Below are 57,671 nucleotides of genomic sequence, written 5' to 3'. Positions count from 1 at the left end.
CAACTCCGTCGTGGTGCCCCGGCCGATCGCCTGGGTGGCCAGCCGCTCGGCCGAGGGCGTGCTGAACCTGGCGCCGCACTCCTTCTACACCGTGGCGTGCGTCGTCCCGCCGGTCGTGCAGTTCACCTCCGTGGGCCGCAAGGACACGCTGGACAACGTCGAGGCGACCGGTGAGTTCACCGTCAGCCTCACGCCGGAGTGGCTGTTCGAGCAGGTGAACGCCACGGGCACCGACTTCCCGCACGGCGTCAGCGAGGCCGAGGAGGTCGGTGTCGCGCTGGAGCCGAGCGAGCGGGTCGGCGTCCCCCGGGTCGCGGAGTCGCCGGTCGCGGTGGAGTGCACGCTGCACTCGACGGTGCGGCTGGGCGACAGCACGGTGGTCTTCGGCCGGGTGGAGCTGATCAGCGTGTGGGAGAGCGCGGTCGAGGGCGGGCGGCCGCGCATCGAGCGCCTCCGGCCGCTGGCCCGCCTGGGGGGGAACGAGTGGACGGCGCTCGGTGAGGTCCGCGAGATCAAGCGGATCCCCTACCGCCGCTGGACCGAGGACCCGACCATCGGCGAGGAGCTCCGCGGCCAGTAGCTCAGCCGGGCAGGTGGGCGGCGATCTCCTCGGCGGCGTCGGCGCCGAAGGCGTCGGCGAAGCGCTCGAGGAACGGCTCGCGCCGCAGCTCGTACTCCTGGGTGCCGATGACCTCGACGGCCTCGGTGGCGACCGCCGACCCCAGCTGGGTGGCCCGCTCGAGTCCCAGCCCCCACGCCCGGCCGGCGATGAACCCGGCGCGCAGCGCGTCGCCGCCGCCGGTGGGCTCGACCGGCTTGGTCTCCGGGACGGCGATGACCTCGATCGGCTCGGCACCGGCCTGCCGCACGAGCACGCCGTCGGCCGCCCGGGTGGTGATCCAGGTGCCCACCCGGTCGAGCACCTCGGCGTCGCTCCACCCGGTCTTCTGCAGCAGCAGCGCGGCCTCGTACTCGTTGGTGAACAGCAGGTCCGCGCCGTCGACGAGGTCGCGGATCATCTCGCCGTCGGCCCAGGCCAGCTGCTGGCTGGGGTCGGCGGCGAAGGGGTAGCCGCGGTCCCGGCACTCCCGGGTGTGCCGCACCATCGCCGTCGGGTCGTTGGGGCCGACGACGACCAGGTCCAGCGCGCCCACACGGTCGGCGACGGGGGCCAGCTCGATGGACGAGGCCTCCGACATCGCCCCCGAGTAGAACGACGCGATCTGGTTGTTCACCACGTCGGTGGTGCAGACGAAGCGGGCGGTGTGCTTGAACTCCGACCAGTGCACGCTCGCGGTGTCCACGCCGTGCCGGGTGAGCCAGGCGTCGTAGTCGGCGAAGTCGCTGCCCACGGCGCCCACCAGCACCGGGGCGAGGCCGAGCAGCCCGAGCCCGTAGGCCATGTTGGCGCCGGCACCGCCGCGGTGCTGCACCAGGTCGTCGACCAGGAACGACAGCGACACGTTCTCCATCTGGCCCTCGACGAACTGCTCGGTGAACTTCCCCGGGAAGGTCATCAGGTGGTCGGTGGCGATGGAGCCGGTGACGGCGACGGGCACGGGGACGCTCCCTCGGGGTGGCGTGCAGCGAGACGCCCGGTGGCGTCGGACGACGACCCCACCACCTTAGGAGCCGCGATCCGCGCCTGCCCGACGGCGGCGGCCGGCGGAGCCGGTCCCCACCGGGTCCTCACGCCGGCACGGTCGCGCCCAGGTGGCGGCCGCTGGGCCGGGGGATGCCGGCAGCGGCGTAGATCTCCGGCTCCTCGAGCGTCTCGTGCTCGAGGAGCTGCTCGACGATGGCCTCGAGCCGGTCCCGGTTCTCCCGCAGCAGCCTGCGGGCCTCGGCGTAGCTCTCCTCGCTGATCCGGCGCACCTCCTCGTCGACGGTGTCGAGCATGGCGTCGGAGACACCCGCCAACCGCGGGTCGGCGTCCTTGGGCAGGACGGAGACCGGACCGACGCGCTGCGACATGCCCCACCGGCCGGCCATCGCCCGGGCGATCCGGGTGCTGTTCTCCAGGTCGTTCTCCGCGCCGGTGGTGACCACGCCGAAGACCTCCTCCTCGGCCGCCATGCCGCCCAGCGCGCCGATGATCCGGCCGCGCAGGTAGCGCTCGTCGTAGCCGTAGCGGTCGGCCTCGGGGGTGGAGAGGGTGACCCCGAGCGCCCGGCCGCGGGGGATGATCGTGACCTTGCGGACCGGGTCGGCACCCGGCTGCAGCATGCCGAGCAGCGCGTGTCCGGCCTCGTGGTACGCGGTGCGCCGGCGCTCCTCGGGCGGGATCACGACGTCCCGCTCGGCGCCGAGCTGGATCCGCTCCAGGGCGTCGCCGAAGTCGCGGGCCGACACGCTGTCCGCGCCGCGGCGAGCGGCGCCGATGGCCGCCTGGTTGACCAGGTTGGCCAGGTCGGCACCGGTCATGCCGGGGGTGACGGCGGCGACCTGGTGCAGGTCGACGTCGTCGGCGAGCGGGACGCCGCGGACGTGCACCTGCAGGATCGCGTAGCGACCGTCGAGGTCCGGCGGGTTGACCGTGATGGTGCGGTCGAAGCGGCCGGGACGCAGCAGCGCGGGGTCGAGGACGTCGGGCCGGTTGGTGGCCGCCATGACGACCACGCCCTCGGCACCGGAGAAGCCGTCCATCTCGGTGAGGATCTGGTTGAGCGTCTGCTCGCGCTCGTCGTGGCCGCCCTGGGCGACCGCCCCGCCGCGGGCCCGGCCGATGGTGTCGATCTCGTCGATGAAGACGATCGCGGGGGCCACCTTGCGGGCCTCGGCGAACAGCTCGCGGACCCGCTGCGCCCCGACGCCGACGATCATCTCGATGAACTCCGACGCGCTGGCGGAGAAGAACGGCACGCCGGCCTCTCCTGCCGTGGCGCGGGCCAGCAGCGTCTTGCCGGTCCCGGGTGGGCCGGCGAGCAGGACGCCCTTGGGGGCGCGGGCCCCCAGCCGCCGGTACTTGTCCGGGTTGCGCAGGAAGTCCACGACCTCGTTGATCTCGGCCTCGACCTCGTCGATGCCCGCCACGTCGTCGAACGTGACGCGGACGCTCTCCGGGTCGACCGGCTTGCGCCTGCTGCTCCCGCCGCCGAACAGGCCGGCGCCGAGCTGGCGCTGACGCCGGAACAGCCACCAGTAGAAGGCGACCAGCAGCAGGATGGGGGCGAAGGAGATCAACAGGTTCCACAGCGCGCCGCGCTGCTCGACCACCGGCTCGGCGCTGACCGTGGCGCCGGCGTCCTCGAGGCGGGTGAGCAGGTCGTCCTCGGCGAAGGTCGGGCGCTCGGTGGCGAACTGCCTGTAGTCCTCACCCGACCCGCCGGGGACGGGGCGGGCGGCGCGCAGCTCACCCTGGATCGTCGACCCCCGGGCGAAGACCTCCGCCACGTTGCGCGCGTCCACCTGGTCGGAGAACTCGGTGTAGGAGATGGGAACCGGCGCGTCGCCCTGGTCCTGCCAGGTCACCAGGCCGAACAGCAGCAGGTAGACGAGCAGCGCGACGGCGAACGGGCGCAGCCGCCGGAGGCGCGAGGGCCGGTCCCCGTCGTCCTGGCCCGGCGGCACGCCCTCGGTGCGCCAGGGACGCTCGGGGGCCCGGTTCTCCGGCTGCGGGCTGGGCCGGCCGCGACGGGTGGCACCCGAGGGCCGGGTCGGTCGGTCGTCCATGTGCGGTCTCCGGTGGGCTCGGCGGGATCGCTCCCCTCCTACCCCGCCCGAGCCGCCCGGCAGTCGCCGCCGGGTGGAGCCTCCGTCCGGCCCCCTGCAGGATCCCGCCGCGAGCTCGCTCGTGGCGGGAGGCAGGGGTCCTTCAGTCGGCAAGCGCCCGCCGCAGCGCCGTCCCCAGCTGGGCGACGCCGACGACGCCGAGCAGGCAGCCGACCGCCGTCCCGCAGGTGACCACCGCCGCGGACCAGCCGAGGCCCGCCACCACCCCGGCCCCGCCGAGGGTGAAGCCGGTCATGGCGACCCGGGTGGGGCGCTCCCAGACCGACAGCTCCCCGGTCTCGGTGACGCCGGCCTGCCCGGCCCGGGCACGCAGGTAGTCCGGCAGCCAGCACAGCCCGCCGAACACCGCGGCCAGCCAGCCGGGGGCGCCGGCCACCCAGAGCGCGGCGGCGAACGCCCCCTCGCTGAGCCGGTCGACGGCCGAGTCGAGGACGAAGCCGCGGCGCGAGGCCCGCCCGGTCGCGATGGCCAGCGCCCCGTCGAGCCCGTCCAGGACGGCGGAGACCCCGACCAGCACCCCGGCGAGCACCAACCACGGGCCACCGACCGCAGCGGGGACGACGGCGGCCGCGGCGACGAGCAGCCCCGCGGCGGTCACCGCGACCGGCGGCAGCCCGGCGACCCGCCGTGCCAGGGCGTACACGCCGGACAACCAGCCGTGCACCAGCCGGCTGGCCGCCGGGTCGGCCCCTCCGTGCCACGTCGACCAGGCGGCGAGGTACTCCTCGCGGCTCAGCACGGCGCCCGCTCCACCAGCGCAGTCCACCAGGCGCGGCGGACCGGGGACAGTGGAGGGGTGCTCCCCGGTCTCTCCCCCGCCCGACGCCGTCTGGTCGTCAGCGTCCTGGGTCTCGCGGTCGTCGCCGTCCTGGTCACCGGCGCGGCGCTGCTGCTGGGCCGGCTGTCGGGCGCCGCGGGCCGCGAGCCGGTGTCGCAGGACACACCCGGCCCGGTGCTGCTCGTGCCCGGCTACGGCGGCTCGACCGCGGCGCTGCAGCCGCTGGCCGACCGGCTGACCGCCGAGGGGCGCGACGCCACGGTGGTCGACGTGCCCGGCGACGGCACCGGGGACCTCGGCGCCGCGGCCGACGCGCTCGGCGAGGCCGCCGACGCCGCCCTGGAGCGCACCGGCGCGGAGAGCGTGGACGTGGTCGGCTACTCCGCCGGGGGTGTCATCGCCCGGCTGTGGGTGGCCGACGGCGGCGCGGCCGTCACGAGGCGGGTGGTGACCCTGGGCTCCCCGCACCACGGCACGACGCTGGCCGACCTGGCCGGGCAGGTGGCACCGGAGGAGTGCCCCGAGGCCTGCCGCCAGCTGGCCACCGCGAGCCCGCTGCTCGCCGGCCTCAACGCCGGCGACGAGACGCCGGAGGGGCCGGCCTGGATCACGATCTGGACGGCGCAGGACGAGACGGTGACCCCACCGGAGTCCGCCCGGCTGGAGGGCGCGCTGGAGCTGCCGGTGCAGTCGGTCTGCCCCGGCGCCCGCGTCGGCCACGGCGACCTGCCGCGCGACCCGCTGGTGCAGGCGATGGTGCTCGAGGAGCTGGGCGCCGCGCCGCCGGCCGCGCTGGGCCCCGACGACTGCGCCCGCCTCGGCGGCTGAGGCAGGACCCCCTCCCTCCACCGGGGAGAGGCGCCTGCGGGAGGCGCCCCGGCTCGCCACCGCGCTCCTGCAGGCGGCGACGTCACTGCTGGAGGACGGCGCCCGCCCCGGGCTGTTCGCCGCACCCGTGGCCCCGCCGCCGGGCGCGGACCCGGAGGACCGCCTGGTCGCCCTCCTCGGCCGTCGGCGCGCGGCAGCTAGCTGGTGACGTCCTTGGTGGTGAAGTTCGCCCAGGCCGCGGCCAGCAGCACGCCGACGTAGACCCCCTGCAGCGCCAGCCCGCGGACGACGTCCCGCCACAGGATCGGGTCGCGGAACAGGTCGACGAAGGCCAGCCAGTACCGGGTGGGCAGGTAGGGCGCGATCGGCGAGGCGGCGTCCAGGGTGAACAGCAGCGAGGAGGTGACCAGCACCGCCAGCGCGCCGAGCGCGGCGGCCAGCGGCGAGTCGGTCAGCGTGGAGAAGAACAGCCCGAAGGCGGCGACGCCGAGCATGGAGACCGTCACGTACCCGATCGCCATGAGGCTGCGGCCGGCCAGCGCCTGCTGCGACAGCGAGGTGCCCGACACCGACGTCCCGCCACCGACGGGCTGGGCGTCGAACAGCGTCGTCCCGACGACGTAGCCGACACCCGCCACCACCAGCACGGTCACCAGCACGAACGCGATGACCGCGACCAGCTTGGCGACGAGCAGCCGGGTGCGCCCGGCCGGCCGGACCAGCAGGTAGCGCAGCGTGCCGGCCTGCGCCTCCCCGGCGACGGCGTCCCCGGCCACGACGGCGACCGCGATGGGCAGGAACAGCGGCAGCACGATGGCCAGCGCCGCCAGCGGGAACAGCGCGCCGTTGGTGAGGACCGCGGACAGGAACGGCGGGCCCTCCCCCGGCCGCGGGGCCAGGTCGGTCAGCTGCACCAGGACGGCGACCAGCACCGGCAGCGCGTTGAGGACGGCGATCGTCACCCAGGTGCGCGGACGGCGGAACAGCTTGCGCAGCTCGACGCCGATCACCGGGCCGCCTCCACCCGGTCGGCGCTGGTGCCGGCCGCGGCGAGCACGACCTCCTCCAGGGTGGGGCGCTGCAGCGCCAGCCCGGTCACCGGCACCCCCGCGCCCACGAGCAGCGCGTTGACCTCGGCCGGGTCGGCTCCGCGCACCACCACCCGCGAGCCCTCGACCCCGAGCACCCGCCCGTCGAGCACGGCCCGCACCCGGTCGGCGGCCGGGGTGTCCACCACCGTCGCGCCGGTGGGCGCGGTCAGCCGGGCCAGCTCGTCCTGCAGCACCAGCCGGCCGCGGTCCAGCACGCCGACCCGGGTGCACAGCTGCTCGACCTCGGCCAGCAGGTGGCTGGAGAGGAAGACCGTCGTCCCGCCGCGGTGCAGCTCCAGCAGCAGGTCCCGGATCTCGTGGATGCCCTGCGGGTCCAGGCCGTTGGTCGGCTCGTCGAGCACCAGCAGCTCCGGGCGGCGCAGCAGCGCGGCGGCCAGCCCGAGCCGCTGCCGCATGCCGAGGGAGTAGGCGCGCACCGGCCGGCGGTCGATGCCGCCGAGGCCCACCTGGTCGAGCACCTCCTCGATGCGGGCACGGCGGGTGCGCCGGGAGCCGCCCGGCCCGGCCGCGTCGATCAGCGCGAGGTTGGCCCGGCCGGACAGGTGCCCGTGGTGCGCCGGCCCCTCGACCAGCGCGCCCACCCGGGGCAGCACCCGGCGGCCGGCGCGCGGCATGCGCTCGCCCAGCAGCTCGACCTCGCCCGCGGTCGGCAGCACCAGGCCCAGCAGCATCCGCACCGTCGTCGTCTTGCCCGAGCCGTTGGCGCCGAGGAAGCCGTAGACGTCACCGGCGCGGACGTCGAGGTCGATGCCGTCGACCGCGCGCAGCCGGCCGTAGCGCTTGACCAGCCCCCGGGTGCGGATCACCGAGCTCACGACGCCGCCCCGGGCAGCCGGCGGGCGGCGTCGGCCAGTGCGTCGAGGGTGACCGTGCCGGTGAGCACGTAGGCCGGGCCGTCCGGCGGGGTGACCAGCATCAGCCCCAGCGGACCCGCGGCGACCCGGGTGCCGAGCTCGTCGGTGACGGCGTCCGGGCCGGCGGTCAGCGCCTCGCGCAGCCCCCCGGCCAGCCGGCCGGGCACCGGCGCGGCCGCCAGCAGGGTCACGCCGCGGCCGTACACGCCGACCGCACCGGGCACGCCCGCGGAGGTCCGCCGCGGCAGGCCGGCCAGCTCTGCGGGCAGCCGCACGTGCGGCGCCCGCTCCTCGGCCTGCGCGATCAGCTCCTCGGTGTCCGGCGCGGTCAGCAGGGTCGCCTCCGGCGGTGGGGTGAAGGCGACGACGTCCGCCGGGGGGACGGCGAGGTCCAGGTCGAGGAAGCGGGTGTCCAGCGCCGCGAGGTCGGCGTCCTCGGCGAACACCTGCACCTGCAGCGGCAGCCCGCTGGCGGGGTCGACCCACACGTCGACCCGGCCCACGGACGCGGCCGGCTCGGCGGGCACCAGCCGCAGGCCGACGGCGTCGCGGCCGGCCACCCGGCGGGCGCCGATGCGGGAGAGCTCGTCGTCGGTGGCCTCGGACAGCAGCCGCCGGCCGAGCGCGGCGGGCAGCAGGTCCGGCGGGGTGGGCAGCGCGAGGGGGGCCGGGGCGCCACGGGTGGCGGTGGCGGCCTCGAAATCCCAGGCCCAGGTGCCGCCGGGGTCGCGGTGCACGCCGGTCTCCCCCGCCGCGGTCACCACGTCGACCCGGTGGTCCTCCGGCCCACGCCACCACACCCGCATCAGCGTCCGGTCGCTGAACAGGTCGGCGACGTCGGTGAGCCGCTCGGACACCGGCAGGGCCAGGCCCCCGGCGGAGACCGCGTAGCCGGAGAAGCCGACGTCCGCGCTGGCCAGCACCGCGGCCCGCAGCTGCGCCGCCGGGACCTCGGTGTCGTCGGCGGGCAGCGCCGCGACGACCGACGGCAGCGCCGCCAGCGCCGCGACGAGCAGGCCGACCGCCGCCCATCGGGCGAGCGCGCCTCGCCCCCGTGCCGCCATGCGCCCCACGGTACGAGCGGACGGCGACCGGCCCGGGCCCACTGGGACGCCCGGCCCCTGCACGGTCCCGCCGCGAGCGCGCGAGGGGCGAGGTGCAGGGGTCCTTCTTCAGTGCGCCGCGGAGGAGGCCTTGCGCCGGTGCACCGTGAGGTTCATGACGAGCACGACCAGCGCCCCGACGACGAGTCCGACGAGCGCGCTGGCGAGGGTGTTGACGAGCCACCCCACGACCCCGCCGAGGGCCCCGGTGGCCTCGTGCGCCGCCTCCTCCAGGTGGTGCACGGCCCCGTACACGGCGTGCAGGCCCAGCTCGTCACTGCCGACCAGCAGGATGTGACCGCCGACCCACAGCATCGCGGCGGTCCCGACCACGGTCAGGGCCGTGAGCAGCCGCGGCATGGCCTTCACCAGTCCGTGGCCGAAGCGGGAGACCCCCTTCCCGGGACGTTGGGACAAGGACAGCCCGACGTCGTCCATCTTCACGATGAGGCCGACGACGCCGTAGACGAGGACCGTGATGCCGACCGCGACGACCGCGAGGATCACCGCGCGGGACCAGAAGCCCTCGTCGGCCACCTCGTTCAGCGAGATCACCATGATCTCCGCCGAGAGGATGAAGTCGGTGCGCACGGCCCCGGACACGATCGTCTTCTCGTCCGGGAGCGCCTGCTCCACCGGTCCGTGGGCGTCGGAGTGGCCGCTGAGCTTGTGCCAGACCTTCTCCGCGCCCTCGTAGCAGAGGTAGGCGCCGCCGATCATGAGGATCGGGGTGAGCAGCCACGGCAGGAACTGGCTGAGCAGCAGGATGGCGGGTAGGATGATCACCAGTTTGTTGCGCAACGAGCCCAGGGCGATGCGCTTGATGATCGGGATCTCCCGCTCGGCGGCGAGGCCGTGCACGTACTGCGGCGTGACGGCCGTGTCGTCGACGACGACACCCGCGGCCTTGACGCTGGCTCGTCCTGCAGCCGCCCCGATGTCGTCGACGGAGGCGGCGGCGGCGCGCGCCAGGACCGCCACGTCGTCGAACAGGGCTACGAGTCCACCGGCCACGTGACGTCCTCCCAGTTGGTCAGCACTCGTGTGCAGTCTCGGTGATCGTGGTCCGTCCCGCCGCACCGGGCGACTCCCCGCTCCGTGTCCCGGGAAGGACTACCCGGCTGGGGACACGCCGAACGCCCGGTCCGGAGGGTCCGCCGTCCGGCGGCCGGGACCGGCACGCTGGAGCGACAGGCTGCTCACCGGGTGCAGCAGGAGGGCAGGACCATGCGGACGGCGGACGACGAGGGCGCGGCGCTGTGGCCCGACCGGTACCTCACCGGGGGCCGGCTGGTCGTCGTCCGCTCGTCCCGGCGGGTGCCGTCGTCGCGGTGGGCGCAGCTGCGCGCGGCCGCCGTCCGGCTGGACCGGGCCGCCCGCGCCCGGCTGGGACTGCCGTCCCCCGCTCCTGAGCCGCCGTCCCCGGCACCCGAGGCGGCCTTCGCGGCGTGGGACACCACCGAGGCGCGCGTCGCCGCGGCCGCCGGGCGGGCGTGGGCGGAGACGGTGCGCGAGCCGTCCTGGTCCTCCCCGCTGCTCGCGGCGAGCCGCTTCGACGGCCAGGCCGAGGTCGACCGCATCGTCGACCTCGCGCTGCGCATCCGGTCGGCCCGCGTCTCCCTCGGGGTGCGCCCGGCCGGGACGGCGGCGGAGTACTGGGACCGCCAGTCCGCCGCGCTGGAGGCCGCCGCGCTCCGGCTCGGGCACCGCGCCGACGCACTGATCCGCTACCGCGACCAGGCCGCGCTGCTCTCGGCCGAGCTGCGCCAGCTGGCCGACCTGGAGCGGCTGGAGCGCAGCGCGGCGGAGGTCGACGGGATCACCGCCGCGACGTCGGCGCTGCCCGACCGGGGGGACGGCGACCTGCGCGCGGTGGCCGACGAGATCGCCGCGGTCCGCAGCGCGGTGACCGAGCTGGTCGAGCTCATGACCCGCACCCGCGCGCCGCTGGCCGAGCCGCCGGACCGAGGAGCGGGGTCGATGCGCTCGCCCGAGCCCACGAGCTGATCGGCACGAGCCACGGGGGCCGGCTGGGTGCTGACCGCGGCGACAGCTCATCACCACGGACCCTGCGCGCTCGTGGTCCCCTCGGCCTGCGGGAACGGGCCGTGGACGCGCAGTCGTCCACGCGACGCAGCCACCACGCCGGGCGAGGTGCGCTCGTGGCGCCTTCCCGGGCCAGGACGTGCCGCAACCGCACACCACCGGGCCGTCCGCGTGCATGGCCCGGCGGCGAGCGCGGGTAGAGCGACTCCATGGCGCCTCCCATCAGCGACGCGGTCGTCGTCGACGTCCTCCGCCGGGTCCACCGGCTGACGACGCCGCTGGTCCGCCGGCTCGGCCGCCCACCGGAGCTGCCGCAGGCCGAGCGGGAGCAGTGGTGGGCCGACCGGGTCTCGCGCGTCGCGGCCGGCGTCAGCGCCGTCCCCCGCCTCGCCGGCAAGCTCGCCGACCTGCTGCCGCTGCAGAACACGGTCGGCTCCGCGGTCCAGGCGCTGGTGGTCGGCGGGGTGGCCGCCGAGCACGGCGTCGAGGACGACGCCGAGCGGGTGGCGCTGCTGGCTCACGTGCTGCTCGACCGCGACCTGCCCGCCGAGCGGGTGCGGCCGCTGCTGGAACGGGCCCCCGGCGCCTACGCCGACGACGTCCTCGGGGACAGGGAGGACCGCAGCGCCGTCCGCACCCTGTGGCGGGTGGCCCGGCTGCTCGGCCGCATCGACGACACCCTCGACGCCCGCCCCAAGGGCAAGCTGCGGCACCGTGCCCTGGCGAACCTGCCGGTGGTCGGCACGCTCGGCGGATACGCGGCCGAGCGGGAGGGCCTGCGCCGGGCGGCGGCCGAGACGGCGGCGCTGCTGGCCGACCGCGCCACCCGGGCCGCCGCGGCGGACCCGGCTCAGTGAGGAGCGGGGACCGCCACCAGGTTGGCGTGGACCTCACGGGTCGCCGTCGACCGGTTCATGGTGATGAAGTGGATGCCCGGGACGCCCTCGTCGAGCAGCGTCTGGCACAGCCCGGTGGCGACCTCGACGCCGTAGGCCCGCACCGCGGCCCTGGCCTCGGGGGTGTCCCCGTCCAGCTCGGCGAAGCGGGCGGCCAGGTGCTCCGGGAACGCCTGGCCGGACAGCTGGACGATGCGGGTGATCTGCCGGGCGTTGGTCACCGGCATGACCCCGGCGATGATCGGCACCTCGCAGCCGGCGGCGGCCACCCGGTCGCGCATCCGCAGGTAGTCCTCCGGGCGGAAGAACATCTGGGTGATCGCGAAGTCGGCGCCGGCCCGGCACTTGCGCACGAACATCTCGACGTCGGTCTCGAAGTCCGGCGAGCGCGGGTGCCGCTCCGGGAAGGCGGCCACGCCGACGGAGAAGTCACCCATGGAGCGGATCAGCTCGACCAGCTCGGCGGCGTAGGTCAGCCCCTCCGGATGGGCCACCCACTCCGCCTGCGGGTCGGCGCCCGGCGGGTCCCCGCGCAGCGCCAGCAGGTTCCGCACGCCCGCCGCGGCCAGCCGGCTGACCACGTGCCGGAGCTCGGCGACGCTGTGGTCGACGGCGGTCAGGTGGGCCAGCGGGGTCATCGTCGTCTCGGTGGCGATGCGCTCGGTGACCGAGACGGTGCCCTCGCGGGTCGACCCGCCGGCGCCGTAGGTGACCGACACGAACGACGGCTGCAGCCGCTCGAGCTCGCGCAGCGCCGTCCACAGCTGGGTGGCGCCCTCGGGGCTCTTGGGCGGGAAGAACTCGAAGGACCACGTCGGCCGGCTCTCGGCGAGCAGCTCGCGCACGGTCCGCGTCATGGACAGCGAGGATACGGACCCGCCGGGGTCCGGCCCGCCCTGCATCCGTCCGGCACGCCCCCGGAGAAGGTCCTCCGGCACCGCCGCCCCACCGGCCCCAGGAGGCAGACCCCGTGGCCCTGACCGACTCCGCCCGGATCCCGGCCGCGCCTGATCGGATGGCGCGCGATACTCGGTCCGTGATCGCCGGGGCGCAGCAGCGCGAGACACCCGTCCTCCCCCCGGCTCCCCCGCCGGCCGCTGCCGAGATCGACCGCGTGCGCGCGGCGGTCTGGGACGCCCTCTCGGACTTCCTCGAGGTGCAGCGGGAGACCCTCGCGGCGATGGACCCGTCGCTCGTCCCGGTGATCGACGAGGTCTGCGCCCTGGCCGACGGCGGCAAGCGGCTGCGCCCGCTGTTCGCCTACTGGGGCTGGCGCGGCGTCAGCGGCGAGGGGCCCCGGGAGTCCGACGCGGCGGTGCTGCGGGCGGTGGCCGCGCTGGAGTTCGTGCACGCCAGCGCGCTGGTGCACGACGACGTGATGGACGGCGCGCTGACCCGCCGCGGCCGCCCGGCCACCCACGTCGGCTTCGCCTCCCGGCACGGGGACGACGCGCTGGCCGGGGACGGCGACGCCTTCGGCGTGGGCGCGGCGATCCTCGTCGGCGACCTCGCGCTGGTGTGGTCCGACGAGCTGCTGCGCTGCTCGGGCATCTCCCCCACCGCGCTCTCCCGGGCCCGCCGGGTCTGGGACACCATGCGCACCGAGGTGACCGCCGGGCAGTACCTGGACCTGCTGCGCGCCGCCGGCGGCCTGCCCGGTGTGCAGGGCGCGCTCACCGTGGCCCGCTACAAGAGCGCCGGCTACACCGTGCAACGGCCGCTGCAGCTGGGCGCCGCCATCGCCGGTGCCGGTGAGCGCGCCGCCGAGGTCTACACCGCGATCGGCCTGCCGCTGGGTGAGGCGTTCCAGCTGCGCGACGACGTCCTCGGGGTGTTCGGCGACCCGTCGGTCACCGGCAAGTCCGCCGACGACGACCTGCGCGAGGGCAAGCAGACGCTGCTGGTGGCGCTGGCCGAGGAGGCCGCGGACGACGAGGGACGGCGGCTGCTCACCGAGGCGCTGGGGAACCCCGGTGCCGGCCCGGCCGAGTTCGACGCGCTGCGGGCGCTCTTCGAGTCCACCGGCGCCCGCGCGCAGGTCGAGCAGCGGATCGCCGAGCGCACCGCGCTCGCCCGCACCGCCATCGCCGAGGCCCCGCTGGCCGACGACGCCCGGGCCGCTCTCGACGCGCTCGCCGTCGCCGCGACCACCCGCACCGCCTGATGGTCCGCACCGTCCCCGGGCGCACCGACCGCGTCGTCGTCGTGGGCGCCGGCCTCGCCGGGCTGTCGGCGGCCCTGCGGCTGCGCGGCGCCGGCCGGGAGGTCACCGTCGTCGAGCGCGCCTCCGGCCCCGGCGGGCGCGCCGGGCGGATCGAGGAGCGCGGCTACGCCCTCGACACCGGCCCGTCGGTGTTCACCGCCCCGGAGCTGGTCGCCGACACCCTCGCCGCGGTCGGCGAGAAGCTCGAGGACCGGCTGCAGATGGTCCCCCTGCGGACCACCTACCGGGCACGGTTCGCCGACGGCTCGCACCTGGACGTGCACGCCGACGTCGACGCGTTCGCCGCCGAGGTCGAGGCGCTGTGCGGGCCCGCGGAGGCGGCCGCGCTGCGGCGGTACCTGGCCGACCTGGCCGAGCTCTACCGGCTGCAGCTGACCACCTTCATCGACCGCAACCTCGACACCCCGCTGGACCTGCTCGGCCCCGAGCTGGTGCAGCTGGCGCGGCGCGGCGGCTTCGGCCGGCTGTCCCGGCACGTCGAGCGGCACTTCACCGACGACCGGCTGCGCCGGCTGTTCAGCTTCCAGGCCCTCTACGCCGGGGTCTCGCCGTACCGCGCGATCGCCGCCTACGCGGTCATCGCGCAGCTCGACATCGGCGCCGGCGTCTGGCACCCCGTCGGCGGGATCGCCGCCGTCCCCCGCGCGATGGCCGCCGCGGCCGCCGACGCCGGCGTGACCCTGCGCCACGACACCGAGGTGCGGGAGCTGGAGGTCAGCGGGTCGCGGGTCACCGGCGTGCTGCTGGGCGACGGCGAGCGGCTGCCCGCGGACGCCGTCGTCGTCACCGTCGACCGGCCGGAGACGCTGGTGCCCGGCTTCCGACGGCTGCGGCGGCCGGTGTACTCGCCGTCCTGCGTGGCCGTGCACGTCGGCGTCCGCAGCGAGCTCCCCGGTCAGGCGCACCACACGATCAGCTTCGGCGCCGCGTGGCGCGAGGTCTTCGCCGAGCTGACCCGCGACGGCCGCCCGATGACCGACCCGAGCCTGCTGGTCAGCATGCCGTCGCGCACCGACCGCAGCCTCGCCCCCGAGGGCGGCCAGGTGCTGAGCATCGTCGCGCCCACCCCGAACCTGGACCCGCACAGCGGCGGCAACCCCGACCTGGACTGGACGACGCTGGGGCCCCGCTACCGCGACGAGGTGCTGGGCGTGCTGGAGGAGCGCGGCTGGAGCGGGCTGACCGGCGCGATCGAGGTCGAGCACGTCGACACCCCGCTGACCTGGGCGGCGCAGGGCATGGCCGCGGGGACGCCGTTCGCCCTGGCGCACACCTTCGGCCAGACCGGCCCGTTCCGGACGCCGACGCTGCCCCGGCGCGGCCCGGAGAACGTCGTCCTCGCCGGCTCGTCGGTGCAGCCCGGCGTCGGCGTGCCCATGGTCGTCATCAGCGGCCGGCTGGCCGCGGAGAGGATCACCGGACGGGTCCGGCCATCCCCGCGGGAACGGCCGGACCCGGGGACGGGGAACCGATGACCCTCACCGACCCGCCGCGCACGCAGGCCGAGCGGCAGGCCCTCCTCGACGCCGCCTACCGGCACTGCGCGGCGATCAACGCCGAGCACGGCAAGAGCTACCACCTGGCCACCCGGCTGCTCACCCCGGACCGGCGCCCGGCGATCCACGCGCTCTACGCCGCCGCCCGCACCGCGGACGACCTCGTCGACCACCCCGGCGCCGACCCGGCCGGCGACCTCGCCGAGTGGTCCCGCGCGGTGCTGGCCGAGCTGGAGGCCGGCTGGTCCGACGACCCGGTGCGCCTCGCCCTGGTGCACACCTACCGCCGGTACGACATCGCCGTCGAGCACCTGGTCGACTTCCTCGCCGCGATGACCAGCGACCTCGACGTCACCGGGTACGCCGACATGGACGCCCTCGACCGCTACATGTGGGGCTCGGCGTCGGTCATCGGCCTGCAGGTGCTGCCCGTGCTCGGCACCGCGAGCGGCGTGGCCCGCGAGGAGGCCGCCCCGCACGCCATCGCGCTGGGCGAGGCCTTCCAGCTGACCAACTTCCTGCGCGACGTCGCCGAGGACGTCGACCGGGGCCGGGTCTACCTGCCCGCCGACCTCATGGCCGCGCACGGCGTCACCCGCGAGCAGCTCGCCGAGAAGCGGTACGACGCCCACTTCCGGGAGCTGATGCGGGAGATGGTCGCCATCGTGCGCCGCCGCTACGACGACGCCGCCCCGGGGACGCCGATGCTCGCGCCGGAGTCCCGCGACTGCGTGCGCGCCGCCACCGACCTCTACGGCGGCATCCTCACCGAGATCGAGCGGGCCGACTACCGGGTGCTCGACCGCCGGGTGCGGGTGTCCAAGCCACGGCGTCTGGCGGTGTTCGCCCGCCGGTTGACCGCCGCCCAACTGGCCAGGGTCAGGGTCACCATGGCGAAGCCGAACAGCAGGTCCTCGACCGGCGCGTAGGCGATCCGCGGACCCCAGATGGTGTCCGGGTCGTAGGTGACGACGTCCAGCCCGGTCAGCACGCCGTTCATCAGCAGCTGGAACGTGATGATGATCGCGTAGGCCACCCAGAACACCGGCCGGGTGACCATCCGGGTGCGGTAGACGGCCAGGTCCACCACCAGGACGGCGACCACCGCGGTGACGGCGAGCGCGCTGTAGCTCACCGGCCGGTCCCGGCTTCCTCGGCCGGGTAGCCGGCGTCCCAGCCGGTGACCTTGCGCACCGCCTCCAGCGCCAGCACCGAGCACAGCGGGACGACGAGGAAGAACAGCACCTCCTCGACCGGGATGCCGCCGGGCAGCCGGACGCCGAGGGTCAGCCGGTCGGAGTAGTCCCAGTGGCCCTGCGCGATCGCGTACAGCACCCAGACCACGAAGACGGCGAACTCCGGTGCGACCGCGACCAGCAGCCGCCGCCAGCGGGCGTACACCCGCACCCGCAGCAGGAGCTCGAGCGGCGCGGTGACGACCAGGCAGCCGGCCAGCAGCGCGAGGTAGGTCAGCTGCCCCATCCGTCGGCGCTCAGAACGCCAGGGCCTGGGCGCGCCGGGTGACCTCGGTGTGCCGGTCGCTGCGCAGCGCCTCCACGGGCGTGCCCGGCAGGGTCTCGTCGGCGCGGAACAGCCACTCGAAGACCTCCGCGTCGCTGAACCCGCCGTCCTTGAGCACGGTGATCAGGCCGGGCAGGTGCTTGAGGACGGCGCCGTCCTGGAGGAAGTCGGCCGGGATCCGGCTGTTGCCGCTGCCGGGGACGGCCATGAGCTTGTGCTCGCGCAACAGCTGGCGGACCCGGTTCGGCGAGACCCCCAGTACACCGGCGACCTCAGCGGGGGTGAGCGTCTCCATGGCGTCCGAGCCTATGACCCCCCGCGGCCCGCCGTGCCCAGGACGCCGATCCGCCGTCCAGCTGCCCCGATACGATGGGGCGGGGCCGTGACTGGCGCTGCTGAGGTGGACCACCACCGGGGAGCGGCCCGCACCACCCCGCCGGGCGCCTGGGCACCCACCCGTCGTCCCCTCGCGCTGGAGCCCTCCATGACCGACGTCACCACGACCGACGCCACCCCCTCCTCTGACGCCGCCATGCCGCACGCCGACGTCGCCTCCGCCGCCTACCGCAGCGCGCTGCAGGTCATCGGGGCGGTCGAGCCCCGGGTGGCCGAGGCCATCGGCGCGGAGCTCGCCGACCAGCGGGCCTCGCTGAAGCTGATCGCCAGTGAGAACTACGCCAGCCCCGCGGTGCTGCTCACCATGGGCAACTGGCTGTCGGACAAGTACGCCGAGGGCACCGTCGGGCACCGCTTCTACGCCGGCTGCCAGAACGTCGACACCGTCGAGGCGCTGGCCGCCGAGCACGCCCGCGAGCTGTTCGGCGCGCCGCACGCCTACGTGCAGCCGCACTCGGGCATCGACGCCAACCTGGTCGCCTTCTGGGCGGTGCTGGCCTCCCGCGTCGAGTCCCCGGCCCTGGAGAAGGCCGGCGTCCGGCACGTCAACGAGCTGACCGACGCCGACTGGTCGGCGCTGCGCCACCAGCTCGGCGACCAGCGGATGCTCGGCATGTCCCTCGACGCCGGTGGCCACCTCACCCACGGCTTCCGCCCGAACATCAGCGGCAAGATGTTCGAGCAGTCCTCCTACGGCACCGACCCCGAGACCGGGCTGCTGGACTACGACGCCGTCCGCGAGCGGGCCCGCGAGTTCCGGCCGCTGATCCTCATGGCCGGCTACTCCGCCTACCCGCGCCGGGTGGACTTCGCCCGGATGCGCGAGATCGCCGACGAGGTGGGCGCCACGCTCGTCGTCGACATGGCCCACTTCGCCGGCCTGGTCGCCGGGAAGGTGTTCACCGGCGACTTCGACCCGGTGCCGCACGCCCACGTCGTCACGACGACGACGCACAAGTCCCTGCGCGGCCCGCGCGGCGGCATGGTCCTGGCCCAGCCCGAGTACGCCGAGGCCGTCGACCGCGGCTGCCCGATGGTGCTCGGCGGTCCGCTGCCGCACGTCATGGCCGCCAAGGCCGTCGCCTTCGCCGAGGCCCGCCAGCCGGCCTTCGCCGGGTACGCGCAGCGCATCGTCGACAACGCCGTCTCCCTCGCCGAGGGGCTGACCCGCCGCGGCGCGCGGCTGGTCACCGGCGGCACCGACAACCACCTGGTGCTCGTCGACGTCTCCGGCTTCGGCCTCACCGGTCGCCAGGCGGAGTCCGCGCTGCTGGACGCCGGCATCGTGACCAACCGCAACGCCGTCCCCGCCGACCCGAACGGCGCCTGGTACACCTCCGGCATCCGGCTGGGCACCCCGGCGCTGACCACCCGCGGCTTCGGGGCGGACGAGTTCGACCGCACCGCCGAGCTGATCGTCGACGTCCTGTCGAACACGACCGCGACCGCCACCCGAGACGGGTCGCCGTCCAAGGCGAGGTACGCGACCGCCGACGGCCTGGCCGACCGGACCCGCGCCGCGGCGGCCGAGCTGCTGGACCGCCACCCGCTCTACCCCGGCCTGGAGCTCTGAGGGAAGGGACCGGCCGCGGGTTCCGCCGAGCGGGGGGCGGAGACTCCCCCGAGGCGGGACCGGTGGAGCTCCACGCCCCCGGACGCGGCACGTGGCCGCGGTGACGTCCGGAGGACGTCGGTGTGGGTGTGACGGGTGAACCCGTCACACCGGCCGGCGCTCCGCGTGTACGGGCGGCGCAGCGCCGACCCGCTCCTACACTCGGCCGGGTGGACACCGCCGTGACCGACCCCGTGGTCGGCCTCGTCCTCGAGGGGAGGTACCTGCTCGAGGAGCGCCTCGCCCGAGGCGGCATGTCCACCGTCTACGCCGCCACCGACCTCCGGCTGCACCGCACCGTCGCGGTCAAGGTCATGGCCGAGCACCTGGCGCACGACCCGACGTTCGTCGACCGGTTCACCCGCGAGGCGCGGGCCGCGGCGATGCTCAGCCACCCCAACGTCGTGTCGGTCAGCGACCAGGGCAGCGACCAGGGCCTGGTGTTCCTGGTGATGGAGCTGGTCCGCGGCCGCACGCTGCGCGACCTGCTGCAGGCCCGCGGCCGGCTCACCGTCGCCGAGGCCTTCGCCGTCCTGGAGCCGGTGCTCTCCGGGCTCACCGCCGCCCACCGCGCCGGGATCGTGCACCGCGACATCAAGCCCGAGAACGTGCTCATCGGCGCCGACGGCGTGGTGAAGGTCGCCGACTTCGGCCTGGCCCGCGCGCTCACCGGCACCGGGCAGACCAGCCACACCGGCGGCGTGCTCATCGGCACCGTCGCCTACCTCTCCCCCGAGCAGCTCGAGCGCGGCAAGGCCGACGCCCGCAGCGACGTCTACGCCGCCGGTGTCGTGCTCTACGAGATGCTCACCGGCCACCCTCCCTACGGGGGCGACACCCCGCTGGCCGTGGCCTACCAGCACGTGCACCACGACATGCCCCGCCCGTCGGAGGAGGTGCCGGGCCTGCCGTGGGAGGTCGACGAGCTGGTCGCGCGCACCACCCGCCGCGAACCGGCCATCCGCCCGCTGGACGCCGGCGCGTTCCTCGCCGACATCGAGGACGTGCGCACCGACCTGGCCATCGAGCGCGTCCCCGTCCCCACCGGGCGCGGCCCCGCCACCGCCGACACCCTGCGGCCGACCAACCGGCCCAGCCGCCCGACCCGGCACACCGGCGACCCGGCCGCTCCGCGCACCGAGGTGCTCGGCCCCGGTGGGACCCGGCCCGGGCGCGCCAGCGGCCGGACCTCGATGCTGCCCGGCACGGGCACCGACCCGGGTGCACGGCGGCCCGCGCCCCAGCGCGCCCGCCCCGGCGTGCCGCCGCACATCCGCCGCCGCCGCGCCCGGCTCGCCGTCGCCCTCGTGCTGCTCACCGCGATCACCATCGGCGCGGTCGGCTGGTGGCTGGGGTCCGGTCGGTGGACGACGGTGCCGCAGCTGGCCGGCAAGGAGCAGGCCGCGGCGATCGACCTGCTGCAGGAGGCCGGGCTGACCCCCGACTGCTGCGAGGAGCAGTTCAGCGAGGACGTCGCCGACGGCGTGGTCATCTCCGCCGAGCCCGAGGGTGGCGAGGCCATCCGGGGCACCGACGTCCGGCTGGTGGTCTCCAAGGGCCCGGAGCGGTTCGAGGCGCCTCCGGACCTGGTCGGCCAGCCGCTGGACGCGGTCCGCACCGCGCTCGAGAACGTCCCGGTGGTCGTCCAAGAGGTGCAGGACTACGACAACGAGGTGCCGGTCGGCCACGTGACCGGCTTCGACCCGGAGGCCGGCACCGAGCTCAAGCGCGATCAGGAGCTGGTGGTCTACGTCAGCCGCGGGCACGAGCCGGTGACCGTGCCGGCCGTCGTCGGGCTCTCACCCGACGAGGCGACGGCCAACCTGGAGACGCTCGGGTTCACCGTGGAGCGCACCGAGGGCCGCAGTGCCGACGTCGACCCCGGCGAGGTCATGGCGGTCACCCCGGCCAGCGGCCAGCAGGCGCCCTACCGGAGCACGGTCACCCTGCAGGTGTCCGCCGGGCTGCCCCAGGTGCAGGTGCCCGACGTGGTCGGCCGCAGCCAGCAGGAGGCGACCGCGCTGCTGCAGCAGGCCGGCCTGCAGGTTCAGGTCAGCCAGTTCTTCGGCGACCGGGTGATCCGGCAGAGCCCGACCGCCGGGCAGACGGTCGACATCGGCACCCAGGTGACGATCCTGGTGACGTTCGAACGGGACTGAGGACGCTGCGTACTGCTGCAGGTGTGCCGCCCATCGGGGCGCACGTCCAGATCAGGAGCGGGCTGGCCAAGGGCGGTCTGGCCTACACCGACGCCGTCGGCGCGCGGGCCGTGCAGGTCTTCGTCGGCAACCCGCGGGGCTGGAAGCTGACCGCGGGCGACCCGCGCCAGGACGCGCTGTTCACCGCGGGCTGCGCCGAGCGCGGGGTGCCCTCCTTCATCCACACGCCCTTCCTGGTCAACGTCGGCTCCCCCACCGAGGCGACCGTCGAGCAGTCGATCGCGACCATCGCGCACAACCTCGCGCGGGGCGCCCAGCTCGGCTGCCAGGGCGTCGTCGTCCACGCCGGGTCCGCCGTCGGTGAGGACCGCTACGAGGACGCGCTGCGCCAGCTGCACGAGCGGCTGCTGCCCGTGCTCGAGGCCGCGCCGGACGACGGTCCGCGGCTGCTCGTCGAGCCGACGGCCGGTGGCGGCAGGTCGCTGGCCGCCACCGTCGAGGACCTCGGCCCGTACTTCGCCGCGCTCGAGCACCACCCGCTGCTCGGCGTCTGCTTCGACACCTGCCACGCCTGGGCGGCCGGTCACGAGCTGACCACGCCCGGCGGCACGGCCGCGACCCTGGACGCGCTCGAGGCCGCCGTCGGCCCCGGCCGGCTGGGCCTGGTGCACGCCAACGACTCGCTCGACGAGTGCGGCTCCAAGCGGGACCGGCACACCACCATCGGCGCCGGCTCGATCGGGGTGGCGCCGTTCGCGGAGCTGCTGGCCCACCCCTCGATGGCCGGCGTCCCGGTCGTCGTGGAGACGCCCAGCGAGCGGGACGGCGTGGCCTCGGCCGGGCACGCGGCCGACATCGCGCTGCTGTGCTCGCTGCGCGACGGCACCGCGGCGGTCGAGGCCCCCGCGGCCTGACATAGGACCTCCCTGCCCCCCCCGCCACTCGGTTGAGGACCCAGCCCTCGCAGGCTCGGGGCGGTGCCCCGGACGGGGCCGACGGGCCCTGCAGGGAGGCCGTTCCGGTACGTCACCAGGCCCGGCGTGTCGGCGTGTCCCGGCGACACGCTGACGTGACGGTGCGGATCCGGATCCTGACTTGCGGTGACGGCGCTCGCCACGTTGGCTGCTCCTCACCGCGGTCGCCCGCCGCGGTGAAGCCGTCCGAGGAGCCGTCCCTTGCCCACCCGTCGCACCCTGGCCGTCGGCGTCGTCGCCGCCCTCGCGACGGCCGGCCTCGGCGCGACCGCCGCCCCGGCCGCCGCCGCGCCGTCCGACGGTCCGCGGGCCACCTACGTCGTCACCGTCGACCGCTCGGCGCTGCCCGTGCAGGCGGCCGAGCGTGCCCGCGGCCTCGGCGGGCAGGTCGACCACGTCTACTCCACGGCACTGACCGGCTTCGCCGTCACGCTCCCGGAGGCCGCCGCGAGCCGGCTGTCGGCCATCCCCGGGGTCGTCGCCGTCGAGCGCGACCAGACGGTCACCACCGACGAGTCCCAGCCCGGCGCGACGTGGGGTCTGGACCGCACCGACCAGCGCGACCTGCCCCTCGACACCACCTACGGCTACGCCACGACCGGCGCGGGGGTCACCGCCTACGTCATCGACACCGGCATCGCCGCCGGCCACACCGAGTTCACCGGCCGCGTGGGCGTCGGCTTCGACGCGGTCGACGGCGGCGCGCCCGACGACTGCAACGGCCACGGCACGCACGTCGCGGGCACCGTCGGCGGGACGACGTACGGCATCGCGAAGGGCGTGCGGCTGGTCGGCGTCCGCGTGCTCGGCTGCGACGGCAGCGGCACCACCGCCGGCGTGGTCGCCGGCATCGACTGGGTCACGGCCGACCACCAGGCCGGCGCACCCGCGGTCGCCAACATGAGCCTCGGCGGCGGGGCCAGCACCGCCATCGACACCGCGGTGCGCACCTCCATCGCCGACGGGGTGAGCTACGCGGTGGCGGCGGGCAACGGCAACTCCGCCGGCGTGGCCCAGGACGCCTGCGCCTCCTCCCCCGCGCGGGTGCCGGACGCGCTCACCGTCGGCGCGACCGACCGCACCGACCAGGCGGCGTCGTTCAGCAACCACGGCTCCTGCGTCGACCTGTTCGCTCCCGGCGTCGGCATCACCAGCGCCTGGTACACGGGCAGCAGCGCGACCAACACGATCAGCGGGACGTCGATGGCCACGCCGCACGTCGCGGGCGTCGCCGCCCTCGTGCTGTCCACCACGCCGTCCGCGCCGCCGGCCACGGTCGCCGCGACGGTCACCGCCGCCGCGACTCCCGGCCACGTCGTCCTGTCGAGCACGGCCACCCGGGCCGGGACCCCGAACCGGCTGCTGTTCAGCTCCTACTGATCCGCCCGGCGGCGGTGTGCGCGGAGCGGTCCTCCACCGTGGAGTGGTGCATCAGCGCACACCGTCGCGGCGCAGCAGCCGCAGACGTCCGGCGCGCACGGCACGGACGTCACGCCGGCAGGTCTCGGGTGAGCCGGTCATCCGGCTGCAGCCGAACCTCGCTCGCCGGTCCTCAGCGGTCGAGGATCTCGGCGAGCACGTCGCCGGCGCGCTCGACGGCGGCGCGGTCGACGCCCAGGTTGGTCACCAGCCGCAGCCGCCGGTCGCTGACCTGGGACACGAGCACCCCCTGCGCCTTGGCGGCCTCGGCCACGACCGGGGCGGGGACGTCGTCCAGCCGGACGATGTTGGTCTGCACCGTGGCCGGGTCGACCCCGAGGCGCTTGGCCAGCAGCTGCGCGTGCTCGTGGTCCTCGGCCAGCCGGTCGAGGTGGGCGTCCAGCGCGTACAGCCCGGCCGCGGCGAGCACCCCGGCCTGCCGCATCCCGCCACCGAGCCGCTTGCGCCACAGCCGGGCGGCGGCGATCCGCTCGGCCGAGGCGACGAGCACCGACCCGACCGGGGCACCCAGCCCCTTGGACAGGCAGACCGATGCGGTGTCGGCCAGCCCGCCGTAGGTGGCCAGGTCGACGCCGGAGGCCACGGAGGCGTTCCAGATCCGGGCGCCGTCGAGGTGCACGTCGACGCCGGCCTGCCGCGACCAGTCCCACAGCGCCTGCAGCTGCTCCAGCGGCTGCACCAGCCCGCCACCGCGGTTGTGCGTGTTCTCCACGGCGATCGCCGCGGTCGCGGTGAGGTGCCAGTTGTCCCGCGGGCGCACCTGCTCGACGAGCCGGGCGGTGTCGAGCCGGCCGCCGTCCGAGACCACCGTGCGGGTCGAGATGCCGAACAGCACCGCCGCCGCGCCCATCTCGTAGGTGACGATGTGCGCCTCGGAGTCGCAGAGCACCTCCTGGCCCGGCTCGCAGACCAGCCGCAGGCCGATCTGGTTGCCCATCGTCCCCGACGGCACGAACAGCCCCGCCTCGTGGCCGAACAGACCCGCCACCCGCTCCTCGAGCGCGTTGATCGTCGGGTCCTCGCCGTAGACGTCGTCCCCGACCTCGGCCTCGGCCATCGCCCGGCGCATGCCGGGCGTCGGCTTGGTGACGGTGTCGGAGCGCAGGTCGATCACGTCAGCCACGCAGCATCTCCGCGACCAGGAAGGCGAGCTCCAGCGACTGCCCGGTGTTCAACCGCGGGTCGCAGGCGGTCTCGTAGCGGCTGTTGAGGTCCTCGTCGCTGATCTCCATGGCCCCGCCGAGGCACTCGGTGACGTCCTCACCGGTGAGCTCGACGTGGATGCCGCCGGGCCAGGTGCCCAGGGCCCGGTGGACGTCGAAGAAGCCGAGCACCTCGTCGACGACCCGGTCGAAGTGCCGGGTCTTGTAGCCGGTGGGGGACTCGTGCGTGTTGCCGTGCATCGGGTCGCACTGCCACACGACCTGGTGGCCGCTCGCGGTGACCTTCTCCACGATCGGCGGCAGCACGTCGCGGATCTTGCCGTTGCCCATCCGGCTGATCAGGGTCAGCCGGCCCGGGATGCCCTCGGGGTCGAGCCGCTCGACCAGCTCGGTCGCCTGCTCGGGCGTCGTCGTCGGGCCGATCTTGACGCCGATCGGGTTGGCGATCCGCGACATGAACTCCACGTGCGCGCCGTCGAGCTGGCGGGTGCGCTCGCCGATCCAGACGAAGTGCGCCGAGGCGGCGTAGGCCCGGCCCTCGTCCACCCGCAGCAGCGCCCGCTCGTAGTCGAGGATCAGCGCCTCGTGGCTGTTGTAGAGCTCCACGCCGCGCAGCGCGGTGTCGTCGACGCCGCAGGCCTTCATGAACGCCAGCGCCCGGTCGATCTCGCGGGCGATCACCTCGTAGCGCACGCCCGCCGGGGAGCTGGCCACGAAGTCCTTGTTCCAGTCGTGCACGGCGTGCAGGTCGGCCATGCCGCCGCGGGCGTAGGCGCGGATCATGTTCATCGCGGCCGCGGAGTTGGCGTAGGCGCGCACCAGCCGGTTGGGGTCCGGGATGCGCTTCTCCAGCACTGGCTCCAGCGAGTTGACCATGTCGCCGCGGTAGGAGGGCAGGCCGAGGGCGTCGGTGTTCGACGAGCGGGGCTTGGCGTACTGCCCGGCCACCCGGCCCACCTTGACCACCGGCACGCTCGCGCCGTAGGTCAGGACGACGGCCATCTGCAGCAGCGTGCGCGTGGTGCTCTGCAGGTGCGCGTCGGTGTTGAGGTCGAAGGTCTCCGCGCAGTCACCGCCCTGGAGCAGGAACGCCCGGCCCTGCGCCACCTCGGCCAGCCGCGTGCGCAGCTCGTCGACCTCGCTGGGCGCCACGATGGGCGGCACGGAGGAGAGGGTGGCCAGGACGGTGTCCAGCGCGGCACGGTCGGGCCACTCCGGCTGCTGGGCGGCGGGCAGCTCCCGCCACCGGTCCAGGTCGTGCAGCAGGGCAGCCGGGTCGGAGAGGGTCACGCCATCAGAGGGTACCGGCGGCTGTGCCGCAGCCCTCGCCGCGAGCCTGGTGACGTTCTGGAACGGCCTCCCTGCAGGGTCCCGCCGCGAGCCTGCGAGTGGCGGGCGGGGGGCAGGGAGGCCCTCTTTCAGCCGAAGAAGACCTCGACCTCCGCGTACCGGTCGACCGGGACCAGCTTCAGCTGGGCGGTCGCCTCGGCCAGGGGCACCCGCACGATGTCGGTGCCCCGCAGCGCCACCATCACGCCGGTCTCCCCGGCGTGCACCGCGTCGAGCGCGGCCAGCCCGAAGCGGGTGGCCAGCACCCGGTCGAACGGCGAGGGGGTGCCGCCGCGCTGGATGTGCCCGAGGACGACGGCGCGGGACTCCCGGCCGGTGCGCTCCTCGATCAGCGAGGCCAGCGCGGTGCCGATCCCGCCGAGCCGGACGTGGCCGAACGCGTCCTTCTCGCCCGTGGCCGTCACCAGGTCGCCGTCCTTGGGCTTGGCGCCCTCGGAGACCACCACGATCGGGGAGTAGCCGGAGTCGAACCGGCGCTGGCAGTGCTGCACGACGGCGTCGACGTCGAAGGGCTGCTCGGGGATGAGGACGACGGTGGCACCGCCGGCCATCCCGGCGTGCAGGGCGATCCACCCCGCGTGCCGGCCCATGACCTCGACCACGAGCGTGCGGTGGTGGCTGTCCCCGGTGGTGTGCAGCCGGTCGATGGCCTCGGTGGCCACGCCGAGCGCGGTGTCGAAGCCGAAGGTGTAGTCGGTGGCGTCGAGGTCGTTGTCGATGGTCTTGGGGACGCCGACCACCCGCACGCCGGCCTCGGCGAGCTTGGTGGCCACGCCGAGGGTGTCCTCGCCGCCGATCGGGATCAGCGCGTCGACGCCGAGCCGCTCGAGCGTGGCGAGCACCCGATCGGCGCCGCCCTCCAGCGCATAGGGGTTGGTGCGCGAGGTGCCCAGGACGGTGCCGCCGCGGGGCAGGATGCCGCGGACGGCGGCGAGGTCCATCGGCACGGTGTCGCCCTCGAGGACCCCGCGCCAGCCGTCGCGGAAGCCGACCACCTCGTCGCCGCACCGGACGCCCTTGCGGACGATGGCCCGGATCACCGCGTTGAGGCCCGGGCAGTCGCCGCCGCCGGTCAGGATGCCGATGCGCATGGGGCCGTCCTCCGGGATGGTTCGGGGCGCTCACGGTCGTTGGCGGGGTGGTGCTGCTGGTCAGGAGGATGATCGTATGCCGAGGGTGATCGCCGCCACAGGGGCCACGGGCGCGCTCGGGCGACGTGTCGTCGAACGGCTCGCCGGCCGGGGGGACGTCGCCCTGCGGCTGGTCGTGCGCGATGCCGACCGCGCCCCGCGCGTCCCCGGCGCCGGGGTGGCCGCCGTCCCGGGCGGCTACGCCGACGGGCCCGGCCTGACCGCCGCCCTCGCCGGGGTGCACACCCTCTACCTGGTGTCGGCCGCCGAGGCCGAGGACCGGCTGCAGCAGCACCGCACCGCCGTCGCCGCGGCGGCCGCGGCCGGTGTGCAGCGCGTCGTCTACACCTCCTTCCTCGGCGCCGCTCCGGACGCCGTCTTCACCCTCGCCCGCCAGCACGCCGCCACCGAGGAGGCCCTCGCCGCCACCGGCGTGCGCACCACGGTGCTGCGGCACGCCATGTACGCCGACTTCGTGCCGTTCTTCGCCGTCCTCGAGGACGGGCGGGCGGTGATCGCGGCGCCGGCCGACGACGGGCGGGCGTCCTTCGTGTCCCGCGACGACCTGGCCGACGTCGCGGCCGCCGTCCTGGTCGACGACTCCCCCGCCCTCGACGGCGCCGTGCTCGACGTGACCGGGCCGGAGGCGCTGTCGTTGGACGACGCGGCCGCCGTCCTGGCCGAGGTGACCGGCCGGCCCGCCGCCTACCGCCGCCAGACGGTCGAGGAGGCGTGGGCCACCCGGCGCCCGTCCGGGCACCCGGACTGGGAGGTCGAGGGCTGGGTCACCAGCTACCGGGCCATCGCCGCGGGCGAGATGTCCCGCGTCACCGACGTCGTCCCCACGGTGACCGGGCACCCGGCGCGGACGGTGGCCGAGCACCTGCGCGCCCACCCGGAGGACTGGGCCCACCTCCGGTCCTGAGCGGCTGACCTGCGGGGACGGGAACCGTGGGGTCCGTGACCCCTGGTCGCGCCGTTCCGGTTCACAACCGGCCGGTTCCTGCCGATGTGCGACCCGGCGGCCGCCATCGGGCCGCCAGGACGAACGGGAGCGGACCCTTGCGCTGGGACATCAGGACCAAGGTGGTGGCACTCGCGACCGCGTGCGTCGCGACCACCGGGATCACGGTGGGAGGGGTGAGTGCCTGGCAGAGCAGCGCCTTCGCCGACGAGGCCCGCGCCGACGTCGAGCAGCTCGTCGCCGACGACCTCACGCAGACCGCCAGCGGCGTCCACGACGTGGTGGCCACCCAGGGTGCCTCGACCGCGGCCAAGGTGGACTCCGACCTCGCCGTCGCCCAGCACGTGCTGGCGCAGGCCGGCGGTCTCCGGCTCGACCGCGGCACGGTGACCTGGCAGGCGAAGAACCAGTTCAGCGGCGAGGTGACGCCGGTCGTGCTGCCCCGCGCCTCGGTGGGCGGCACGTGGCTGGGCCAGAACACCGACCCGGGCGTGCCGACGCCGGTGGTCGACCAGGTGCAGGCGCTGGTCGGCGGCACCGCGACGGTCTTCCAGCGCACCGGGCCGGCCGGCGACATGCTGCGCGTGGCCACCAACGTCGTCGGGACGACGGGCTCGCGGGCCATCGGCACCTACATCCCGGCGACCAACCCCGACGGCGCGCCCAACCCGGTGCTCGCCGCCGTCCTCGCCGGGCAGACCTACCGCGGCAACGCCTTCGTCGTCGACTCCTGGTACGTCTCGGCCTACGCGCCGCTGTTCGACGGCGCCGGTCAGGTGATCGGCATGGTGTACGTCGGCCAGAAGCAGCAGAACCTGCCGGCGCTGCGGGAGAGCCTCGAGCAGACCACCGTCGGCGAGAACGGCCGGGTCGAGGTGTTCGGCGGCACCGGCGACCTGCGCGGCCAGGTGCTGGTCAGCCGGGGCGGGGTCCGCGACGGGGAGTCGCTGCTGGACGCCACGGACGCCGAGGGCACCCGGTGGGTGGAGCAGGTCGTCGACGCCGCGGTCGCCCTGCAGCCGGGCGAGCAGGCCACCGTCCGCTACGTCGACGCCGAGACCGGCCCGCACACCGTGCGCGTCTCCTACTACCAGCCGTGGAACTGGGTGATCGCGACGATCGCCCGCGACAGCGACTTCGCCGGCCCGGTGGGGCACCTGGAGTCCGGCCGCTCCTCGATGCTCACCGGCGTCCTCGTCGCCGTCCTGGTGGTCGCCGCCGCCGGGGGTGCGCTGGCCTGGCTGGTCGGCCGCCGGCTGACCGGCCCGCTGGAGCGGCTGCGGGCACGGATGGCCGAGATCGCCGACGGCGAGGGCGACCTGACCCAGCGGATGGACGAGTCCGGCCGGGACGAGGTCGGCGACCTGTCGCGGGCGTTCAACCGCTTCGTCGAGAAGGTCTCCGCGACCATCCGCGACGTCGGCGCGTGCGCGCGCACGCTGGCCGCCTCGGCCGGCACGGTCGCCACGGTGGCCGACGGCCTCGGCGACCGGGCCGCCCGCAGCCGGGACCAGGCCCGCACCGCCCAGCAGGCCGCCGGCGACATCAGCGCGGGGGTGACCTCCGCGGCGGCCGGGGCCGAGCAGATGGGCGCCTCGATCGCCGAGATCGCCCGCAGCGCCAGCGAGGCCGCGCGGGTGGGCCGCAGCGCCGCCGACCTCGCCCGGCAGACCGAGACCACGGTGGCCGCCCTGGGTGCGAGCTCGGCCGAGATCGGCGACGTCGTCAAGGTGATCGCCGCGGTGGCCGAGCAGACCAACCTGCTGGCCCTCAACGCGACCATCGAGGCCGCGCGGGCCGGCGAGGCGGGCAAGGGCTTCGCCGTCGTCGCCAACGAGGTCAAGGAGCTGGCGCAGGAGGCGTCCCGGGCCAGCGAGGAGATCACCCAGCGGGTGCAGGGCATCCAGGCCGACACGTCGGCGGCGGTGGGGTCCATCGGGCGGATCGCCGAGGTCGTGCGCGACATGAACGACCACCAGACCACGATCGCCAGCGCGGTCGAGGAGCAGACGGCGGTCACCAACGAGCTCACCCACAGCGTCGGCGCCGCCGCCGACGGGGCGACCGCGTTCACCAGCACGCTCACCGCCGTCAGCGAGGACGCCGAGCGCAGCGCCGCGGACGTGGACTCCGCCCGCACCGCGGCCCGTGAGCTCGACCGGCTGACGCAGGAGCTGACCCGCCTGCTGGGGGTCTTCACCGTCTGAAGCAGGACCCCGTCCCCCCACCCTCCGCGAGCTCGGGGTGGGACCCGGGACGGGACCATCGACGACGCCCCCTCCGGCCCACGCCGAGGGGGCGTCGTCGTCGCGGCGCGGGGCGGGCGGCGGGCTTCTGCGCGGGCCCGTCCGGTGCGACGCTCGGGACGTCGCACGGGGGCCGCGTCCGGAGGGGAGATGCCCATGACCGTCCCGGCCACGCCGTTCAGCGACCCTGCGGTCCTCGCCGATCCGTACCCGGTGCTCGCCGCCCTCCGGGAGAGCGGCCCGGTCCACCGGCTGGACGGGCGACTGGGCGTGCCCGTGTGGGTGGTCACCCGCTACGCGGACGTCCTCGCGGCGCTGTCGGAGCCGCGGCTGAGCAACGACCCGCAGCAGGCCGTCGACCTGGAGGAGGCCCTGCGCGGTGACTTCCTCAGCCGCAGCATGATCGGCGCGGACCCGCCGGAGCACACCCGCCTGCGCCGGCTGGTGTCCAAGGCGTTCACCGCCCGACGGGTCGAGGGGCTGCGGCCGCGGGTGCAGGCGATCACCGACACGCTGCTCGACCGGGTGAGCCCCCGCGGCCACGCCGAGCTGGTCGGTGAGTTCGCCCTCCCGCTGCCCATCACGGTGATCGGGGAGCTGCTCGGCGTCCCCGAGGCCGACCGGGACCGCTTCCGGACCTGGACCGACGACATGCTCGACCGGCCGTTCGACGCCCGCACCGACCTGGCCGTCGTCGTCGCCGCCCGCGAGCGGATGCACGGCTACCTGAGCGAGCTGGTGGCCGGCAAGCGGCGGGACCCGGCGGACGACCTGCTGACCGACCTCATCGCGGCGACCGACGAGGGCGAGCGCCTCGACGAGCAGGAGCTGCTGGCGATGACCTTCCTGCTGCTCGTCGCCGGGTACGTGACCACGGTCAGCCTCATCGGCAACGGCACGCTGGCGCTGCTGCGCGCCCCCGACCAGCTCGACCGGCTGCGCGCCGACCCGTCCCTGGTGCCCCGGGCGGTCGAGGAGCTGCTGCGCTTCGACGGGCCGGTCAACCCCGGGCTCAGCCGCTTCGCCCTCGAGGACCTGGAGCTCGGCGGGGCACGGATCCGCCGGGGGGACGTGGTGCTGCTCGCGATCGCGGCGGCCGACCGGGACCCCGACCGCTTCCCCGACCCCGACCGGTTGGACGTCGGATCCGCCGATCCCGGCCACCTGGCCTTCGGACACGGGATCCACTACTGCCTGGGCGCGCCCCTGGCCCGCCTCGAGGGGCAGGTGGCCTTCGCCGCGCTGCTGGAGCGGCTGCCGGACCTGGCCCTGGCCACGGCCGAGGACCAGCTGCGGTGGACCGGTGGCGGGGTGCTGCGCGGGCTGCGCGAGCTCCCGGTCACCTTCACCCCCACGTCGGCGCGGGAGCGCTGAGCCCCGCGGCGCCCGGGCTCAGCGGCGGGCGCCCTCCATCGCCTGCCAGCGGGCGAGGTTGTAGCGGGCGTCGACGAGGGCGTCGTGGGTGCCGCTGGGCCGGGGCGGCAGCGGCGGCTGCCCGAGGTCGTCCCAGCGCTGGCGCAGCTCGCGGGTGAACCGCGGGATCGGCCGCGGCAGCGCCGGCATGGCCCCCCACAGCTGGCACAGCGCGACGTGGTCGTAGGCGGCGAACCAGGCCCACAGCTCGATCTCCTCGCCCGGGCCGGTGAGGAAGGCCAGCAGGTCGTCGCGGATGCGCCGGCGGCTGCGCCACGCCCGGTCCGACGGCGGCGGCAGCTGGTCGAGCACGTTGCGCCGCACCCAGGGGATCGCCCGGCGCTCGTCGAACTCGGTGCTGACCGCGTAGAACTCCCGGCCCGCCTCGTCCACGACGCCGATGGAGACGAGGTCGATGGTGGTGCCGTCCTCAATGAACTCGGTGTCGTAGAAGAAGCGCCGCACGTCCCCACGGTAGTGAGAGGACCCTCCTGCCCCCGGCGACGTGCTGGAACGGCCACCTCCCAGGGGCCCGCGCCGGGCCTGCGAGGGAGGAGGGAGGTGGTCCTCCCTCAGCCGGCCAGGGACTCCGGCGCCCGGTCGGCGGCCTCGTCGACGGGCGGCTGCAGCCGGCTGACGACCTCGGACGCGCTGGCCCCGGTGGCGTCCATCGCCTTCTTCACCCGGGCGCCGTAGACGTCGACGTACTCCTGCTCCGACAGCATCATGATCTCGTACATGATCTCGTCGGTGACCGAGCGCTCGACGAAGCGGTCGCCGGCCAGGCCCTCGTAGCGGGAGAAGTCCAGCGGCACCCCGAAGCGCACGCGCACCTTCGGGAGGTTCCAGCCGACCAGCGGCAGCCGGCGCTCGCCGTAGACCATGGCGACCGGCACCACCGGCACCCCGGTCTCCAGCGCCATCCGGGCCACGCCGGTCTTGCCGCGGAAGAGCCGGCCGTCGGGCGAGCGGGTGCCCTCGGGGTAGATGCCCAGCAGCTTGCCCTGCCGCAGGATCCGCAGTCCGGTCTGGATCGCGTCCTCCGCCGCCGAGGCGCTCGTCCGGTCGATCGGCACCTGACCGGCGCCGGTGAAGAAGGCCCGCTGCAGGAAGCCCTTCACGCCGCTGCCGGTGAAGTACTCGTTCTTGGCGAGGAAGGTGACCCGGCGGCGCAGTGACAGCGGCATGAAGATCCAGTCGGCCGCCGACAGGTGGTTGCTCGCGAGGACAGCCGCCCCGCTGCGGGGCACGTTGTCGACGCCCTCGACCTGTGGCCGGAACACGAGCTTCACGACCGGGCCGATCGCCACGTACTTGAGGAACCAGTAGAACAACACGCCTCCCTCTGGGGCTGCCAGACTATTGATCCCGGAGGCGGAAGGACAATGCCAGCCCCACAGCCCCCGTTCCCCCCGGCTCGCTCGCCGGCTGACGAGGAGGACCCGTGCCCCAGCCCGCCCCGATGACCGCCGCCCCCGCGTCCGCCTCCCCCGGCCGGGGACGCGGGTGAGCGCCCGGGGGCGCGGCCGCCGGGACAACGGCCTGGACGCCGCCCTGTGGACCCCGCTGCGTGACGTCGACCCGCGGGTCGGCGAGCACCTGCTCGACGTGCTCCGCGAGGCCGGGGTGGCCGCCTACCTGGAGCCCTCGGCCGATGTCGAGCCCTACACCCGCACCGTCTCGCTGCCCAGCCCGCCCAGCGACCGGCTCTTCGTCGACCGGTCCCGCAGCCGCGAGGCCCGCGCCCTGGTCGACGAGCACGCCGACGACCACGTGGCCGAGCGCTCCCGGGCCCGGCAGTCCGCGCGGCGCGACGTCGACGAGGACGCCGAGTGGGCGCGCATCGTCGCCGCCTTCGAGGCCGAGCACGGCCGCACCGTCGTCGACGAGGACCCCTCCGACGCCCCGCCGCCGGCCCCGGCCGAGCCGTCGGTGCTCGACCGGCCGGAGGAGCACTACGAGCCGCCGCCGCCCCCACCGGTGCCCGCTCCCGCCCCGGCCTCGCTGTACGCGGTGCTGCTGATCGCCGCCGGCGCCGTCCTCGTCGTGGCCCCGCGGGTGGTCGGCCTGTCCGCCGACCTCGGCCTGGTGCTCGGCGTGGCCGCCGTCGCCGGCGGGGTCGGGGTGCTGCTGTCGCGGATGCGCGAGCGGAGCACCGACGACGGCGACGACGGTGCGGTCGTCTAGGCCTGCCCGTCGGTGACGGCGCGGCGGACGAGGTCCGCTGCGCCCACCATCCCCGCCTCCGCGCCGAGCCGGGCGGCGACCACCCGCGGGCCGGGGCGGAACCCGCGGCCGGGCAGCGCCCGCTCCAGCCGCTCGCGCGCCGGGCCGAGCACCATCTCGCCGAGCACGCTGACCCCGCCGCCGATGACGACGACCTCGGGGTCGAGGACGGCGGAGAGGTCGGCGATCCCCTGCCCCAGCCAGGACCCGACCTCGGCCAGCAGTTCCCGGGCCAGCGGGTCGCCGTCGGCGGCGGCGGTCGCGACGTGCTCCCCGGTCAGCTTGTCGGGGTCGCCGTCCACCCGCTCGAGCAGCAGCGCCGCCGCGGCCGGTGAGCTGCGGGCCACCTCGCGCGCGGTCTGGCCCAGCGCCGTGCCGCTGGCGTACTGCTCCCAGCAGCCGCGGTTGCCGCAGGCGCACAACCGCCCGTCGGGGACGACGCGCATGTGGCCCCACTCCCCCGCGACGCCGTGCGAGCCGCGCTGCAGGCGGCCGCCCATGACGATGCCGCCGCCGATGCCCGTGCCCAGGGTGATCATCAGCGCGAGGTCCGCTCCTCGGGCGGCGCCGTAGCGGTACTCGGCCCAGGCGGCGGCGTCGGCGTCGTTGCCCACCCACATCGGCCGCTGCAGCCGGGCGGCGAGGTCCTTGCGCAGCGTCGAGTGCCGCCAGGCCAGGTGCGGGCTGAACAGCACGGTGTCGCCCGTGCGGTCGAACCAGCCCGCGGCGCCCACCCCGACGCCGACCAGCGGGCCGTCGTGCCCGCGGGTGAGCACGTCGACGACGGCGGCGATGGCGTCCTCGGTCTCCTGCACCGACGCACCCGGGGTCGCCCGCCGTGCGGTCGCCAGCACCGTGCCGTCCGGGGCGACGACGCCGCCGGCCACCTTGGTGCCGCCGATGTCGATGCCCAGGGCGGGCAGGTCGGCGGCGTCGGTCGCGGTGGTGGGGTGCACGGCCACTCAGGCGATCTCGATGTGCTGGACCGGCGGGGCGGGCGGCGCGGGCTCCTCCGCCTCGGCCTCCGGCGCGGGGGCGGGCGCCCGCTCGGAGGCGGTGCGCAGGGCCGCCGCGGCGGCGGTCAGGACGTCGGCCAGCGCGTCGGTGACCTCGGGGCGCTCGCCGCGCACCACGGCGGCGACCTGGCACACGGGGCACCAGCGGCAGTCGGAGGGGTGGGCGTCGCCGCCGTCCCCCTCGCGGAGGGCGGCCCCCAGGGTCTGGCCCAGACCGGTCACCAGCCGGCGGGCCTGCTCGACCCAGTCGGGTGCGTCGTTCACGGCGTGCTCCCCTCGGCGGCCAGCAGGTCGGCCGGCCACAGCTGCGGATCGGGTGTGAAGGTGACCTCGAGTCGCGCCCGGGCGGTGCCGGCGTCGGCGAGGGCGCCGCCGGTGACGACGCAGCGGCGCAGCAGCGAGTCCAGCCGGACCGAGCGGCGGGCGCCAGCCGCGGTCACGACCAGGTCGTCCTGCCAGCGGGTCAGGTCCAGGCCGGCGCGCTCGGCCCAGGGCAGCGGCAGCACCAGGCGGCGGACGCCGTCGGCCCGGGCGACCGTCGGGGTCAGGGCGGCGGCCGGCGCGGCGCCGTCCCCCGGGGGCAGGAGGGCGGCCAGCGCTCCGACGTCCGCCGGCTCCTGCGCCGACTCCGCCACCCGCCGCAGCGGGGCGAGCTCGGCGAGGGCGGCGATCGCGGCGTCCTGCTCGGCGGCGCGCCGCGTCCACCACTCCCCCGGCCCACCGTCGGGCAGCACCCGGGCGAGGACGGCGGCCGGCTGCTGGCCGTGCAGCGCCAGCGCGGTCGTCGCCCGGCGCAGCGCCGGGACGGCTCCGGCCCGAGGCACGGCGACCAGCCACACCTCGGTGGACGCCGGGTCGTCCAGGGACAGCCGGCCCAGCGCGGCCTCCAGGGGCGGCACCGCGTCGAGGACGGCGTCGACCGGCCCGCGGGGCGCCGCACCGGAGCGCACCGCGGCGGTCCGGACCGCGCCGAGCACGCGCAGCCGGGTGGGCAGCGCCTGGTCCAGCCACCAGCGCAGCGCACCGGGCAGGCCGACCAGCGCGGTGCCCGACTCCACCGGGCCGGCGTCGACGACCACCGTGTCGGCCTCGTCGTCGGCGGCGGCGCGGGCCAGCCGGGCGAGCAGGGCCAGCTCCGCGGACCCCGGCAGGGGCACGACGGAGGTGGGTGGGGGCGGCGTCAGGCCCGGGACGGCGTCCAGCGCGTCCCCCGCCGACGTCCACAGCGACTCGGCCGCCGCCAGCGGCGAGACCGGGGCGACGGTCAGCCCGGGGACGTCGTCGAGCCCGGCCGGGCGTGGGCCGGGCCGGGCGAGCAGCAGGGTGCGGGTGCCGTCGGCGGCGGCGCGGACGGCGGTGGCCGCCGCGAGGGTCGAGGTACCGGCCCCACCGGGGCCGGTGAGGAGGAGCGTGCGCACCGGCCGCCTAGCCCTCCACGCGCTTCTTCAGCTCCTTGAGGGCCGTGTCGAGGATGACCTTCTCGGCCTTGCGCTTGATCATCCCCAGCATCGGGATGGAGAGGTCGATCGCGATCGCGTAGGTGACGTCGGTGGTGCCCGGCGCGCTCTCGCTGAGGGTGTAGGAGCCCTCCTGCCGCTTCTGCATCTGGCCCTGCACCAGGTGCCAGGACACCCGGCGGTCGTCGTCCCAGCTGTACTCGAGAACGTAGTCGTCCTTCACCGCACCGGCGTCGAGGACGAAGTGCACGCGGCGGGCCCGGCCGTCCGGCCCGGTCTCCAGGACGTCGACCTGCTTGGCCGCGGCGACCCACTCCGGGTACGACGGGAAGTCGGCGATGACCGCCATGACGTCGGCCGGCGGGGCCGCGACCGCGATCGACTGGGTGGACTGGTCGGCCATGCGGAGCAGGCTAACCGCTCGGCCCCACCCGGGCGGGGTGCACCGGCAACTCTCCCTACTCACGGGTAAGGAGGACCGACTAGATTCGCCCGCGACGGCCCGCGCCCTGGGTCCGGGCGACGGTGCCCGGCCGGGCGGGCAGGAGAGGACGAGGCGTGCGCGAGTTCAGCGTCCCCGCGACCACCGAGGTCGGCTCGGACGAGGCCCTGACCGACATGCTGGTCGAGAACGTCAGCCGGCACGGCGACGAGGTCGGCCTGCGGCGCCGGGTCGACGGCCGGTGGGTCGACGTGACGTGGCGGCAGTTCGGCGAGGAGGTCCGCGGCGTCGCCAAGGGCCTGGTCGCCGCGGGTGTCGCTGCCGGGGACCGGGTCGCCCTCCAGGCCAGGACGCGCTACGAGTGGACGGTCCTCGACTACGCGATCTGGACCGCCGGCGGCGTCGTCGTCCCGGTCTACGAGACCTCCAGCGCCGACCAGGTCGCCTGGATCCTGTCCGACTCCGGCGCCACCGCGGCCGTCGTGGAGCGCGACGAGCACGCGTTGGCCGTCGAGTCGGTCCGCGACCAGGTACCCGACCTCAAGGCCGTGTACGTCATCGACGACGACGCGATCGGCACCCTCACCGTCGCCGGCCAGGACGTGCCCGACAGCGAGCTCGACGCCCGCCGGGCGACGCTGGGCGCCGACAACCTGGCCACGCTGATCTACACCAGCGGCACCACCGGCCGGCCCAAGGGCTGCGAGCTGACGCACCGCAACTTCCTCTTCGAGATCGGCAACGGCATCACGCTGCTCGACCGGTTCATCAACGCGCAGAGCTCGCTGCTGCTGTTCATCCCGCTGGCCCACGTGCTCGCCAGGGTCCTGCAGATCGGCGCGATCAGGAACCGCACGGTCATCGGCCACACCCCCGACGTGAAGAACCTGGTCGAGGACCTCGGCGAGTTCAAGCCGACCTTCGTGCTCGCCGTCCCCCGGGTGTTCGAGAAGGTCTACAACTCCGCCAAGGCCAAGGCGGAGGGCGACGGCAAGGGCAAGGTCTTCGACCGGGCCGCGCGGGTGGCCATCGACTGGTCCCGCGCGCAGGACACCGGCGGCCCGGGCCTCGCCCTGCGCGCCCAGCACGCGCTGTTCGACCGGCTGGTCTACGGCAAGCTGCGCGCGGCGCTCGGCGGCCGCTGCCTGGGTGCCATCTCCGGCGGCGCGCCGCTGGGCGAGCGGCTGGGCCACTTCTTCCGCGGCATCGGCGTTCCCGTCTTCGAGGGCTACGGCCTCACCGAGACCACCGCCGCCGCCTCGGTCAACCACGACGACGCGCTGCGCATCGGCACCGTCGGCCGGCCGCTGCCCGGCGTCGCGTTCGCCACCGCCGACGACGGCGAGATCCTCATCCGCGGCGGCATCGTGATGCGCGGCTACTGGCAGAACGCCCGGGCCACCGAGGAGGCCATCGACGCCGACGGCTGGTTCCACACCGGTGACCTCGGCGAGATCGACGCCGACGGCTTCGTGCGGATCACCGGGCGCAAGAAGGAGATCCTGGTGACCGCGGGCGGCAAGAACGTCGCCCCCGCCGTCCTCGAGGACCGGTTGCGCGCCCACCGCCTGGTCAGCCAGTGCATCGTCGTCGGCGACCAGCGGCCCTTCATCGCCGCGCTCGTCACCCTCGACGAGGAGGCGTTGCCGCAGTGGCTGGCGGCCAAGGGCAAGGACGCCGGTCTCACCGCCGCCCAGCTCACCGAGGACCCCGACGTGCTCGCCGAGCTCGCCGCGGCGGTCGAGGAGGCCAACAAGGCGGTGTCCCACGCCGAGGCCATCAAGAAGTTCCGCGTGCTCGGCACCGACTTCACCGAGGACAACGGGATGCTCACGCCGAGCCTGAAGCTCAAGCGCTCCGTGGTGCTCAAGGAGTTCGACGACGAGGTGGAGAGCCTCTACCAGGAGGACTCCTCGCCGCGCCCCTCGCACGCGTAGGGGAGCCGTCAGCCGTCGGGGTGGAGCAGGGCGGCGAAGGCGTCGGCGATCGTCGTCCACGACCACCGCTGCTCCACCCACGCCCGGCCGGCCGTGCCCATCCGGCGGGCGCGCTGCGGGTCGTCGAGCAGGCCGGTGAGGACGTCGGCCACGGCCTCCGGCGAGCGGGGGTCGCCCACCACGTGCCCGGTGACGCCCTCCCGCACCGTCTCCGGCGCCCCACCGGAGGTGCCGGCCACCACGGGCCGGCCGCAGGCGGCCGCCTCCAGGTACACCATGCCCAGGCCCTCGACGTCCAGACCGCCGCGGCGGGTGCGGCAGGGCATGGCGAACACGTCGCCTGCCGCGTAGTGCTCCGGCAGCTGTTCCGGTGGCACCGGCCCGGTGAGGACGACGGAGCGCTCCAGCCCCCGCGCGGCGACCTCCCGGCGCAGGCGGTCCTCCAGCGGGCCGCCGCCGACGAGCAGCAGCCGCGCGTCGGGGTGCCGCGCGAGCACCCGCGGCCACGCCGCGACCAGCACGTCCTGGCCCTTGCGCGGCACCAGCCGTGAGACGCAGGCGACGACGGGTGCGCCGCCCAGCCCGTGGCGCGCCCGCACCGCCGCCCCGTCGGCGTCCGGGGTGAAGCGGTCGACGTCCACCCCGGGCGAGAGTTGCGCCATCCGGGTGACCCCGCCCAGCGCCGGCGCCAGCCGGTCGCGCGTGTAGTCGCTGATGTAGGTCAGCACGTCGAGCCCGGCGGCGATCCGCCGCATCAGCTGCCGCGCGCCGGGCAGCGCCACCCAGCCGGTCTCGTGGCCGTGCGTGGCGCCGACCAGGTGGTGCACCCCGGCGTCCCGCAGCGCCGGGGCGAGCACCCCCAGCGGGGCCGCCGCGCCGAAGAAGGCGGTGTCGCAGCCGTGCCTGCGGGCCAGCCCGGCCGCCGCGCGGGCCACTCCGGGTGTGGGCAGCAGCACGCCGGTCGGGTGGCGGACCACCTCGTAGGGCAGCGCGGCGTCGTGGGCCTGCCAGCCGGGCGACCGGGAGGCGAGCACGACCAGTGACCCCGGCGGGCGGCGGGCCAGCAGTGCGGCGACGAAGGTCTGGATGCCACCCTGGCGCGGCGGGAAGTCGTTGGTGACGACCAGCGTCCTCACCCGGCGTCCTCCAGCCGCTGCCAGTCCTCGGCGAAGGCGATCCGCTGCGCGCCGGTCGGGTGCGAGCCGAAGAACCACTGCCAGGCCGCGGGCGGGTCCGGGTCGCTGAGGTTGGTGGCGGCCAGCTCGCGCTGCATCGCGGTGAACGCCCCGGCGTCCCCGGTGAGGTCGAGCGCGCGCAGGTCGGCGCGCGCCTCCACCTGCCGCGACACCAGGTTCTGCACCGGCGTGCTCAGCAGCCCGCCCACCGACAGCAGGAGCAGCACCAGGGGGACGACGGCCGGGTCCGCCGGCGACCGCGCGCCCGCGCGGCGCAGCAACGGCGTCCAGGACAGCAGCCAGCCCGACAGCGCCACCGCGGCCGCTGCCCCCAGCGCCCCGACCAGGGTGCCGGTGAGCACGTCGCCGTGGACGACGTGGCCGAGCTCGTGCGCCACGATCGACTCGACCTCCTCGTCGGACAGGTGCTCGAGCGTCGTGTCGTAGAGGACGATGCGGCGGGTCGACCCGAAACCGGAGACGTAGGCGTTGAGCGCCGTGGTCCGCCGGGAGGCGTCGGAGACGAGCACGTCCTGCACCGGGGTGCCGTTCTCCTCCGCCAGGTCGAGCAGCTCGGTGCGCAGCTCACCGGGGGGCAGCGGCTCGAAGCGGTTGAACGCCGGCTCGATGACCAGCGGGTAGAGGAACGACCCGACGACGACGAAGCCGGCCGCCACCGCCGCGGCCCACGCCCACCAGGTGCGCGGCGCCCGCCGGACCAGCCAGAGGAAGGACGCCAGCGCGAGGGCGGTGAGGACGGCGCTGATGGCGGTCGAGACCGCGAGGTCGCGCAGCCACAGCCCCCAGCTGCGGATCGAGATGCCGTACCGGTGCCGGACCACCTCGGCGTACGCCGACACCGGGAGCGTGGCCAGCTGGCCGAGGACCACCACGGCCGCCGTGCCCAGCAGCACCTGGGCGACCCGCCCTCCGCCGACCGGTCGCGCCGCGGCCCGCACCACCCGCGCCCCCAGCGGGGTCAGCCCCAGGACGGCGGAGACGGCCAGGCCGAGCAGCAACGAGGTCAGCGAGGCCGGCCGCAGCGCCCCGGCGAAGGCCTCGGTCCGGGTCAGGAGGTCCGGGGGCAGGACCGCCGCCGGGTCGACGGGCGTACGCCCACCCGGCGGCTCGGGCAGCAGCGTCCACGGCGGGACCGTCACGAGGACGACGACGAGCGCGGCGCCGAGCACGCCCGCGACCAGGAGCGCGGCCCGGCGGGAGCTCCCCCCGCCCGCCTCGCTCACCCGGCCGATCCTAGGTCGGGCCGAGCGGCGGCCGGGACGGCACCCGGCCGGGGGTGGACCGGTCGTGGGCGTCCGACCGGCCCCGTCCCGGGTCCCGCCCCGAGCCCTGGCGGCCTCCTTGCAGGGTCCCGCCGCGAGCCTGCGAGTGGCGGGGGGCAAGGGGGTCCTTCCAGGGGAGGACGGGGGCCTTCAGACGATGCGGCGCATCGCGCTGATGCCGCCCATCGAGTCGACGCTCACGACCTTCACCGGCTGGCCCGACGTCGAGGCGTGCACCATCTGGCCGTTGCCGATGTACATCGCCACGTGGCTGACGGGGCTGTGGTAGAAGATCAGGTCGCCGGGCTGCAGCTCGGACCGGGACACCGCGGAGCCCATCGTCGCCTGCATCCGCGAGGAGTGCGGCAGGCTGGTGCCGGCCGCGGCGTACGCGTACTGGGTCAACCCCGAGCAGTCGAAGGCGTCCGGTCCGCCGGCGCCCCACACGTACGGGTCCCCGACCTGCGCCAGGGCGGTGTCGACGGCGGCCTGCGCGGCGCCGGTGGCCGCGGCGGCCGGCGCGGCGGGGACCGGCCGGCCGGCGTGCGCGGCCACCACCTCCTGCTGCTGCGGTGCCGACAGCGCGTCGTACTGCGCCTGGTAGTCGGCGATGTCCGCCTCGAGCCGGGCCTGGCGGGCGGTGACCTCGTCGAGCGTGCGCCGGGCGGCGGTCTGCGCGGCGTCGGCGTCGGCGTGGGCCCGCTCGGCCTCAGCGGCGGACGCGGCGACCTCGCCCAGTACGTCGTCGGTGTGGCCGGCGATGGCGTCGAGGGTGGCCAGCTGCGAGACGAACTCCTCGGCCGACCGGCTGGTCATCAGCAGGTCCAGCTCGGGCATGCCGTCGCCGGAGGTGAAGGCGGTGCGGGCGACCTGGCGGATCCGACCGTCGAGCGCGTCGAGCTGCGACTGGGCCTCGGCGACCGCCTGGTCGGCGCTCCGGACGGCGGCCTGCTGCTGCGCCAGCGTCTCGCGGGCCTCGTTGACCTGCTCGGTGACGACCTCGAGCTCGTGCGCGGCCTGGGCGACCAGCTGGGCGGCCCGCGCGGCGCTCGTGGGGTCCTCCGGATCCGCGACGGCGGTGCCCGGCAGCAGCGTCAGGGCGAGGGTGGCGGTGGCTCCCAGGACCAGTCCGCGGGCGATGCCGCGCGACGGGGTGGGGCGGCGGAACGCGACCGCGAGGTCGGGATGGCACTGATCGACGGCATGCCCCAGTGCAGGGCGGGGGGTCGCCACGGGCGGCGGCTCTCCGTTCTTCCTCAGCGACCGCCTACCGAGTTAGCTGACGGGTTCGGGCTGGGAAGAAGGCGCCCTATCTCCGCGCCCCGGCGGACCGGCGCGCGGGAGAACTCACCCCAGTGCTGCGGTGGGTCCCCGGTTCCCCCTCGGCGCCGGTGCGGCGCGTCGGGCGATTCGGCGGTGAGCGGCCGAGGTCACCCTCGTGCAGGTGACGACCACCCGGCCGGACCGGCTCACCGTACGGGGGTGTCGAAGAAGTGACGAACGGGGGTGCCGGGGACTGTGGGGTCGGTGTTCCTCCTGGTCGGCGACACGCCGTCCGTCGCGCCCGGCTCACGCGGACGCCGGAGCACCCCGCTCACCCGGTGCGCCGCTGCGACCCCTGACCGCCGCCCCGCCGCTGCGGCGCGGCCCGTCGTGCCGGGACCGGGCGGGCCGAGTGCTGGTGGCGCAGCGGCGGCACCAGACCGGCGTCGGCCAGCACCTGGACGGCGCGCCGCTCGACCTCGTCGAACTCCACGACCACCCCCGGCGGCAGCACGACGACGTCCTCGGCGGACAGCCGGTCCTCCCGCCGCCCGGTCATCGGCACGACCGTCGGGTCGGCGCCCTGCCAGCCCGGTGGCGCCCCCAGCAGCACGGTGACGACGCAGTCGCCGCAGCCGGTACCGCGGGCGGTGCAGGTGTCGCAGTCGATGTACACGGTGCACTCCTCTGCTCGCCGACCCTCGTCACGGGAGCCGTCCGTGGCCCCGGTCGATCCGGGCAGGACGCTAGGAGCGGACACCGACAGTTCCGTGCGACCGCGCCCCGACAGACGGGCCGCCAGGCGTTGCACCACCCGATCGTGTCGGATCGTCCCCCGGGAGACGCAGGACCCTGGGCAGCCGAGGCTCCGCGACCTAGGGTCCGTCCCGCTGCGCGGAGCTCGGTCGCGAGGGGGGACACCGATGACAGCGTCTCGGCCCGGAACGGCCGCCCGGCGGGTGGCCGGGTGCTGCACGTGACCGGCTTCGGCCCCTACGTCCTGCACGACCTGCTCGGCCGCGGCGGCATGGGCGAGGTGTACCGCGCCTACGACCGCGAGCAGGCCCGCTGGGTCGCGCTCAAGCTGCTGCCGGCCGGCGTGGCCGCCGACGAGGGGTACGTCGAACGCTTCAAGCGGGAGTCCTACGCCGCCGCGCAGCTCAACGACCCGCACGTCATCCCGATCCACCGCTACGGCGAGATCGAGGGCCGGCTCTACATCGACATGCGCCTGGTCGACGGCACCGACCTCGCCGGGGTGATCGCCCAGGAGGGGCCGCTGCACCCGGCACGGGTGGTGCGGATCGTCGAGCAGGCCGCCCGGGCCCTCGACGCCGCGCACGCCCGGGCGCTGGTCCACCGCGATGTCAAGCCGTCCAACCTCCTGGTCGCGGCGCAGGACTTCGTCTACCTCGTGGACTTCGGGATCGCCCAGGTCGGCGGCACGGGGGCGGCCCCGCCGCTGACCGCGGACGGGTCGACGGTCGGCACCTTCGACTACATGGCCCCCGAACGGCTGTGGGGCGGGGAGGTGGACGGCCGCGCCGACGTCTACTCCCTCGCCTGTGTCCTCTACGAGGCGCTGACCGGGCAGCGCCCGTTCCCCGTCGACGGCGTGCCCGCTCTCATGCACGCCCACACGAGCTCGCCGCCGCCACGGGTCACCGCCCTGCGCCCGGACCTCTCCCCCGGCTGGGACGTCGTGGTCGCCCGCGGGATGGCCAAGGACCCCGACGAGCGGTACCCGACCTGCGGCGCGCTGGTCGGGGACGCGATCGGCGTCCTGCAGGGCGTCGTCCCGGGACACGTACCGGCCACGGTCGTCCCCTCCGCTCCCCCGACCCACGTCCCCGGGCCCGCCGTCGCGCCGCCGACCCACGTGCCGCCCGCCGCCTCCGCGTCCGGCTGGCCGCCGGTCACCACGCAGCCGCCTCCGCGGCGCTCGCGCGGGGTGGCCGGGTGGCTGGTCGCGGCCGTGGCCCTCGTCGTGGTGGCCGTCCTCACCGGGGTGCTGCTCGGGCAGAGCGCGTCCGGCGACGACGCCCCCACCGGGGGCGACGACGCGGCTGCGGGTGCCACTCCACCGGCGGCCGAGGCCGCCGCGCCGTCGCCCGCACAGGAGCCCACCCCCGGGCCGGGTCCGGGACGCGCGTCGGCGCCGGCGACGGAGTCCGGGTCCAGCCCCGCCCCCGACCCGCAGCGGGCAGAGGGCGACCTCGGCCTCGCCACGACGATCTCCAGCCCCGCGTGCGACAGCAGCTGGGTGGTCTTCCTGGGCTCGGCGGTCGATCCCGACACCTACCCGGAGGACGTCGCCGTGCTCCTCGCCGACCACCCCGGCGCCGAGTACCTGCTGACCGAGGGCAGCTGCGCGTCGCTCCGGCAGGAGCTGGACGGCAACCGCATCTACAGCGTGTACGAGGGCCCCTACCCCGACCGGGCGACCGCCTGCGCCGCGCGGGCCCGCGTGGGCGGCGACGCGTACGTCAAGCGCCTGGACGACACGACCCCGCCCGAGCAGCTGTGGACCTGCTGACCGGCCCCGCGCACGGAGCCGCCGGTGTGTGACCACGGCGCGGAGGCACCCGGGCTGCCTCTCCTCACCCGGCGCGCCTTCCTCCGCCGCACCTCGGCGGTCGCGGTGGCGTTGCCCCTCCTGCCGCTCCTGCCCGGCCGCGCCGCCGCGGCCCCGCTCCCCCTCCCCGGGGTGACCGTCCGTCCCCGCGAGGACTGGGCGCGCGGACTGGCCCCCACCGGCCCGCTGACGAGCGAGCGGCCCGGCGACGTCCGGTTCCTGCTGGTGCACCACACCGCGTCGTCCAACACCTACGCCCCCGACGCCGTGCCCGACCAGATCCGGGGCTTCTACGCGATGCACACCGGCCCGGCGAAGAACTGGCCCGACGTCGCCTACAACTTCTTCGTCGACCGGTACGGCACGGTGTGGGAGGGCCGCGCCGGCAGCCTGTCCGGCCCGGTGCAGCCCGACGCGACCGGCGGCAGCCAGGGCTTCGCGCAGCTGTGCTGCTTCATCGGCGACCACTCGACGGAAGCGCCGACCGAGGAGGCCCACCGGTCGATGGTGGCCCTGCTGGCGGCGCTCGCCGACGTGTACGGCATCGACACCGCCCCCGGCGCCACGGCCGACTTCGTGTCGCGTGGCTCCAACCGGTGGCCGGCCGGCACCCCGGTGACGGCGGCGACCATCTCCGGGCACCGCGACATGTCGCTCACCGCGTGCCCGGGCGACGCCGCCTACCCGCTGGTGCGCGACGTCTTCCCCGCGGAGGTCACCGCCCTGCGCACGGCCCGCTCCACCCCGGCGCCGGCGCCGGCGCCGCCCCCGCCCACCCCCACCGCGCCGAGCGCGGCCGGGACGACGCCGGCGGCCGGGACGACGCCGGCGGCCGGGACGGCGGCGGCCGGGACGGCGGCGGCCGAGGCAGGCGGCACCGCCGTCGCGCGGACCTCGTGGACCACCCCGGCGCTGCTCGCCTCCGGGGGTGCTCTCGCAGCCGCGGCCGCGACCGGGCTCGCCGTCCGCCACCGTCGGCGCGCGTCCGCGGCCGGCCGTCGGGCACCGGACGCGGGTGACCGGGCGTGGCGGGTCGAGGAGTCGGCCGGCACGGCGGACACGGGAGGCGAACCGCCCGTGCGGTCGGAGGGCACCGTCCACGAGCGGGGCACCTCCGCGCTGGTCGCCGTCGTGGCCAGCGCGGACCGCCCCTCGCCGGCCGTGCGCGCCGCGCTCAACGGCGGCCGCCTCGCCGCCCGTGAGGTGGACCAGCAGGCGCAGCGCCGGGAGCACGACCCCGAGCGCGCGGCGGCGCTGGTGCTGTCGAGGTCGGTGCGCGCCGGCCACACCGCCGCCCGCGGGCGGACCCCGGCCCTGCAGGTCGCCGTCGTGGTCGTGCTCGGGGGCACCGTCACCCTCGTGACCACCGACGAGTCGATGGGGGCGGTGCTCACGGTCGGTGGCACCGTGCTGCGACCGGTCCTCGTCCGTCCCGCCGCACCCGGGGACGCCCCGTTCCTCCACTCCGTCTCCTCCCCGGAGTCCGATGCGGCCACGGCGGTGATCGCCTCCCCCACGCCGCCGTCGTCCCGGGACACGGCGGCCGCGGAGCGGCTGCCCGACCTGTGCCGTCGGCTGTCCACCACGTCGGACGCGGCCCGCGCGGTGGCCGGCTTCCAGCACGACCACTACGGCGCGACGGGGACGCCGGCCGCGGTGGTCGCCCTGGTGCACGACGCCGTCCTCCCGACGACCACCTCCGGGCGGTGACGTGAGCACCCCCGAGGGGCAGACCGGGGCCGCACCCGCCGCCCCACCCGCGCCTCCGGGTGCCCTGCAGGTCCGCGCCGAGGGCCACCGGCTGGTGCTCGGACCCGGCCGCCCGTTCGTGATCGGCCGCGGTGAGGGCACCGACCTGGACCTGTCCCATCCCAGCGTGTCGCGCCGGCACCTGGTCCTCGAGCCGGACCCGGCCGGCTGGACGGTGACCGACTGCAGCCGCAACGGGACCTTCCTCGGCGAGGACCGCATCACCCGGCTGGCGGTGACCGGTCCGGTCCGCCTGCGGCTGGGCGGGGTCTCCGACGGCGCGACGGTCGACCTGCAGCCCGCCGGTACCGCGGTCCTGCCGCCGGTACCGCCCCGCCTCACCCAGCAGGGCAGGCTCTCGGCGGTACACGCGGTGGGGAGCTCGCGGATCACCGTCGGTCGGCTGCCGGACAACGACGTCGTCCTCGACGACCTGCTGGTGTCCCGGCGACACGCGGAGCTGCGGCGCGGTCCCCACGGGTGGGTCCTCACCGACCTGGGCAGCGGCAACGGCACGTTCGTCAACGGCCGCCGGGTGACCGAGACCGCCGTGGGCCCCGACGACGTGATCGGCATCGGGCGCGGCCTCCTGCAGCTCGAGGGCGACCACCTGGTGGCCTCCGTCGATCGCGGCGGCAACGCCTTCGAGGCCGACGGGCTCACCGTCGTCACCCCGCAGGGCACGACGCTGCTGCAGTCGGTGGGCTTCGCCCTGCCCCGGAACGCCCTGCTCGCCGTCATCGGCCCCAGCGGAGCGGGCAAGTCCACCCTGCTGCACGCCCTCACCGGTGCCCGCCCGGCCGACAGCGGCCACGTCCGCTACGCCGGCCGTGACCTCTACGAGGACTACGACGAGCTGCGCCACCGCATCGGCCTCGTGCCGCAGGACGACGTGCTGCACACCCAGCTGACCGTGCGGCAGGCCCTCACCTACGCGGCGCGGCTGCGCTTCCCGGCCGACACCTCGGCCGCGGACCGGCGGCAGCGCGTGGACGAGGTGCTCGAGGACCTCGGCCTCACCGCGCACGCCGGGAAGCGGATCACCAGCCTGTCCGGAGGCCAGCGCAAGCGCACCAGCGTCGCCCTCGAGCTGCTGACCAAGCCGTCGCTGCTGTTCCTCGACGAGCCCACCTCCGGGCTCGACCCGGGCATGGACCGGTCGGTCATGCGCACCCTGCGCTCCATCGCCGACGACGGCCGCACGGTCGTCGTCGTCACGCACAACGTCGCCAACCTCGAGGTCTGCGACCAGCTGCTGGTGCTCGCCCCCGGTGGCTGGGTGGCCTACGCGGGACCGCCCGCCGACGCCCTGCGCTACTTCGGCCAGCCCGACTTCGCCGAGGTCTTCCTGCTGCTGGACACCGCGCCGGGTGAGGAGTGGGCACGCCGGTTCCGGGAGTCCCCCGACGGACGGCGGGCCGCCGGCTCCGCCGCGCGCCGGCAGGCCGCCGGCCGGCCGGTGCACCACCCACCGCCCGCCGCGGGGCCCAGGCAGCAGAGCCCGTCCACCCAGTTCGCGGTGCTCGTCCGCCGGTACCTGGCCGTGATCGCGTCCGACCGGCAGTACGCGCTGTCGCTGGCCGTCCTGCCCCTGGTCCTCAGCGCCCTCGCCCACGCCGTGCCCGGGTCCTCGGGCCTCTCGGTCAGCGCGGCGCTGCGGACCGGGGAGGCCCAACCCCGCCAGCTGCTCCTCGTGCTCGTCATCGGTGCCGCACTGATGGGAGCCGCGGCCTCGGTCCGGGAACTGGTCAAGGAGCGACCGGTGTACCGGCGGGAACGCGCGATCGGCCTCTCCCTCGGCGCCCACCTCGCCTCCAAGGTGGTGGTCCTGGCCGTGGTGACCGGGCTGCAGGCGGTCCTGTTCACCTGGGTCGGCCTGCTCGGCCGGGACGGCCCCGACGACCCGCTGCTGCTGGCCCCCGGCCGCGTCGAGGTGCTCCTCGCGGTGGTCGGCGTCACCTGGGCCAGCATGCTGACCGGACTGGCGATCTCGGCCGCGATCGACAACGCCGACCGGGGCATGCCGCTGCTGGTCCTGCTGGTCATGGTCCAGCTGGTCCTCTGCGGCGGGCTGTTCCCCGTCGAGGGCCGCGTCCTGCTCGAGCAGCTGGCCTGGCTGGTGCCCTCCCGATGGGGCTTCTCGATGGCCGCCGCCACCGCGGACCTCGGTGCGCTGGACCCGGGGCCCGGCGACCCGACGTGGGGGCACTCCGCGACGACCTGGCTGTCCGACGCGGTCCTGCTGCTGGCGACCGCGGTGGCGCTCGTGGTCGTGACGGCACTGCTGCTCGCCCGCCTGGACCCCCGGCAGCGCGCCCGCCGTCGCTGACCGGCCCCGGGGCCGGTCGACGATCCGGCCGTTCCCCGGCGCGCGTTCCCGGGACTGTCAGCGCCCCGACCTACCGTCCGCACCGTGCGCCCTTCCCCCGCCCGGCCGGTGCCGCTCTCCCCCGCCCGCCTCGCCGGGACGGCGGCCCGCGCCGCCGCCGGGCTGCCCCGCTACGAGCAGGCCACGATCGACGAGCTCGGCACCCCGCTGGCGGAGGTCACCTTCGTCGTGGTCGACCTGGAGACCACCGGCGGCTCGCCGAAGGACTGCGCGATCACCGAGATCGGCGCGGTCAAGGTGCGCGGCGGGGAGGTGCTCGGCGAGTTCCAGACCCTCGTCGACCCCGGCTGCGAGATCCCGCCCTACATCAGCGTGCTCACCGGGATCACCTCGACGATGGTGGCCGCGGCCCCGCGCATCGGCGCCGTCCTGCCGCACTTCCTGGAGTTCGCCCGCGGCGCGGTGCTGGTCGCGCACAACGCGCCCTTCGACCTCGGCTTCCTCCGGGCCGCGTGCGCCGAGAACGGCATCCCCTGGCCGGCCGCGGCCTCGGTCGACACCGCCGTCCTCGCCCGCCGGCTGCTCAGCCGCGACGAGGTCCCCAACTGCAAGCTGGCCACCCTCGCGCCCTACTTCCGCACCAGCACCGAGCCCTGCCACCGGGCGCTGGCCGACGCCCGCGCCACCGTCGACGTCCTGCACGGGCTGTTCGAGCGGCTGGGCCCGCTCGGCATCACCAGCCTGGAGGAGCTGACCGGCCTCACCCGGCAGGTCGACCCGGAGCGGCTGCGCAAGCGGCACCTGGCCGACGACGTGCCGCACGGCCCGGGCGTCTACGTGTTCCGCGGTCCCCGCGACGAGCCGCTCTACGTCGGGACGTCGACCGACCTGCGCAGCCGGGTGCGCAGCTACTTCACCGCCGGCGAGCAGCGCAGCCGGATGACCGAGATGGTGGCGCTGGCCACGCGGGTCGACGCGATCCCGTGCGCGCACGACCTCGAGGCCGCCGTCCGCGAGCTGCGGCTGATCGCCGAGCACAAACCGCGCTACAACCGGCGCTCGCGGTTCCCCGAGCGGGCGCTGTGGGTGCGGCTGACCGAGGAGCCCTTCCCGCGGCTGTCGGTGGTCCGCCGCGTGCGCCCGGGCGCTGGGGTCTTCCTCGGCCCGTTCCCCGACCGGCGCGCGGCCGACGCCGCGGTGGCCGCCGTCCACGAGTCCCTGCCGCTGCGCCAGTGCACCGGCCGGCTGTCGGTGCGGGTGCTCGGCACCGCCTGCGCGCTGGCCGGCATGGGTCGCTGCGGCGCACCGTGCACCGGCGCCCAGTCGGTCCAGGAGTACGGGGAGGTCGCCGCGGTCCTCCGCACCGCGGTGGCCGCCGACCCGCACGCCCTGCTCCAGCCGCTGCTGGCGCGGGTCGAACGGCTGTCCGCCGAGGAGCGCTACGAGGACGCCGCCGTCCTGCGTGACCGCGTCGCCACCCTCGTGCGCGCGGTGCGGCGGCGGCAGCGGCTGGAGTCCCTGGCCGCGGTGCCCGAGCTGGTGCTGGCCCGCCCGGACGGCGAGGGCGGCTGGCAGCTGTCCGTCGTCCGCCGGGGCCGGTTGGTGGCCGCCGGGTGCGCCGCCCGCGGCAGCTCGGTGCGGGCGACCCTCGAGGGGCTGCTGGCGACGGCGGAGACGCCCCTGGGCCCCGACGGCGAGCTGGCCGCCTCGGTCGACGAGACCGAGCTGGTGCTGCGCTGGATGGAGAAGCCCGGCACCCGGCTGGTGCAGGTCGACGGCACGCTGGCCTGCCCGGTCCCGGGCACGGGGAGCTACACCGGCTTCCTCGACCGGGTGGACGCCGGCCGCGCCGGGCGCGACCCGTTCGCCGACGGCCGCTCGCTGGGCACCCGGGCCCGGCCCGAGCGGGTCTCCCACGGGGCCGCCATGAGCCGGTGACCTGCTGGAACGGCCCTCCTGCAGGGGCCCGCGCCGAGCCTGTGACGTGCTGGAACGGCCCCGCTGCAGGGACCCGCCGCGAGCGGAGCGAGTGGTGGGGGCAGGGGGGTCCTTCTAGCATCCCCGGCGTGATCACCGCCATCGTCATGATCGACGCGGCCACCGACGCGATCCCCGAGGTGGCCGAGGCCGTCGCCGACCTCGAGGGGGTCAGCGAGGTCTACTCGACGGCCGGAGAGGTCGACCTCATCGCGGTCGTCCGGGTCCGCGAGTTCGACCAGGTGGCCGAGGTGATCGCCGGGCGCATCAACAAGGTGCCCGGCGTGTTGGAGACCGAGACCCACATCGCCTTCCGCGCCTACTCCCGGCACGACCTCGAGGCGGCCTTCTCGATCGGCCTGGAGTCCGCCGACTAGGAGAGGTCCCCTTGCCCCCACCGCTCGCACGCTCGCGGCGGGACCCTGCAAGGGGCCGTCAGCCGCGCAGCGCCCGGCTGGTCTCCACCCAGCGCGCCAGCCGGGCCTCGGCCCGCCCGTCGTCCACGGCGGCCGCCGCCCGCTCCAGGCCGGCGGCCAGCGCGTCGTGCAGCCGCGCGGGTCGTTCGGCGAAGGCGGCCAGCGCGGCGGCGGCGTTGAGCAGCACCGCGTCGCGCACCGGACCCGGCTCGCCGGCCATCACCCGCCGGAACACGTCGGCGTTGAAAGCCGGGTCGCCACCCCGCAGCGCGTCGGCCGGCGGCTGCGCGATGCCCAGCGCCGAGGGGTCGACCCGGTCGGGCTCCACCTCGCCGCCGCGCACCACCCACACCGAGGAGGTCGTCGCCGTCGTCAGCTCGTCGAGGCCGTCGTCCCCCCGGAAGACCAGCGCCCGCATGCCGCGGGCGGCGAGGACCTCGGCCACCACGGGCGCCATGCGCGCGTCGGCGACCCCGATCGCGGCCGCGGCCGGCCGTGCGGGGTTGGTCAGCGGCCCGAGGAAGTTGAAGACCGTCGCGATGCCCATCTCCCGCCGCGGGACGGCGGCGTGCCGCATGCCCGGGTGGAACACCGGCGCGAAGAAGAAGCCGATGCCGGCCTCCTCGACGCAGCGCGCCACCGCCGGCGCCGGCAGGTCGATGACCACACCCAGCGCCTCCAGCACGTCGGCGGCACCGGAGGACGACGACGCCGCTCGCCCGCCGTGCTTGGCGACCGGCACCCCGGCCGCCGCCGTGACGACCGCGGCCATCGTGGAGATGTTGACCGTGTGCGCGCCGTCGCCCCCGGTGCCGACGATGTCGACCGAGGCCAGCGGCAGCTCGACCGGCGTCGCCCGCGCCAGCATCTCCGCGGCCAGACCGCCGAGCTCCTGCGGCGCCACGCCCTTGGCGCGCAGCGCGACGGCGAAGGCGGCGATCTGCGCGGGCGTGGCCTCGCCGGTCATCACCTCGCGCATGGCCCAGCTCGTGTCGTCGGCGGAGAGGTCCTCGCGCGCCAGCAGGCGGTTGAGCAGCGCCGCCCAGGTCGGTCGGGCGCTCACCGGGCGACCGGGCGCCGTCCCACCCGGTCGCGCAGCAGGCCGGCGACGACGGCGGGGGCGGTCAGCGGGTCGACGGGGAGGGGCAGAGTGGCGTCGGCCCGCGACCAGTGCGCCAGCCACCGGTCGGGCTGCCGGGCGACGAGCACGCACAACGCCGGGCGGTCGGCGACCTCCACGGTCAGCTGGCGGGCCAGCGCCAGCCCGCCGGTGGGCTGGGACTCGCCGTCGAGGATGCAGAGGTCCACGCCACCGGCGTCCACGGTGTCGACGACGTCCTCGCCCGTGGCGCACTCGATCCACGTCAGCGGTCCCACGTCGGCGGCCGGGCGGCGACCCACCGCGGTGCGCACGGCGGCCCGCACGTCGGGCCGGGAGCTGTAGACCAGGACGGTGGCCGGGGCGGCGTTGCTCACGGCGCCGAGCGTAGTGGCAGCGAGCCCGCTGACCAGGCAGCACGGGATCTCGGTATCGAGGAGGTCACGGCGTCGCCGCGCCGTCCCACCCGCGGTCGTGACCTTGCCGGGAGCGATGCCATGATGGGCCCCGTGACAACGGCTCCCCTGGCGAGCAGCACCTTCGACACCTCCCGGGTGCACTCCCTGACCCGACCGAACCTGGTGAGCGTCGGCACGATCATCTGGCTCTCCAGCGAGCTGATGTTCTTCGCCGGTCTGTTCGCCATGTACTTCACGGCGCGCGCCCGGGCCCTCGAGGGGTGGCCACCGGAGCCGACGCACCTCAACCTGCCGTACGCGCTGACGTTCACGATCATCCTGGTGGCCTCTTCCGTCACCTGCCAGCTGGGCGTGTTCGCGGCAGAACAGGGCAACGTGTACGGCCTGCGCCGCTGGTTCACGATCACCTTCCTGATGGGCCTGACCTTCGTCCTCGGGCAGGGCTTCGAGTACATCCAGCTGGTCGAGGAGGGGACGTCGATCTCGTCGTCGACCTACGGATCCGTCTTCTACCTGACGACCGGCTTCCACGGCCTCCACGTCATCGGGGGCCTCGTCGCCTTCATCTACCTGCTCATCCGGTCCACCATGGGCCGCTTCACGCCGGCACAGGCGACCTCGGCCATCGTGGTCTCCTACTACTGGCACTTCGTCGACGTCGTGTGGATCGGGCTCTTCGCCACGATCTACCTGATCCGCTAGGGAACCGGTGTCCACCACGAACCCGCAGTCCGACGCCCCGTCCGACGAGGGCGCCCCCCGCGGCCTCCGCCGCTGGTCCCGCCGTGTCGCCGACGGCTCGCCCGCCGCCGCAGCCCGCGCCCGTCGTCGGTCCAAGCAGCGCCGCCGCGTCGCCAACGTGGCCGGCCTGATGGCCGCCCTGGTGCTCACCGGCACCCTCTACTCGGCGCTCTCCCCCGCGTACGCGACCGACGAGAGCAACACCAGCGAGTCCTCCGCCGAGGCCGCCGGTCGCGAGCTCTACGAGCGCAGCTGCATCACCTGCCACGGCGAGAACCTCGAGGGCGTGCCCACCCGCGGTCCCTCGCTGATCGGCGTCGGCGAGGCCGCCGTCTACTTCCAGGTGCACACCGGCCGCATGCCGCTGGTCCGCCAGGAGGCCCAGGGCCCGGACAAGCCGGCGGTCTTCTCCGACGAGGAGATCGACCAGCTCATGGCCTACGTCCAGGCCAACGGCGGCGGGCCCACGCTGCCCTCCGGTGACCTGCGCGAGGGCGACCTCACCGAGGGCGGCGAGCTGTTCCGGCTCAACTGCGCGTCCTGCCACAACTTCGTCGGCGAGGGCGGCGCCCTCTCCTCCGGCAAGCGGGCGCCGAGCCTCGAGGACGCCAACGACCTCGAGATCTACACCGCGATGCTGACCGGCCCCGAGAACATGCCGGTCTTCGGGGACAACCAGCTCACCCCCGAGGAGAAGCGCTCCATCGTCAACTACGTCCAGACCGTCAAGGAGCAGGCCGACCCGGGCGGCTTCGGCGTCGGCCGCATCGGCCCCGTCGCCGAGGGCGTCGTCATCTGGGTCGTGGGCGTGGCCGCGCTGCTGTTCGGCATCTTCTGGATGGGCAGCAAGGCGTGACCGCGCACACCATCTCCCCCACGGCACCACGACAGCTGACCCCCTGCTGGGGGCACCACCCGCTTGCGGGGGACAGCGAGGAGGCAGCGTGAGCACCCGCGAGAGCGCCCCGGGGTCGACCGGCGGCGCGGACGTCCCCGGTCCCCTGCACGGCGGTCCGGACGACGACTACACCCCCGAGCAGCTCGCGACCCTGTCGCGGGAGGAGCTCGACCTGCTGGGCGCCCGGTACGACGACGTGCAGGTGCTGCACGTCGACCCGGGCCCCGAGCCGGGGTCCGCGGTGGAGAAGCAGGCCGTCCGTCAGGTCGCGCTGACCTTCGGCCTCGCCGGGCTGGCCGCGTTCGCGGCGTTCGTCATCTACGCCGGCTCCGGCTGGTTCCTGCCCGACTGGCAGTGGACCATCACCGAGGGCGGCTGGAGCGCCATCTTCACCCCGATGATCGGGGCGCTCGGCGGGCTGGCCCTGATCCTGGTCGGCGTCGGCATGGTGCTGTACACGAAGAAGCTGCTCCCGCACGAGACCGCCGTCCAGGACAAGCACGACGGGTCGCACTTCGACCGGGTCACCACCGGCGCGACCCTCGTCGGCGGTCTGCACAACAGCGGCCTGGCCCGCCGCAAGCTCATCACCCGCTCGCTGGTGTTCATGGGCAGCGGGATCGGGCTCATGCTGCTCATGCCGCTGGGCGGCCTCATCCGGAACCCGAACACCGGCGACCCGCTCGGCACCACGAGCTGGGCGGAGGGCGTCCGCCTCGTCCGCGACGACGGCAGCCCGATCCGTCCCGGCGACCAGCAGCCGGGCTCCCTGGAGACGGTCTTCCCGGCCGTCGCCGGCGGCAACCGGGAGTCCGACGCCGCCACGATGCTCATCCGGCTGCGTCCGGAGCAGGTGTCGGTCGACCGGCCCCGCACCGGCCAGGAGGACTTCGGCTACGGCGACTACGTGGCCTACTCGAAGATCTGCACCCACGCCGGTTGTCCGGTCTCGCTCTACGAGCAGGAGACCAGCCGCATCCTGTGCCCGTGCCACCAGTCGCAGTTCGACGTGACGCAGGGCGCCAAGCCGGTCTTCGGCCCGGCCACCCGCCCCCTGCCGCAGCTGCCGATCACTGTCGACGACGAGGGCTACTTCGTAGCGCGTAGTGACTACATTGAGGCTGTTGGCCCCACCTACTGGAACCGGGAGCGCATCTGATGGCTCGTACCGCCACAGCGCCGGGTGTCCCGACCACGCGACTGGGCAAGGCGGCGCTGGAGGTCGACGACCGTCTGATCGTCGCCGGCCCGCTGCGCCGAACCCTGAACAAGGTCTTCCCCGACCACTGGTCGTTCCTGCTCGGCGAGATCGCGCTCTACTCGTTCATCGTCCTGCTGCTGTCCGGCACCTACCTGACCTTCTTCTTCGACGCCTCCATGCGTGAGGTCGTCTACGAGGGCACGTACGCGCCGCTGCGGGGCGCCGAGATGTCGGCCGCCTACGAGTCGACGCTGTACATCTCGTTCGACGTCCGCGGCGGCCTGTTCATGCGTCAGCTGCACCACTGGGCGGCGCTGCTGTTCGTGGCCGCGATCGTCATCCACCTGCTGCGCATCTTCTTCACCGGCGCCTTCCGGCGCCCGCGTGAGACGAACTGGCTGATCGGCGTCGCCCTGCTCGTCCTGTCGTTCGCCATGGGCTTCACCGGCTACTCGATGCCGGACGACCTGCTCTCCGGCACCGGGCTGCGGATCGTCTCGGCGATCATCCTGGCGATCCCGGTGGTCGGCACCTGGGTGCACTGGGCGGTCTTCAACGGTGACTACGTCGGTGAGTTCATCGTCGGCCGGATGTACATCGTGCACGTGCTGATCGTCCCGGCGATCATCCTCGCCCTGATCGCCCTGCACCTGCTGATCCTGGTCAAGCAGAAGCACACCCAGTTCCCCGGCCCGGGGCGGACCGAGCACAACGTGGTCGGCAACCGGCTGTTCCCCGCCTTCGCCGGCAAGGCCGGTGGCCTGTTCTTCATCGTGTTCGGCGTCTGCGCCGCGCTCGGTGGCCTGGTGCAGATCAACCCGGTGTGGCTGTGGGGCCCGTACAACCCGGCGCAGGTCTCGGCGGCATCGCAGCCCGACTGGTACGTCATGTTCCTCGACGGCTCGACGCGTCTGTTCCCGGCGTGGGACATCAACCTGCCCGGCAACTACCAGATCCCGGCGTTGTTCTGGCCGACCGTGGTGCTCCCGGGCATCCTCTTCACGCTCCTGGCGCTGTACCCCATGATCGAGCGGAAGCTGACCCGGGACACGGCATCGCACCACCTGCTGCAGCGTCCGCGGGACGTCCCCGTGCGGACGTCGCTGGGGATGATGGCCATCACCTTCTACGTGGTCCTGCTGATCTCGGGCGGGAACGACGTCATCGCCGAGAAGTTCGACATCAGCCTCAACGCGATGACCTGGGCCGGCCGCATCGGGCTGGTCATCCTGCCTCCCCTCGCCTACGTGTTCACGTACCGCATCTGCCTGGGCCTGCAGAAGCACGACCGGGAGGTCCTGGAGCACGGCCTGGAGACCGGTGTCATCCGGCGGCTGCCGCACGGTGAGTTCATCGAGGTGCACCAGCCCCTCGGCCCGGTCGACGAGCACGGCCACGGCCAGCTGGCCTACGGCGGCGCTCCGGTGCCCAAGCGGATGAACCAGGTCGGCGGTGCCCGCCGCGCGATCCGCGGGTTCTTCAAGCCGATCGAGGAGCCGGCTCAGGTCGAGCTCGAGCAGCGTCAGGACGAGCACGGCCTGGCGGCTGCTGAGGCCGACCGCGAGCTGACCACCTCCGGCCGTCCCTCCGACGGTGGCCGGCCGCAGGAGCCGCGCGACTGAGCACCTGCACCACGCAGCAGGGCCCCGACGGGAGACCGTCGGGGCCCTGCTGCGTTCCGGGGTGACGGCGCCGGTCACGTCCCCGCCGAGGCGACCGCCGCCCCGTCCCCCGGATCGGAGGCCACCCAGCACCACGGCTCAGCGCCCCACGACGGCTCGCGTCCCCGGGGAGCCCCGCGAGGTGGGGTCGGCGAGCAGAGCCGGAGGGCCCTGGGGGCCGCTCGGCCCGCCGAGGGGCCCGTCACGCGCCGACGCCCGAGGTGCACCTCGCCCACCCCGTGCACCCGCCACACGCCCGGTGGAGCCGGGGGGGGGGGGGGGGGGGGGGGGGGGGGGGGGGGGGGGGGGGGGGGGGGGGGGGGGGGGGGGGGGGCGGGCGGCGGGGGGCGGGGCGGCGCCGGGGCGCCCC

50 protein-coding genes, 1 pseudogene and 2 riboswitches (1 of these 53 running past the window's edge) are annotated in these 57,671 nt (G+C 75.4%); of the genes and pseudogenes, 25 read left to right on the top strand and 26 right to left on the bottom strand.

Annotated features, from left to right (window positions below):
• On the top strand, positions 1–580 hold the 3' portion of the coding sequence (locus tag ACI79G_RS02810; RefSeq protein ID WP_456879515.1) for a flavin reductase family protein. 71 nt of this gene lie to the left of the window's left edge; the window shows 580 of its 651 coding nt (coding positions 72–651); its start codon lies off the left edge, out of view; it ends in the stop codon at positions 578–580.
• A 1-nt stretch (position 581) separates the two neighbouring features.
• Here ACI79G_RS02810 and ACI79G_RS02805 read toward each other — a convergent pair whose 3' ends face one another.
• From ACI79G_RS02805 to ACI79G_RS02795, 3 genes are all read right to left on the bottom strand, one after another.
• Positions 582–1,559 (bottom strand): carbohydrate kinase family protein, encoded by a 978-nt coding sequence (locus tag ACI79G_RS02805; protein WP_456879513.1) that lies wholly within the window; start codon positions 1,557–1,559, stop codon positions 582–584.
• 130 nt (positions 1,560–1,689) lie between these two features.
• A complete protein-coding gene (gene ftsH, locus ACI79G_RS02800; RefSeq protein WP_456879512.1) occupies positions 1,690–3,672 on the bottom strand; it encodes an ATP-dependent zinc metalloprotease FtsH in 1,983 nt (660 codons plus the stop codon).
• A 142-nt stretch (positions 3,673–3,814) separates the two neighbouring features.
• On the bottom strand, positions 3,815–4,471 hold the full coding sequence (locus ACI79G_RS02795) for a CDP-alcohol phosphatidyltransferase family protein (RefSeq protein WP_456879510.1): 657 nt from the start codon (positions 4,469–4,471) through the stop codon (positions 3,815–3,817).
• 57 nt (positions 4,472–4,528) lie between these two features.
• On the opposite strand from ACI79G_RS02795, the gene ACI79G_RS02790 reads away from it, so the two are divergent.
• A complete protein-coding gene (locus tag ACI79G_RS02790) occupies positions 4,529–5,338 on the top strand; it encodes a lipase family alpha/beta hydrolase (protein ID WP_456879508.1) in 810 nt (269 codons plus the stop codon).
• Positions 5,339–5,535: 197 nt separating this feature from the next.
• Here the strand turns inward: ACI79G_RS02790 and ACI79G_RS02785 are convergent, their stop codons facing one another.
• The 4 genes from ACI79G_RS02785 to ACI79G_RS02770 form a co-directional block, all read right to left on the bottom strand.
• A complete protein-coding gene (locus tag ACI79G_RS02785) occupies positions 5,536–6,348 on the bottom strand; it encodes an ABC transporter permease (protein ID WP_456879507.1) in 813 nt (270 codons plus the stop codon).
• The gene (locus ACI79G_RS02780) at positions 6,345–7,265 is read right to left on the bottom strand and encodes an ABC transporter ATP-binding protein (protein WP_456879506.1); all 921 of its coding nucleotides are present in this window, start codon (positions 7,263–7,265) and stop codon (positions 6,345–6,347) included. The genes ACI79G_RS02785 and ACI79G_RS02780 overlap by 4 nt, the downstream gene beginning before the upstream one ends.
• Positions 7,262–8,368: a transcriptional regulator gene (locus tag ACI79G_RS02775; RefSeq protein ID WP_456879504.1), complete on the bottom strand. Its 1,107-nt coding sequence runs from the start codon at positions 8,366–8,368 to the stop codon at positions 7,262–7,264. Before ACI79G_RS02775 ends, ACI79G_RS02780 begins: the two co-directional genes overlap by 4 nt.
• 108 nt (positions 8,369–8,476) lie before the next feature.
• A complete protein-coding gene (locus ACI79G_RS02770; protein WP_456879503.1) occupies positions 8,477–9,421 on the bottom strand; it encodes a DUF808 domain-containing protein in 945 nt (314 codons plus the stop codon).
• Between the two features lie 213 nt (positions 9,422–9,634).
• Here ACI79G_RS02770 and ACI79G_RS02765 point away from each other — a divergent pair, with 213 nt between their 5' ends.
• Positions 9,635–10,414 (top strand): hypothetical protein, encoded by a 780-nt coding sequence (locus ACI79G_RS02765; RefSeq protein WP_456879501.1) that lies wholly within the window; start codon positions 9,635–9,637, stop codon positions 10,412–10,414.
• A gap of 248 nt (positions 10,415–10,662) precedes the next feature.
• The gene (locus ACI79G_RS02760) at positions 10,663–11,310 is read left to right on the top strand and encodes a hypothetical protein (RefSeq protein ID WP_456879499.1); all 648 of its coding nucleotides are present in this window, start codon (positions 10,663–10,665) and stop codon (positions 11,308–11,310) included.
• Here ACI79G_RS02760 and metF read toward each other — a convergent pair.
• Positions 11,304–12,206 (bottom strand): methylenetetrahydrofolate reductase [NAD(P)H], encoded by a 903-nt coding sequence (gene metF, locus ACI79G_RS02755; RefSeq protein WP_456879497.1) that lies wholly within the window; start codon positions 12,204–12,206, stop codon positions 11,304–11,306. The two genes, ACI79G_RS02760 and metF, sit on opposite strands and share 7 nt — an antisense overlap.
• Before the next feature lie 179 nt (positions 12,207–12,385).
• Here metF and ACI79G_RS02750 point away from each other — a divergent pair, with 179 nt between their 5' ends.
• The 3 genes from ACI79G_RS02750 to ACI79G_RS02740 are packed head-to-tail and all read left to right on the top strand — an operon-like array spanning position 12,386 to position 15,998.
• Positions 12,386–13,513: a polyprenyl synthetase family protein gene (locus tag ACI79G_RS02750; protein ID WP_456879495.1), complete on the top strand. Its 1,128-nt coding sequence runs from the start codon at positions 12,386–12,388 to the stop codon at positions 13,511–13,513.
• Positions 13,513–15,048 (top strand): phytoene desaturase family protein, encoded by a 1,536-nt coding sequence (gene crtI / locus ACI79G_RS02745; RefSeq protein ID WP_456879493.1) that lies wholly within the window; start codon positions 13,513–13,515, stop codon positions 15,046–15,048. The genes ACI79G_RS02750 and crtI overlap by 1 nt, the downstream gene beginning before the upstream one ends.
• Positions 15,045–15,998, top strand: a complete 954-nt coding sequence (locus ACI79G_RS02740; protein WP_456879491.1) for a phytoene/squalene synthase family protein — start codon at positions 15,045–15,047, stop codon at positions 15,996–15,998. The genes crtI and ACI79G_RS02740 overlap by 4 nt, the downstream gene beginning before the upstream one ends.
• Here ACI79G_RS02740 and ACI79G_RS02735 read toward each other — a convergent pair.
• The 3 genes and pseudogenes from ACI79G_RS02735 to ACI79G_RS02725 all read right to left on the bottom strand — a co-directional run.
• Positions 15,995–16,156: pseudogene (locus tag ACI79G_RS02735) on the bottom strand (lycopene cyclase domain-containing protein); the annotation flags it as partial. The gene ACI79G_RS02740 and the pseudogene ACI79G_RS02735 overlap by 4 nt on opposite strands.
• 44 nt (positions 16,157–16,200) lie before the next feature.
• Positions 16,201–16,551 (bottom strand): lycopene cyclase domain-containing protein, encoded by a 351-nt coding sequence (locus ACI79G_RS02730; protein ID WP_091219403.1) that lies wholly within the window; start codon positions 16,549–16,551, stop codon positions 16,201–16,203.
• Between the two features lie 10 nt (positions 16,552–16,561).
• The gene (locus ACI79G_RS02725; RefSeq protein WP_456879488.1) at positions 16,562–16,885 is read right to left on the bottom strand and encodes an Rv2175c family DNA-binding protein; all 324 of its coding nucleotides are present in this window, start codon (positions 16,883–16,885) and stop codon (positions 16,562–16,564) included.
• 77 nt (positions 16,886–16,962) lie between these two features.
• A riboswitch (ZMP/ZTP riboswitch) is annotated at positions 16,963–17,047 on the top strand.
• Between the two features lie 27 nt (positions 17,048–17,074).
• Between ACI79G_RS02725 and ACI79G_RS02720 the strand changes: the two genes are divergently transcribed.
• The 4 genes from ACI79G_RS02720 to ACI79G_RS02705 all read left to right on the top strand — a co-directional run bounded on the left by ACI79G_RS02720 (position 17,075) and on the right by ACI79G_RS02705 (position 23,111).
• Positions 17,075–18,559 (top strand): glycine hydroxymethyltransferase, encoded by a 1,485-nt coding sequence (locus ACI79G_RS02720; RefSeq protein ID WP_456879486.1) that lies wholly within the window; start codon positions 17,075–17,077, stop codon positions 18,557–18,559.
• Between the two features lie 209 nt (positions 18,560–18,768).
• Entirely contained in the window at positions 18,769–20,757 is a 1,989-nt protein-coding gene (gene pknB / locus ACI79G_RS02715) for a Stk1 family PASTA domain-containing Ser/Thr kinase (RefSeq protein WP_456879484.1), read from the top strand.
• A gap of 23 nt (positions 20,758–20,780) precedes the next feature.
• Positions 20,781–21,671, top strand: coding sequence for a deoxyribonuclease IV (locus ACI79G_RS02710; RefSeq protein WP_456879481.1), 891 nt, complete (start codon positions 20,781–20,783; stop codon positions 21,669–21,671).
• A gap of 261 nt (positions 21,672–21,932) precedes the next feature.
• Complete coding sequence (locus tag ACI79G_RS02705) at positions 21,933–23,111, top strand: S8 family peptidase (protein ID WP_456879480.1); 1,179 nt, start codon at positions 21,933–21,935, stop codon at positions 23,109–23,111.
• 172 nt (positions 23,112–23,283) lie between these two features.
• Here the strand turns inward: ACI79G_RS02705 and ACI79G_RS02700 are convergent, their stop codons facing one another.
• The 3 genes from ACI79G_RS02700 to ACI79G_RS02690 all read right to left on the bottom strand — a co-directional run bounded on the left by ACI79G_RS02700 (position 23,284) and on the right by ACI79G_RS02690 (position 26,775).
• Positions 23,284–24,294, bottom strand: coding sequence for a threonine aldolase family protein (locus ACI79G_RS02700; protein WP_456879477.1), 1,011 nt, complete (start codon positions 24,292–24,294; stop codon positions 23,284–23,286).
• Positions 24,287–25,624 carry a class II 3-deoxy-7-phosphoheptulonate synthase gene (locus tag ACI79G_RS02695; RefSeq protein ID WP_456879474.1) on the bottom strand — a complete coding sequence of 446 codons (1,338 nt, stop codon included), beginning with the start codon at positions 25,622–25,624 and terminating at the stop codon, positions 24,287–24,289. Before ACI79G_RS02695 ends, ACI79G_RS02700 begins: the two co-directional genes overlap by 8 nt.
• Before the next feature lie 128 nt (positions 25,625–25,752).
• Positions 25,753–26,775 carry a 6-phosphofructokinase gene (locus ACI79G_RS02690; RefSeq protein ID WP_456879471.1) on the bottom strand — a complete coding sequence of 341 codons (1,023 nt, stop codon included), beginning with the start codon at positions 26,773–26,775 and terminating at the stop codon, positions 25,753–25,755.
• Between the two features lie 76 nt (positions 26,776–26,851).
• On the opposite strand from ACI79G_RS02690, the gene ACI79G_RS02685 reads away from it, so the two are divergent.
• The 3 genes from ACI79G_RS02685 to ACI79G_RS02675 all read left to right on the top strand — a co-directional run bounded on the left by ACI79G_RS02685 (position 26,852) and on the right by ACI79G_RS02675 (position 31,398).
• Entirely contained in the window at positions 26,852–27,739 is an 888-nt protein-coding gene (locus ACI79G_RS02685; RefSeq protein ID WP_456879469.1) for an NAD(P)H-binding protein, read from the top strand.
• A 215-nt stretch (positions 27,740–27,954) separates the two neighbouring features.
• Entirely contained in the window at positions 27,955–29,985 is a 2,031-nt protein-coding gene (locus ACI79G_RS02680; RefSeq protein ID WP_456879466.1) for a methyl-accepting chemotaxis protein, read from the top strand.
• Positions 29,986–30,180: 195 nt separating this feature from the next.
• Positions 30,181–31,398, top strand: a complete 1,218-nt coding sequence (locus tag ACI79G_RS02675; RefSeq protein ID WP_456879461.1) for a cytochrome P450 family protein — start codon at positions 30,181–30,183, stop codon at positions 31,396–31,398.
• An 18-nt stretch (positions 31,399–31,416) separates the two neighbouring features.
• On the opposite strand, the gene ACI79G_RS02670 is transcribed toward ACI79G_RS02675, so the two are convergent.
• A complete protein-coding gene (locus ACI79G_RS02670; RefSeq protein ID WP_456879458.1) occupies positions 31,417–31,902 on the bottom strand; it encodes a polyadenylate-specific 3'-exoribonuclease AS in 486 nt (161 codons plus the stop codon).
• Positions 31,903–32,009: 107 nt separating this feature from the next.
• Positions 32,010–32,774 carry a lysophospholipid acyltransferase family protein gene (locus ACI79G_RS02665; RefSeq protein ID WP_456879457.1) on the bottom strand — a complete coding sequence of 255 codons (765 nt, stop codon included), beginning with the start codon at positions 32,772–32,774 and terminating at the stop codon, positions 32,010–32,012.
• A 169-nt stretch (positions 32,775–32,943) separates the two neighbouring features.
• On the opposite strand from ACI79G_RS02665, the gene ACI79G_RS02660 reads away from it, so the two are divergent.
• Positions 32,944–33,624: a hypothetical protein gene (locus tag ACI79G_RS02660; RefSeq protein WP_456879456.1), complete on the top strand. Its 681-nt coding sequence runs from the start codon at positions 32,944–32,946 to the stop codon at positions 33,622–33,624.
• Here ACI79G_RS02660 and ACI79G_RS02655 read toward each other — a convergent pair.
• The 4 genes from ACI79G_RS02655 to ACI79G_RS02640 are packed head-to-tail and all read right to left on the bottom strand — an operon-like array spanning position 33,621 to position 36,539.
• Positions 33,621–34,619, bottom strand: coding sequence for an ROK family glucokinase (locus tag ACI79G_RS02655; protein WP_456879454.1), 999 nt, complete (start codon positions 34,617–34,619; stop codon positions 33,621–33,623). The two genes, ACI79G_RS02660 and ACI79G_RS02655, sit on opposite strands and share 4 nt — an antisense overlap.
• Positions 34,620–34,625: 6 nt before the next feature.
• On the bottom strand, positions 34,626–34,943 hold the full coding sequence (locus ACI79G_RS02650) for a hypothetical protein (protein ID WP_456879452.1): 318 nt from the start codon (positions 34,941–34,943) through the stop codon (positions 34,626–34,628).
• Positions 34,940–36,097, bottom strand: coding sequence for an ArsA-related P-loop ATPase (locus ACI79G_RS02645; RefSeq protein ID WP_456879450.1), 1,158 nt, complete (start codon positions 36,095–36,097; stop codon positions 34,940–34,942). The genes ACI79G_RS02650 and ACI79G_RS02645 overlap by 4 nt, the downstream gene beginning before the upstream one ends.
• Before the next feature lie 7 nt (positions 36,098–36,104).
• Positions 36,105–36,539: an SRPBCC family protein gene (locus ACI79G_RS02640; RefSeq protein ID WP_456879448.1), complete on the bottom strand. Its 435-nt coding sequence runs from the start codon at positions 36,537–36,539 to the stop codon at positions 36,105–36,107.
• Positions 36,540–36,694: 155 nt separating this feature from the next.
• Here ACI79G_RS02640 and ACI79G_RS02635 point away from each other — a divergent pair, with 155 nt between their 5' ends.
• Positions 36,695–38,515 carry an AMP-dependent synthetase/ligase gene (locus ACI79G_RS02635; RefSeq protein ID WP_456879447.1) on the top strand — a complete coding sequence of 607 codons (1,821 nt, stop codon included), beginning with the start codon at positions 36,695–36,697 and terminating at the stop codon, positions 38,513–38,515.
• Between the two features lie 8 nt (positions 38,516–38,523).
• Here the strand turns inward: ACI79G_RS02635 and ACI79G_RS02630 are convergent, their stop codons facing one another.
• From ACI79G_RS02630 to ACI79G_RS02615, 4 genes are all read right to left on the bottom strand, one after another.
• On the bottom strand, positions 38,524–39,651 hold the full coding sequence (locus tag ACI79G_RS02630) for a glycosyltransferase family 4 protein (RefSeq protein WP_456879445.1): 1,128 nt from the start codon (positions 39,649–39,651) through the stop codon (positions 38,524–38,526).
• Positions 39,648–40,934: a M48 family metallopeptidase gene (locus ACI79G_RS02625; RefSeq protein WP_456879443.1), complete on the bottom strand. Its 1,287-nt coding sequence runs from the start codon at positions 40,932–40,934 to the stop codon at positions 39,648–39,650. The genes ACI79G_RS02630 and ACI79G_RS02625 overlap by 4 nt, the downstream gene beginning before the upstream one ends.
• 189 nt (positions 40,935–41,123) lie before the next feature.
• Positions 41,124–42,206 carry an NlpC/P60 family protein gene (locus ACI79G_RS02620; RefSeq protein ID WP_456879441.1) on the bottom strand — a complete coding sequence of 361 codons (1,083 nt, stop codon included), beginning with the start codon at positions 42,204–42,206 and terminating at the stop codon, positions 41,124–41,126.
• A gap of 16 nt (positions 42,207–42,222) precedes the next feature.
• Positions 42,223–42,371, bottom strand: a riboswitch (cyclic di-AMP (ydaO/yuaA leader).
• Positions 42,372–42,567: 196 nt separating this feature from the next.
• A complete protein-coding gene (locus tag ACI79G_RS02615; protein WP_456879438.1) occupies positions 42,568–42,912 on the bottom strand; it encodes a hypothetical protein in 345 nt (114 codons plus the stop codon).
• Between the two features lie 291 nt (positions 42,913–43,203).
• Here ACI79G_RS02615 and ACI79G_RS02610 point away from each other — a divergent pair, with 291 nt between their 5' ends.
• From ACI79G_RS02610 to ACI79G_RS02590, 5 genes are all read left to right on the top strand, one after another.
• Positions 43,204–44,772 carry a protein kinase domain-containing protein gene (locus tag ACI79G_RS02610; RefSeq protein ID WP_456879434.1) on the top strand — a complete coding sequence of 523 codons (1,569 nt, stop codon included), beginning with the start codon at positions 43,204–43,206 and terminating at the stop codon, positions 44,770–44,772.
• Positions 44,773–44,943: 171 nt separating this feature from the next.
• Positions 44,944–46,521, top strand: a complete 1,578-nt coding sequence (locus tag ACI79G_RS02605; protein WP_456879431.1) for an N-acetylmuramoyl-L-alanine amidase — start codon at positions 44,944–44,946, stop codon at positions 46,519–46,521.
• Between the two features lies 1 nt (position 46,522).
• Positions 46,523–48,889, top strand: coding sequence for an FHA domain-containing protein (locus ACI79G_RS02600; protein ID WP_456879429.1), 2,367 nt, complete (start codon positions 46,523–46,525; stop codon positions 48,887–48,889).
• Positions 48,890–48,973: 84 nt separating this feature from the next.
• Positions 48,974–50,827, top strand: coding sequence for a DEDD exonuclease domain-containing protein (locus ACI79G_RS02595; protein ID WP_456879427.1), 1,854 nt, complete (start codon positions 48,974–48,976; stop codon positions 50,825–50,827).
• Between the two features lie 128 nt (positions 50,828–50,955).
• Positions 50,956–51,243 carry an Lrp/AsnC family transcriptional regulator gene (locus ACI79G_RS02590; protein ID WP_091219479.1) on the top strand — a complete coding sequence of 96 codons (288 nt, stop codon included), beginning with the start codon at positions 50,956–50,958 and terminating at the stop codon, positions 51,241–51,243.
• Positions 51,244–51,301: 58 nt separating this feature from the next.
• Here the strand turns inward: ACI79G_RS02590 and trpD are convergent, their stop codons facing one another.
• Complete coding sequence (gene trpD / locus ACI79G_RS02585) at positions 51,302–52,345, bottom strand: anthranilate phosphoribosyltransferase (protein WP_456879425.1); 1,044 nt, start codon at positions 52,343–52,345, stop codon at positions 51,302–51,304.
• Positions 52,342–52,758, bottom strand: a complete 417-nt coding sequence (locus ACI79G_RS02580; protein WP_456879423.1) for a hypothetical protein — start codon at positions 52,756–52,758, stop codon at positions 52,342–52,344. The genes trpD and ACI79G_RS02580 overlap by 4 nt, the downstream gene beginning before the upstream one ends.
• 132 nt (positions 52,759–52,890) lie before the next feature.
• Between ACI79G_RS02580 and ctaE the strand changes: the two genes are divergently transcribed.
• The 4 genes from ctaE to qcrB all read left to right on the top strand — a co-directional run bounded on the left by ctaE (position 52,891) and on the right by qcrB (position 57,262).
• Complete coding sequence (gene ctaE / locus ACI79G_RS02575) at positions 52,891–53,502, top strand: aa3-type cytochrome oxidase subunit III (protein WP_281241938.1); 612 nt, start codon at positions 52,891–52,893, stop codon at positions 53,500–53,502.
• A gap of 7 nt (positions 53,503–53,509) precedes the next feature.
• Positions 53,510–54,397, top strand: a complete 888-nt coding sequence (gene qcrC, locus ACI79G_RS02570; protein WP_456879422.1) for a cytochrome bc1 complex diheme cytochrome c subunit — start codon at positions 53,510–53,512, stop codon at positions 54,395–54,397.
• Positions 54,398–54,485: 88 nt separating this feature from the next.
• Positions 54,486–55,598, top strand: coding sequence for a cytochrome bc1 complex Rieske iron-sulfur subunit (qcrA, locus tag ACI79G_RS02565; RefSeq protein WP_456879420.1), 1,113 nt, complete (start codon positions 54,486–54,488; stop codon positions 55,596–55,598).
• Positions 55,598–57,262, top strand: coding sequence for a cytochrome bc1 complex cytochrome b subunit (gene qcrB / locus ACI79G_RS02560; protein WP_456879418.1), 1,665 nt, complete (start codon positions 55,598–55,600; stop codon positions 57,260–57,262). Before qcrA ends, qcrB begins: the two co-directional genes overlap by 1 nt.
• Positions 57,263–57,671: the final 409 nt, after the last annotated feature.

The organism is Geodermatophilus sp. SYSU D00779 (assembly GCF_054050595.1).
Note: the sequence above shows the minus strand (reverse complement) of the source record. Positions and strands in the feature narration are given on the sequence as shown.

Coding starts and splice junctions, on each gene's coding strand:
- ACI79G_RS02740 (WP_456879491.1), top strand. CDS start 15,045: ATGACCCTCACCGACCCGCCGCGCACGCAGGCCGAGCGGCAGGCCCTC.
- crtI (WP_456879493.1), top strand. CDS start 13,513: ATGGTCCGCACCGTCCCCGGGCGCACCGACCGCGTCGTCGTCGTGGGC.
- ACI79G_RS02685 (WP_456879469.1), top strand. CDS start 26,852: ATGCCGAGGGTGATCGCCGCCACAGGGGCCACGGGCGCGCTCGGGCGA.
- ACI79G_RS02730 (WP_091219403.1), bottom strand. CDS start 16,551: ATGGGGCAGCTGACCTACCTCGCGCTGCTGGCCGGCTGCCTGGTCGTC.
- ftsH (WP_456879512.1), bottom strand. CDS start 3,672: ATGGACGACCGACCGACCCGGCCCTCGGGTGCCACCCGTCGCGGCCGG.
- ACI79G_RS02775 (WP_456879504.1), bottom strand. CDS start 8,368: ATGGCGGCACGGGGGCGAGGCGCGCTCGCCCGATGGGCGGCGGTCGGC.
- qcrB (WP_456879418.1), top strand. CDS start 55,598: ATGGCTCGTACCGCCACAGCGCCGGGTGTCCCGACCACGCGACTGGGC.
- ACI79G_RS02760 (WP_456879499.1), top strand. CDS start 10,663: ATGGCGCCTCCCATCAGCGACGCGGTCGTCGTCGACGTCCTCCGCCGG.
- ACI79G_RS02690 (WP_456879471.1), bottom strand. CDS start 26,775: ATGCGCATCGGCATCCTGACCGGCGGCGGCGACTGCCCGGGCCTCAAC.
- metF (WP_456879497.1), bottom strand. CDS start 12,206: ATGACGCGGACCGTGCGCGAGCTGCTCGCCGAGAGCCGGCCGACGTGG.
- ACI79G_RS02675 (WP_456879461.1), top strand. CDS start 30,181: ATGACCGTCCCGGCCACGCCGTTCAGCGACCCTGCGGTCCTCGCCGAT.
- ACI79G_RS02765 (WP_456879501.1), top strand. CDS start 9,635: ATGCGGACGGCGGACGACGAGGGCGCGGCGCTGTGGCCCGACCGGTAC.
- ACI79G_RS02720 (WP_456879486.1), top strand. CDS start 17,075: ATGACCGACGTCACCACGACCGACGCCACCCCCTCCTCTGACGCCGCC.
- ACI79G_RS02725 (WP_456879488.1), bottom strand. CDS start 16,885: ATGGAGACGCTCACCCCCGCTGAGGTCGCCGGTGTACTGGGGGTCTCG.
- ACI79G_RS02640 (WP_456879448.1), bottom strand. CDS start 36,539: ATGGCCGACCAGTCCACCCAGTCGATCGCGGTCGCGGCCCCGCCGGCC.